Source organism: Paracoccus sp. Z118 (assembly GCF_019061185.1).
In the GTDB taxonomy this organism is placed as follows: domain Bacteria; phylum Pseudomonadota; class Alphaproteobacteria; order Rhodobacterales; family Rhodobacteraceae; genus Paracoccus.
In genome coordinates this window covers 220,533-275,691 of sequence record NZ_JAHQZU010000001.1, presented here as the reverse complement: position 1 = coordinate 275,691, position 55,159 = coordinate 220,533, and the positions used below count along the sequence as shown (strand labels likewise).

53 protein-coding genes, 1 tRNA gene, 1 other RNA gene and 2 pseudogenes (2 of these 57 only partly in view) are annotated in these 55,159 nt (G+C 69.7%); 22 read left to right on the top strand and 35 right to left on the bottom strand.

Features of this window, described 5'->3' with window-relative positions:
- The 4 genes from KTN05_RS01405 to KTN05_RS01390 form a co-directional block, all read left to right on the top strand.
- Positions 1–212, top strand: partial view of a 2'-deoxycytidine 5'-triphosphate deaminase gene (locus tag KTN05_RS01405; RefSeq protein ID WP_217327566.1) — the 3' portion only. The gene continues 859 nt to the left of window position 1, outside the view; 212 of the gene's 1,071 nt are visible here — the last part of the coding sequence; its start codon lies off the left edge, out of view; its stop codon occupies positions 210–212.
- Positions 193–873 (top strand): ABC transporter ATP-binding protein, encoded by a 681-nt coding sequence (locus KTN05_RS01400; RefSeq protein ID WP_217327565.1) that lies wholly within the window; start codon positions 193–195, stop codon positions 871–873. The genes KTN05_RS01405 and KTN05_RS01400 overlap by 20 nt, the downstream gene beginning before the upstream one ends.
- 71 nt (positions 874–944) lie before the next feature.
- A complete protein-coding gene (locus KTN05_RS01395) occupies positions 945–3,296 on the top strand; it encodes an FtsX-like permease family protein (RefSeq protein ID WP_217327607.1) in 2,352 nt (783 codons plus the stop codon).
- Positions 3,286–4,356, top strand: coding sequence for a lipocalin-like domain-containing protein (locus KTN05_RS01390; RefSeq protein WP_217327564.1), 1,071 nt, complete (start codon positions 3,286–3,288; stop codon positions 4,354–4,356). The genes KTN05_RS01395 and KTN05_RS01390 overlap by 11 nt, the downstream gene beginning before the upstream one ends.
- On the opposite strand, the gene KTN05_RS01385 is transcribed toward KTN05_RS01390, so the two are convergent.
- The 5 genes from KTN05_RS01385 to KTN05_RS01365 all read right to left on the bottom strand — a co-directional run bounded on the left by KTN05_RS01385 (position 4,334) and on the right by KTN05_RS01365 (position 8,110).
- The gene (locus tag KTN05_RS01385) at positions 4,334–4,549 is read right to left on the bottom strand and encodes a hypothetical protein (RefSeq protein ID WP_254367884.1); all 216 of its coding nucleotides are present in this window, start codon (positions 4,547–4,549) and stop codon (positions 4,334–4,336) included. The genes KTN05_RS01390 and KTN05_RS01385 overlap by 23 nt on opposite strands.
- A gap of 44 nt (positions 4,550–4,593) precedes the next feature.
- A complete protein-coding gene (scpB, locus tag KTN05_RS01380; protein ID WP_254367883.1) occupies positions 4,594–5,262 on the bottom strand; it encodes an SMC-Scp complex subunit ScpB in 669 nt (222 codons plus the stop codon).
- The gene (locus KTN05_RS01375) at positions 5,259–6,053 is read right to left on the bottom strand and encodes a ScpA family protein (RefSeq protein ID WP_217327562.1); all 795 of its coding nucleotides are present in this window, start codon (positions 6,051–6,053) and stop codon (positions 5,259–5,261) included. Before KTN05_RS01375 ends, scpB begins: the two co-directional genes overlap by 4 nt.
- 87 nt (positions 6,054–6,140) lie before the next feature.
- Positions 6,141–6,761, bottom strand: coding sequence for a 30S ribosomal protein S4 (gene rpsD, locus KTN05_RS01370; protein WP_217327561.1), 621 nt, complete (start codon positions 6,759–6,761; stop codon positions 6,141–6,143).
- 146 nt (positions 6,762–6,907) lie between these two features.
- Positions 6,908–8,110: a multidrug effflux MFS transporter gene (locus tag KTN05_RS01365; RefSeq protein ID WP_254367882.1), complete on the bottom strand. Its 1,203-nt coding sequence runs from the start codon at positions 8,108–8,110 to the stop codon at positions 6,908–6,910.
- Positions 8,111–8,222: 112 nt separating this feature from the next.
- On the opposite strand from KTN05_RS01365, the gene KTN05_RS01360 reads away from it, so the two are divergent.
- The 4 genes from KTN05_RS01360 (at position 8,223) to KTN05_RS01345 (ending at position 10,159) form a co-directional block, all read left to right on the top strand.
- Positions 8,223–8,645 (top strand): DUF1489 family protein, encoded by a 423-nt coding sequence (locus KTN05_RS01360; RefSeq protein ID WP_217327560.1) that lies wholly within the window; start codon positions 8,223–8,225, stop codon positions 8,643–8,645.
- 52 nt (positions 8,646–8,697) lie between these two features.
- A tRNA-Gly gene (locus KTN05_RS01355) sits at positions 8,698–8,771 on the top strand.
- Positions 8,772–9,050: 279 nt separating this feature from the next.
- Positions 9,051–9,809 (top strand): sulfite exporter TauE/SafE family protein, encoded by a 759-nt coding sequence (locus tag KTN05_RS01350; RefSeq protein WP_371823249.1) that lies wholly within the window; start codon positions 9,051–9,053, stop codon positions 9,807–9,809.
- A 2-nt stretch (positions 9,810–9,811) separates the two neighbouring features.
- Complete coding sequence (locus KTN05_RS01345) at positions 9,812–10,159, top strand: RidA family protein (RefSeq protein ID WP_217327559.1); 348 nt, start codon at positions 9,812–9,814, stop codon at positions 10,157–10,159.
- On the opposite strand, the gene lpxB is transcribed toward KTN05_RS01345, so the two are convergent.
- From lpxB to pyrH, 13 genes are all read right to left on the bottom strand, one after another.
- The gene (gene lpxB / locus KTN05_RS01340; RefSeq protein ID WP_217327558.1) at positions 10,156–11,319 is read right to left on the bottom strand and encodes a lipid-A-disaccharide synthase; all 1,164 of its coding nucleotides are present in this window, start codon (positions 11,317–11,319) and stop codon (positions 10,156–10,158) included. The genes KTN05_RS01345 and lpxB overlap by 4 nt on opposite strands.
- On the bottom strand, positions 11,316–12,131 hold the full coding sequence (locus tag KTN05_RS01335; RefSeq protein WP_217327557.1) for an LpxI family protein: 816 nt from the start codon (positions 12,129–12,131) through the stop codon (positions 11,316–11,318). The genes lpxB and KTN05_RS01335 overlap by 4 nt, the downstream gene beginning before the upstream one ends.
- Before the next feature lie 10 nt (positions 12,132–12,141).
- On the bottom strand, positions 12,142–12,927 hold the full coding sequence (gene lpxA, locus KTN05_RS01330; RefSeq protein WP_217327556.1) for an acyl-ACP--UDP-N-acetylglucosamine O-acyltransferase: 786 nt from the start codon (positions 12,925–12,927) through the stop codon (positions 12,142–12,144).
- The gene (gene fabZ, locus KTN05_RS01325) at positions 12,920–13,411 is read right to left on the bottom strand and encodes a 3-hydroxyacyl-ACP dehydratase FabZ (RefSeq protein ID WP_217327555.1); all 492 of its coding nucleotides are present in this window, start codon (positions 13,409–13,411) and stop codon (positions 12,920–12,922) included. The genes lpxA and fabZ overlap by 8 nt, the downstream gene beginning before the upstream one ends.
- Before the next feature lie 26 nt (positions 13,412–13,437).
- Entirely contained in the window at positions 13,438–14,046 is a 609-nt protein-coding gene (locus KTN05_RS01320; RefSeq protein ID WP_371823248.1) for a nicotinate-nucleotide adenylyltransferase, read from the bottom strand.
- 50 nt (positions 14,047–14,096) lie between these two features.
- Entirely contained in the window at positions 14,097–14,816 is a 720-nt protein-coding gene (locus KTN05_RS01315; protein ID WP_217327554.1) for an OmpH family outer membrane protein, read from the bottom strand.
- Positions 14,816–17,152, bottom strand: a complete 2,337-nt coding sequence (gene bamA, locus KTN05_RS01310) for an outer membrane protein assembly factor BamA (RefSeq protein WP_217327553.1) — start codon at positions 17,150–17,152, stop codon at positions 14,816–14,818. Before bamA ends, KTN05_RS01315 begins: the two co-directional genes overlap by 1 nt.
- 97 nt (positions 17,153–17,249) lie before the next feature.
- The gene (gene rseP / locus KTN05_RS01305) at positions 17,250–18,578 is read right to left on the bottom strand and encodes an RIP metalloprotease RseP (protein ID WP_217327552.1); all 1,329 of its coding nucleotides are present in this window, start codon (positions 18,576–18,578) and stop codon (positions 17,250–17,252) included.
- Positions 18,579–18,592: 14 nt separating this feature from the next.
- Positions 18,593–19,771 carry a 1-deoxy-D-xylulose-5-phosphate reductoisomerase gene (gene dxr / locus KTN05_RS01300; RefSeq protein ID WP_217327602.1) on the bottom strand — a complete coding sequence of 393 codons (1,179 nt, stop codon included), beginning with the start codon at positions 19,769–19,771 and terminating at the stop codon, positions 18,593–18,595.
- Position 19,772: 1 nt separating this feature from the next.
- Positions 19,773–20,621 (bottom strand): phosphatidate cytidylyltransferase, encoded by an 849-nt coding sequence (locus KTN05_RS01295; RefSeq protein ID WP_217327551.1) that lies wholly within the window; start codon positions 20,619–20,621, stop codon positions 19,773–19,775.
- Positions 20,618–21,355 (bottom strand): polyprenyl diphosphate synthase, encoded by a 738-nt coding sequence (uppS, locus tag KTN05_RS01290; RefSeq protein WP_217327550.1) that lies wholly within the window; start codon positions 21,353–21,355, stop codon positions 20,618–20,620. The genes KTN05_RS01295 and uppS overlap by 4 nt, the downstream gene beginning before the upstream one ends.
- A gap of 3 nt (positions 21,356–21,358) precedes the next feature.
- Complete coding sequence (gene frr, locus KTN05_RS01285) at positions 21,359–21,922, bottom strand: ribosome recycling factor (RefSeq protein ID WP_217327549.1); 564 nt, start codon at positions 21,920–21,922, stop codon at positions 21,359–21,361.
- A 99-nt stretch (positions 21,923–22,021) separates the two neighbouring features.
- The gene (gene pyrH / locus KTN05_RS01280; RefSeq protein ID WP_217327548.1) at positions 22,022–22,756 is read right to left on the bottom strand and encodes a UMP kinase; all 735 of its coding nucleotides are present in this window, start codon (positions 22,754–22,756) and stop codon (positions 22,022–22,024) included.
- 83 nt (positions 22,757–22,839) lie between these two features.
- Here pyrH and miaA point away from each other — a divergent pair, with 83 nt between their 5' ends.
- Positions 22,840–23,733, top strand: a complete 894-nt coding sequence (miaA, locus tag KTN05_RS01275) for a tRNA (adenosine(37)-N6)-dimethylallyltransferase MiaA (RefSeq protein ID WP_254367881.1) — start codon at positions 22,840–22,842, stop codon at positions 23,731–23,733.
- A gap of 84 nt (positions 23,734–23,817) precedes the next feature.
- Entirely contained in the window at positions 23,818–24,789 is a 972-nt protein-coding gene (locus KTN05_RS01270; RefSeq protein WP_217327547.1) for an AraC family transcriptional regulator, read from the top strand.
- 7 nt (positions 24,790–24,796) lie between these two features.
- Here KTN05_RS01270 and KTN05_RS01265 read toward each other — a convergent pair whose 3' ends face one another.
- The 3 genes from KTN05_RS01265 to KTN05_RS01255 all read right to left on the bottom strand — a co-directional run bounded on the left by KTN05_RS01265 (position 24,797) and on the right by KTN05_RS01255 (position 27,974).
- Positions 24,797–25,588 carry an RlmE family RNA methyltransferase gene (locus KTN05_RS01265; protein ID WP_217327546.1) on the bottom strand — a complete coding sequence of 264 codons (792 nt, stop codon included), beginning with the start codon at positions 25,586–25,588 and terminating at the stop codon, positions 24,797–24,799.
- Between the two features lies 1 nt (position 25,589).
- A complete protein-coding gene (locus KTN05_RS01260; RefSeq protein ID WP_217327545.1) occupies positions 25,590–26,714 on the bottom strand; it encodes a Ppx/GppA phosphatase family protein in 1,125 nt (374 codons plus the stop codon).
- Positions 26,715–26,831: 117 nt separating this feature from the next.
- Positions 26,832–27,974 carry a Hint domain-containing protein gene (locus KTN05_RS01255; RefSeq protein ID WP_217327544.1) on the bottom strand — a complete coding sequence of 381 codons (1,143 nt, stop codon included), beginning with the start codon at positions 27,972–27,974 and terminating at the stop codon, positions 26,832–26,834.
- Between the two features lie 226 nt (positions 27,975–28,200).
- On the opposite strand from KTN05_RS01255, the gene KTN05_RS01250 reads away from it, so the two are divergent.
- The 5 genes from KTN05_RS01250 to KTN05_RS01230 all read left to right on the top strand — a co-directional run bounded on the left by KTN05_RS01250 (position 28,201) and on the right by KTN05_RS01230 (position 32,933).
- Positions 28,201–28,368, top strand: coding sequence for a hypothetical protein (locus tag KTN05_RS01250; protein ID WP_217327543.1), 168 nt, complete (start codon positions 28,201–28,203; stop codon positions 28,366–28,368).
- The gene (locus KTN05_RS01245) at positions 28,368–29,549 is read left to right on the top strand and encodes a VWA domain-containing protein (RefSeq protein WP_217327542.1); all 1,182 of its coding nucleotides are present in this window, start codon (positions 28,368–28,370) and stop codon (positions 29,547–29,549) included. Before KTN05_RS01250 ends, KTN05_RS01245 begins: the two co-directional genes overlap by 1 nt.
- A 39-nt stretch (positions 29,550–29,588) precedes the next feature.
- The gene (locus KTN05_RS01240) at positions 29,589–30,272 is read left to right on the top strand and encodes a M48 family metallopeptidase (protein WP_217327541.1); all 684 of its coding nucleotides are present in this window, start codon (positions 29,589–29,591) and stop codon (positions 30,270–30,272) included.
- A gap of 79 nt (positions 30,273–30,351) precedes the next feature.
- A complete protein-coding gene (locus tag KTN05_RS01235) occupies positions 30,352–31,563 on the top strand; it encodes a hypothetical protein (RefSeq protein ID WP_217327540.1) in 1,212 nt (403 codons plus the stop codon).
- The gene (locus KTN05_RS01230; RefSeq protein ID WP_217327539.1) at positions 31,560–32,933 is read left to right on the top strand and encodes a cytochrome P450; all 1,374 of its coding nucleotides are present in this window, start codon (positions 31,560–31,562) and stop codon (positions 32,931–32,933) included. The genes KTN05_RS01235 and KTN05_RS01230 overlap by 4 nt, the downstream gene beginning before the upstream one ends.
- Positions 32,934–33,099: 166 nt before the next feature.
- On the opposite strand, the gene KTN05_RS01225 is transcribed toward KTN05_RS01230, so the two are convergent.
- From KTN05_RS01225 to argS, 4 genes are all read right to left on the bottom strand, one after another.
- Positions 33,100–33,498 carry a group III truncated hemoglobin gene (locus tag KTN05_RS01225; RefSeq protein ID WP_217327538.1) on the bottom strand — a complete coding sequence of 133 codons (399 nt, stop codon included), beginning with the start codon at positions 33,496–33,498 and terminating at the stop codon, positions 33,100–33,102.
- A gap of 76 nt (positions 33,499–33,574) precedes the next feature.
- The gene (gene nagZ, locus KTN05_RS01220; protein ID WP_217327600.1) at positions 33,575–34,555 is read right to left on the bottom strand and encodes a beta-N-acetylhexosaminidase; all 981 of its coding nucleotides are present in this window, start codon (positions 34,553–34,555) and stop codon (positions 33,575–33,577) included.
- Positions 34,556–34,623: 68 nt separating this feature from the next.
- A complete protein-coding gene (locus tag KTN05_RS01215) occupies positions 34,624–35,802 on the bottom strand; it encodes an SPOR domain-containing protein (RefSeq protein ID WP_217327537.1) in 1,179 nt (392 codons plus the stop codon).
- A 78-nt stretch (positions 35,803–35,880) separates the two neighbouring features.
- On the bottom strand, positions 35,881–37,626 hold the full coding sequence (gene argS, locus KTN05_RS01210) for an arginine--tRNA ligase (RefSeq protein WP_217327536.1): 1,746 nt from the start codon (positions 37,624–37,626) through the stop codon (positions 35,881–35,883).
- Between the two features lie 295 nt (positions 37,627–37,921).
- Here argS and ffs point away from each other — a divergent pair.
- Positions 37,922–38,020: signal recognition particle sRNA small type (ffs, locus tag KTN05_RS01205), an RNA gene on the top strand.
- A gap of 102 nt (positions 38,021–38,122) precedes the next feature.
- On the opposite strand, the gene uvrA is transcribed toward ffs, so the two are convergent.
- The gene (gene uvrA, locus KTN05_RS01200) at positions 38,123–41,041 is read right to left on the bottom strand and encodes an excinuclease ABC subunit UvrA (RefSeq protein ID WP_217327535.1); all 2,919 of its coding nucleotides are present in this window, start codon (positions 41,039–41,041) and stop codon (positions 38,123–38,125) included.
- 140 nt (positions 41,042–41,181) lie between these two features.
- Here uvrA and KTN05_RS01195 point away from each other — a divergent pair, with 140 nt between their 5' ends.
- Entirely contained in the window at positions 41,182–41,532 is a 351-nt protein-coding gene (locus tag KTN05_RS01195) for a GFA family protein (RefSeq protein ID WP_217327534.1), read from the top strand.
- A gap of 7 nt (positions 41,533–41,539) precedes the next feature.
- Here KTN05_RS01195 and moaA read toward each other — a convergent pair whose 3' ends face one another.
- Positions 41,540–42,556: a GTP 3',8-cyclase MoaA gene (gene moaA, locus KTN05_RS01190; protein WP_217327533.1), complete on the bottom strand. Its 1,017-nt coding sequence runs from the start codon at positions 42,554–42,556 to the stop codon at positions 41,540–41,542.
- Positions 42,557–42,686: 130 nt separating this feature from the next.
- On the opposite strand from moaA, the gene KTN05_RS01185 reads away from it, so the two are divergent.
- A complete protein-coding gene (locus tag KTN05_RS01185) occupies positions 42,687–43,148 on the top strand; it encodes a hypothetical protein (RefSeq protein ID WP_217327532.1) in 462 nt (153 codons plus the stop codon).
- A gap of 128 nt (positions 43,149–43,276) precedes the next feature.
- Here KTN05_RS01185 and KTN05_RS01180 read toward each other — a convergent pair.
- A pseudogene (locus KTN05_RS01180) lies at positions 43,277–43,774 on the bottom strand (integrase core domain-containing protein); the annotation flags it as partial.
- Between KTN05_RS01180 and KTN05_RS18015 the strand changes: the two are divergent.
- Positions 43,765–44,141, top strand: a pseudogene (locus tag KTN05_RS18015) (IS21 family transposase); the annotation flags it as partial. The pseudogenes KTN05_RS01180 and KTN05_RS18015 sit on opposite strands and share 10 nt — an antisense overlap.
- 146 nt (positions 44,142–44,287) lie before the next feature.
- Here KTN05_RS18015 and KTN05_RS01175 read toward each other — a convergent pair.
- Entirely contained in the window at positions 44,288–45,496 is a 1,209-nt protein-coding gene (locus tag KTN05_RS01175) for an NAD(P)/FAD-dependent oxidoreductase (RefSeq protein WP_217327530.1), read from the bottom strand.
- 148 nt (positions 45,497–45,644) lie between these two features.
- Between KTN05_RS01175 and KTN05_RS01170 the strand changes: the two genes are divergently transcribed.
- Both KTN05_RS01170 and chrA read left to right on the top strand, forming a co-directional pair.
- Complete coding sequence (locus KTN05_RS01170; RefSeq protein WP_217327529.1) at positions 45,645–46,922, top strand: FAD-binding oxidoreductase; 1,278 nt, start codon at positions 45,645–45,647, stop codon at positions 46,920–46,922.
- 85 nt (positions 46,923–47,007) lie between these two features.
- Positions 47,008–48,219 carry a chromate efflux transporter gene (gene chrA / locus KTN05_RS01165; protein ID WP_217327528.1) on the top strand — a complete coding sequence of 404 codons (1,212 nt, stop codon included), beginning with the start codon at positions 47,008–47,010 and terminating at the stop codon, positions 48,217–48,219.
- Here chrA and putA read toward each other — a convergent pair.
- A complete protein-coding gene (putA, locus tag KTN05_RS01160) occupies positions 48,216–51,623 on the bottom strand; it encodes a bifunctional proline dehydrogenase/L-glutamate gamma-semialdehyde dehydrogenase PutA (RefSeq protein ID WP_217327527.1) in 3,408 nt (1,135 codons plus the stop codon). The two genes, chrA and putA, sit on opposite strands and share 4 nt — an antisense overlap.
- A gap of 108 nt (positions 51,624–51,731) precedes the next feature.
- On the opposite strand from putA, the gene KTN05_RS01155 reads away from it, so the two are divergent.
- On the top strand, positions 51,732–52,193 hold the full coding sequence (locus KTN05_RS01155) for an Lrp/AsnC family transcriptional regulator (RefSeq protein WP_217327526.1): 462 nt from the start codon (positions 51,732–51,734) through the stop codon (positions 52,191–52,193).
- Between the two features lie 63 nt (positions 52,194–52,256).
- On the opposite strand, the gene KTN05_RS01150 is transcribed toward KTN05_RS01155, so the two are convergent.
- From KTN05_RS01150 to ribB, 5 genes are all read right to left on the bottom strand, one after another.
- Positions 52,257–53,189: a YdiY family protein gene (locus KTN05_RS01150; protein WP_217327525.1), complete on the bottom strand. Its 933-nt coding sequence runs from the start codon at positions 53,187–53,189 to the stop codon at positions 52,257–52,259.
- A gap of 356 nt (positions 53,190–53,545) precedes the next feature.
- Entirely contained in the window at positions 53,546–53,860 is a 315-nt protein-coding gene (locus tag KTN05_RS01145) for a hypothetical protein (protein WP_217327524.1), read from the bottom strand.
- A gap of 87 nt (positions 53,861–53,947) precedes the next feature.
- Positions 53,948–54,412, bottom strand: a complete 465-nt coding sequence (gene nusB / locus KTN05_RS01140; protein WP_217327523.1) for a transcription antitermination factor NusB — start codon at positions 54,410–54,412, stop codon at positions 53,948–53,950.
- Entirely contained in the window at positions 54,409–54,963 is a 555-nt protein-coding gene (locus tag KTN05_RS01135; RefSeq protein WP_217327522.1) for a 6,7-dimethyl-8-ribityllumazine synthase, read from the bottom strand. Before KTN05_RS01135 ends, nusB begins: the two co-directional genes overlap by 4 nt.
- Before the next feature lie 18 nt (positions 54,964–54,981).
- A protein-coding gene (gene ribB / locus KTN05_RS01130; RefSeq protein ID WP_217327521.1) for a 3,4-dihydroxy-2-butanone-4-phosphate synthase crosses the window boundary here: on the bottom strand, positions 54,982–55,159 show its final stretch. It continues 941 nt past the right edge of the window; the window shows 178 of its 1,119 coding nt (coding positions 942–1,119); its start codon lies off the right edge, out of view; it ends in the stop codon at positions 54,982–54,984.

Here is a 55,159-nt window from a genome sequence, read left to right as displayed (position 1 = left end):
ATCCCGGCTTCGGCCACGGCGCGGCGGGCCAGGGCGCGCGCGGCGTGCTGGAGGTCCGCTGCCACGAGGCGCCGTTCGCGCTGGAACACGGGCAGGTCGTGGGACGTTTGCTTTATGAACGGATGCAGTCGCCGCCCGAGCGGCTTTACGGGGCGGGCATCGCCTCCAATTATCAGGGGCAGGGTCTGAAGCTTGCCAAGCAGTTCCGCTGACCATCGGGTCGCGACGGCCGAAGGGCTGGTCAAATCCTATCGCTCCCCCGCCGGCGAGGTTCCCGTGCTGCGCGGCGTGGACCTGACCGTCCGGCGCGGGGAAAGCGTAGCGATCACGGGCGAATCGGGCAGCGGGAAAAGCACCCTGCTGCATCTGATCGGCGGGCTGGATGCCGCAGATGAGGGGGCGCTGACGGTTCTGGGCACCGATCTGCGGACCGCCCCCGACCGCGCCCGCGCGGCGCTGCGGCGCGATCACGTCGGGATGATCTTCCAGCAGTTCAACCTGATCCCCTCGCTGACCGTCGCCGCCAACCTGGCCTTTCAGGCGCGGCTGGCCGGGCGGCACGACCCGGCCCGGGTGCGGGCGCTGGCCGAGGAGTTGGGCCTTTCGCCCTTGATGGACCGCTACCCCGAGCAGCTATCCGGCGGCCAGCAGCAGCGTGTCGCCATCGGCCGGGCGCTAGCCGGCGATCCGCCGCTGGTGCTGGCGGACGAGCCGACCGGCAATCTGGACGAGGCGACGGGCGATGCCGTGGCGCAGGCGATGCTGGCGCTGGTGCGCCGGCGGGGCAGCGCGCTGGTGCTGGTGACGCATTCGCTGCCGCTCGCCGGGCTTTGCGACCGGCGGGTGCATCTGCGCGCCGGGCGGCTGACGTGAGCCTGCGCCGGGCAGCGCTGGTCCTTGGCGCGCTGCTGTCGCACTGGCGCAAGCGCCCGCTGCAACTGGCGATGCTGCTGGCGGGGCTGATGCTGGCAACCGCGCTCTGGTCCGGGGTGCAGGCGATCAATGCCGAGGCGCGGGCGAGCTACGCGACCGCCGCGAGCCGGCTCGGCACCGGCGCGCTGGCGCGGCTGCAACCGGCACCCGGCAGCGTCCTGACGACCGGCGATCACGTGCGCCTGCGCCGCGCGGGCTGGCTCGTCTCGCCGGTGGCCGAGGGGCAGCTGCGGCTGGGCGGTGCCCGCGTCTCGGTAATGGGGATCGAGCCGGTGACGCGGCTGGGACTCGCCTCGGCGGGTGGCGGCGTGGGGGAAACGGAGGAACTGCTCCGCTTCATCACGCCTCCCGGCCTCGGCTATGCCAACGCGGAAACGGCGGCGGCGCTGGAAAGCGCGGATCTCGGTGGCCTGACGATCCGCCTCGACCCGGACGCGCCCGCCAACACGCTGATCGTCGATATCGGCATCGCGCAGAGCCTGCTGCGGCTGGAGGATCGGCTGACCGCCCTGATCCTCGCCGAAGACCAGCCCGTCGGCCTGCCGCCGCTGACCGAGGCCGCCCCTCATCTGGTCCGGGTCGAGCCGGGACAGGGCAGCACCGACCCCTCCGCTCTGACCCGCAGCTTCCACCTGAACCTGACCGCCTTCGCCCTGCTCAGCTTCATCGTCGGACTGTTCATCACCCAGTCCGCCGTCGGCCTCGCCTTCGAGCAGCGCCGCCCGATGCTGCGGACCCTGCGCGCGCTGGGTGTGGCGCGGGCCGAGGTGATGGCGCTGATGGCCGCCGAACTGGCGATCGCCGCGCTGGTCGCCGGGGCGGCCGGGATCGTGCTGGGCTGGGCGATGGCGGCGGCGCTGATGCCGGGGGTCGCGGCGACGCTGTCGGGCCTCTACGGGGCCGAGGTGTCGGGCGCGCTGGCGCTGCGGCCGGGCTGGGTAGCCTCGGGGCTGGCGATGGCGCTCGCGGGCACGGCGCTGGCCGGCGCGCGGGGGCTGGCGCAGACCGCGCGGATGCCGCTGCTCGCCGCCGGGCAGGCCGCCCCCTGGGCCGAGGCGACGGCCCGCGGGCTACGACGGCAGGCGCTTGCGGCGGCGGTGCTGATCGCCGGGGTGCCGCTGTGTCTTGCGGTCGGCGGGCTGGTCGCCGGCTTCGCCGCGCTCGCCTGCGGGCTGCTGGCGGCGGCGCTGCTGCTGCCGGTGGCGCTGGACGCCGCCCTGCGGCTTGCGGCGAAGCTCGCGCGCGGCGTGCTGACGGGATGGTTCGTCGCCGACACGCGCCAGCAGCTTGGCGGCCTGTCGCTGGCGCTGATGGCGCTGATGCTGGCGCTGGCCGCAAATATCGGCGTCGGCACGATGGTCGGCAGCTTCCGCGCGACCTTCACCGGCTGGCTGGACCAGCGCCTCGCCGCCGAGCTTTACGTCACCGCCCGCACCGAGCCCGAGGCCGCCGCGATCCGCGTCTGGCTCGGCGAGCGGGCGGATGCGGTCCTGCCGATCTGGAACGCCGAGGCGCCGCTGGCGGATCAGCCGGGCCGGGTCTACGGCTTCATCGACCACGCGACCTATCGCGAGAGCTGGCCGATGCTGTCGGCCGAGCCCGGCGTCTGGGAGCGGGTCGCGCAGGGCGAGGCGGCGCTGGTCAACGAGCAGCTTGCCCGCCGCGCGGAGCTGCGCCTCGGCGATCCGCTGGACCTGCCCGGCGGCCCCCTTCCCATCGCCGGCATCTATTCCGATTACGGCAATCCCAACCCGCAGGCGATGATCGGCCTCGACGCGTTCACCGCCCGCTTTCCGGGCGCGCCGCGGCTGTATCAGGCGGTCCGGGTGCCCCCTGAAGATGCTGCGGGCCTGGCGGAGGCGATGCGCGACGAGTTCGACCTGCCAGCCAGTGCCGTCGTCGATCAGGATCGCGCCAAGCGCGTCTCGTTGCAGATCTTCGACCGGACCTTCGCCGTCACCGCGGCGCTGAACGTGCTGACGCTCGCGGTGGCGGGGATCGCGCTGCTGACGGGGCTGCTGACGCTCGCCTCCATCCGGCTGCCGCAACTGGCGCCGGTCTGGGCGGCGGGCATTCCGCGCGCGCGGCTGGCGCGGCTGGACCTTGCCCGCACGCTGATCCTCGCGCTCGCCACAGCGGTCTATGCGGTGCCGGTGGGCCTGGGTCTGGCGTGGATGCTGCTGACGGTCATCAATGTCGAGGCGTTCGGCTGGCGTCTGCCGATGCTCGTCTCGCCCGACCTGCTGGCGCGGCTGGGGGTCGCCGCGCTGCTGACGGCGCTGGCGGCGGGCAGCCTGCCGGCGCTGCGGCTGGCGCGGATCACGCCGGGCAAGCTGCTGAGGGTGTTCGCCGATGAGCGCTAGATGGCTCGCCGTGCTGCTGCTGGCCGCCCTGCCCGCCTTCGGGCAGCAATCCGGCTTCGCGGGCCTCGGCGCGGATGTCGAGGGCTTTGCCCTGCCGGACGCCGCCTACGACCTTACCTTCCCCCGCGATCACGGCGCGCACGAGGATTTCCGCATCGAGTGGTGGTATCTGACCGCCAACCTGCGCGATGCCGAGGGGCGGGACTACGGCGCGCAATGGACGCTGTTCCGGTCGGCCCTCGCGCCGGACGGCCCGGAAAGCGGCTGGTCCGCGCCGCAGGTCTGGATGGCCCATGCCGCCGTGACGACGCCGGACGGTCACCACTTCGCCGAACGCTTCGGGCGCGGCGGCATCGGTCAGGCGGGCGTCACCGCCGCGCCCTTCTCGGCCTGGATCGACGATTGGGAGATGACCGCCCCGAACGCCGCCTCCGGTATCGACCGGCTGCACGTCGCCGCGCGCGGCAGCGACTTCGCGCTTTCGCTGGAGGCCGAGGCGCAAGGCCCGCTGGTCCTTCACGGCGCGGACGGCTTCTCGATCAAGAGCGAGGCGGGACAGGCCAGCCATTACTACAGCCAGCCGTTCTACGAGGTTTCGGGGCGGCTGACGCTGCCGCAGGGAGAGGTCGAGGTCACCGGACAGGCGTGGCTGGACCGCGAGTGGTCCTCGCAGCCGCTGGACCGCAGCCAGCAGGGCTGGGACTGGATGGCGCTGCATCTGGATGACGGGCGCAGGCTGATGGCCGCGCAGGTGCGGGGACAGCCGTCCTTCGTCTTCGGCAGCCTGATCGCACCGGATGGCAACGTGCAGCCGCTGACCGGGGACGACCTGCGCCTGACGCCGGGACGGGCGATCCCGCCGACGACGTGGCGGGTCGAACTGCCCGCCGCCGGGCTGGATCTGGACATCGAAGCGGTCAACCCCGACGCGAACATGGCGACCAGCGTGCCTTACTGGGAAGGACCGGTGCGGATCGGCGGATCGGCCACCGGCCGGGGATATCTGGAGCTGACGGGATACCCGCCGGGACAGGGCGTCAGCGGCCGAAGCGGCGGGTGATGCGGGCGGCCTGGCGGGCGCGCTTGACGGCCTGCCGCATGTCCTTGGCCTGCTTCTTCGCAGCGGCGGAAGGTTGTCCGTTCGGCACTCCTCCCTTGCCCGAGCGTGACATCCGGTCGATGCCCTTGTTGACGCCCCAGTTCATCGCCCGGCGGGTCACCATGCGGGCGAGCATCCCGAAAATGCCGTTCATGTTCATTCCTGCTGTTCCCCCCACAGGCGCGGTGGCAGCGGCCCCTAACGCTGGTCGAAAAGATCTTCGGCAGGCAGCGACTCGCCTGCATCTTCCTCGCCCATATTGGACCCGCCGGCCTGTCGCGCAAGGGGCAAGCCCGCAACCGACGGGCGAGCGTCCAGCAGGCCCGCCGCCCGCAGTTCCGAAAGCCCCGGCAGGTCGCGGGTCTGCTCCAGTCCGAAGTGGTCGAGGAACGCATCGGTGACGACGAAGGTCGCCGGCCGGCCCGGCGTGTCGCGGCGGCGGCCCATGCGGACCCAGCCGACCTCGATCAGCTGGTCCAGCGTCCCGCGGCTGACGGCGACGCCGCGGATTTCCTCGATCTCGGCGCGGGTGACGGGCTGGTGATAGGCGACGATCGCCAGCGTTTCGGTTGCCGCGCGCGACAGGCGGCGCTGCTCGACCGTCTGTTCCTGCATGAGGAAGCCGAGATCCCCGGCAGTGCGGAACGCCCAGGCATCGCCCACCCGCACCAGTTCCACCCCGCGCCCGGCATAGCGGCGGCGCAGCGCGGCCAGCGCCTCGGCCGGGTCGCTGCCGGTCGGCATCCGGGCGGCGAGGTCGGCCATCCGCATCGGCTGGGCCGAGGCGAACAGCATCGCCTCGACCATGCGTTCCTGCTGCGCCATGTCGGGGGGCGGAAAGGCGGGGATCGGGGCGGCGCCGGTCATGTCCGCTTCCGCCGGCGGATCGAGATCGGGGCGAAGGTCTCGCCCTGCCGCAATTCCACCTGCCCCTGCTTGGCCAGTTCCAGCGAGGCCGCGAAGGTCGCGGCGGTGGCCGAGCGGCGGCGGTCGGCCGAGCCCTCCCACCCATCCGGCAGGAACTCGGCCAGCGATGTCCAGTCGCCCGCGAAGCCGATCAGCCCTCGCATCCGGTCCAGGGCCTGCTCCATCGTGTAGATGTCGCGGCGGTCGAAGGCATAGGGGCGGAACTCGTCGCGGGTCTTGAGCCGGGCATAGGCGCGCATCAGATCGATCAGCCTCGCCTGCCATTCGACCCGCCGCACCCGCGCCACCGTCTCCGGCGCGCCGCGGGCGAAGCGGTCGAGCCCGAGCCGGTCGCGCCCCATCAGCCGCGCCGCCGCCTCGCGCATGGCCTGAAGCCGCTCCAGCTGAAACGCCAGATGCGCGGCCATGTCCTCGGCCGATGGCCCCTCGGCCTGCGGATCGGGCGGCAGCAGCAACCGCGATTTCAGGAAGGCGAGCCACGCCGCCATCACGAGGTAGTCCGCCGCAAGCTCGATCCGCAGGCTGCGCGCCTCCTCGACGAAGGCAAGATACTGCTCGGCCAGCGCCAGCACGCTGATCTGCATGAGATCCACCTTCTGCGTCCGCGCGAGCGTCAGCAGCAGGTCCAGCGGGCCGTCATAGCCCGGCACGTCCACGATCAGCGCGTCGGGGCCCGGCACCGCAGGCTCGGGCAGGTCGGGCACGGGGGTCAGATGCGGGGGCCGGCTCATGGGCGAAGGGTCAGGCAAGGCGCTGGGGCTGTCAACGAAAAGGGCCGCCCCCAAGGGACGGCCCAAATCTGCAAACTGCGAACCGAATCAGTTCTGGGCGTAGTATTCGACGACCAGGTTCGGCTCCATCACGACGGCGTAAGGCACGTCGCCAAGGGCCGGGATGCGCACGAAGGTCGCGGTCATCTTGTTGTGGTCCACTTCCAGATAGTCCGGCACGTCGCGTTCCGGCAGCCCGACGGCTTCCAGAACGATGGTGAGTTGGCGCGACTTTTCGCGGACCGAGATCACGTCGCCTTCCTTGACGCGATACGAGGCGATGTTCACGCGCTCGCCGTTCACCTGCACATGGCCGTGGTTCACGAACTGGCGGGCGGCGAAGATGGTCGGCACGAACTTGGCGCGATAGACGATCGCGTCCAGACGACGCTCCAGCAGGCCGACCAGGTTCTCGCCGGTGTCGCCGCGGACGCGCTCGGCCTCGGCATAGATGCGGCGGAACTGCTTTTCGGTCAGATCGCCATAGTAGCCCTTAAGCTTCTGCTTGGCGCGCAGCTGGGTGCCGAAGTCGGACAGCTTCTGCTTGCGGCGCTGGCCGTGCTGGCCGGGGCCGTATTCGCGGCGGTTCACCGGGGACTTGGCGCGGCCCCAGATGTTTTCGCCCATGCGGCGGTCGATCTTGTATTTGGCAGCGGTGCGTTTGGTCATCGCTGATCTCCTTCGTCAGTTGTGAAGGGCGTTGTCCTTTCCCCTTCGACCGTTTCAGTCTGGGGGCGACAGGCTTCCCCTTGCGGGGTCCACCAACACCAATGGAAGCGGCGCTTATATAAGCGGCGGGCGCGGTGTCAACCGCGTCATTTCATCCGCCCCATGAGCAGCCATGCGAGGGCCGAACAGACCAGCGCCGCCAGCGCCACCGGCAGCGCGCTGCCGTCATAGGCCAGGCCCACGGGCACCGCGATCGCCACCGCGCCGATGGTCGAGATCGCCGACACGACCGAGGCGGTCATCCCGGCGATATGCCCCAGTTTCTGCATGGCGAGCGCATTGAGGTTGCCAAAGGTCAGCCCGGCCATCATGAACACGCCGACCGCCCATACGAAGAACGCCGGAAAGTTCAGCCACGGCGGCAGCGCGCCGGTCAGCAGCAGGATCAGGAACAGCGCCGACATGACGACCTGAACGCCATAGGCCGTCCGCGCCAGCCGCCGCATCCCGAACCGCATCACCAGCCGCGCGTTGAGGATGGTCCCGCTTCCAGCGAGGACCGCCATGGCCGCGAACCACAGCGGGAACTGCTCGCCCTTGCCGTAGGCCTCGCCGAAAAGCTGCTGCGCCGACGACAGCAGCGCGAACATCTGCCCGAACCCCAGCGAGAGGACCACGGTGGTCAGCACCACCTCGCGGTGCGACAGGACCTCGCGGACGCCGTTCCACAGCGTTCCCAGCCGCAGCGGCCGCCGGGCCGGTGCGGGCAGCGTCTCGGGCTGGCGCAGAGTCAGCCACAGCCAGCCGGCGGTTCCGAAGATCACGAAGCCGGCGAAGACCCCGTGCCAGCCCCACAGCCGGATGAACCCCTGCCCGATCAACGGCGCCATGGCGGGAACGATCATGAACACCATCATGATGAAGCTGGTGATCCGCGCCATCTCGCGGCCCTGATACATGTCGCGCACCATCGCCGTGCCGACGATCCGCGGCGCGGCGGCGCCCAGCCCCTGCGCGAAGCGCAGCGCCAGCAGCACGTCCAGCGTTCCTGCGAACATCGCCCCGACCGAGGCCACGAGATAGATCGCGAAGCCGATGGTGATCGTCGCCTTGCGGCCGATCGCGTCCGAGATCGGCCCCGCGAACAGCGTCCCGAGGCCCATCCCGGCCATGAAACTCGTCAGGATCAGCTGCGCGCGGTTCGGATCGTCCGGCGTCAGCACGGCCGCGATCTGCGGCAGCGCAGGCAACATCGCGTCGATCGAGAACGCAACGGTGGCAAACAGCAGCGCCAGCATGGCGATCAGCTCGCCCTCGCGCAGGCGGCGGGTAGGGGTGTCGCGGAACATGGGTGGTCCTTTCCCCGGCACGGCTAGGGTGGATGCATCCCGTGCGCAAGCGCCGTCAGGGAACATGGCTGCGGGTCTGTTAACCATTCTGGCGCGGGCCTATATTCCGGCCATGACGGCTTCCCTGCACATGATGAAACTCTGCGTCGGCGCGCAGTCCCCCGCCGATCTGGAAACCTGGCAGCGCGCCCGCTTCGGCGACGGCCCGACCCAGCACGTCACCCGCATGCGACCCAAGCGCGAAGCCGAGCTGCTGGCCGGCGGCTCGATCTACTGGGTGTTCAAGGGCGTGATGCTCGCCCGCCAGCGCCTGATCGCGCTGGAACCGCGCCGGGGCGAGGACGGCATCGAACGCTGCGCCCTGATCCTCGACCGCGAGCTGGTGCGAGTGACGGGCGTCCCGCGCCGCCCCTTCCAAGGCTGGCGCTATCTCAAGCCGGACGACGCGCCAACGGACCTGCCCCCTGGCCGCGAGGTGGAACAACCCCTGCCCCCGAAGCTCGCCCGCGAGCTGGCCGAGATGGGGCTGCTGTAGCCCGCAGCCGCCTCTTGACCGGCGGCGCGGGTCACGTTAGCGAAGGCGCAACGCGGGTGTAGCTCAATGGTAGAGCAGAAGCTTCCCAAGCTTACGACGAGGGTTCGATTCCCTTCACCCGCTCCAGCGAACCTCATGTATTTTCAGGAACTTGCGGGAAAATGCGCGAAGGTAGCGGTGAGTTTTCTGACCGCCTGATCCGCACATTCGCCCGTGAATCGGCGTATTTCGGGAGACGAGTCCCGAAGAAACTCCGGTTGGCACTCTCCCGCTCCCAGCCGTCGGCGCGCCGGATCTCTGCCGTCCGGCATCACGCCATGAACATCGGCGGGGCTTGCCCGCCCCGCCCCGAAGCGGCAGTGTCCGCGCCACGGCGCGCAGCCGAAGCAAGGGGGCACGCACGTCGTGAGTTTCGATCTGGTCCTGCTGATCGTGGCGGGTTTTCTGGGCGGCATGCTGAACGCCGTCGCGGGCGGGGGCACGTTCATCACCTTTCCGGCGCTGGTCTTCACCGGGGTGCCGCCGATCGCCGCCAATGCGAGTTCCACCGTGGCCGCGCTGCCGGGCTATCTCGCCTCGGCCATCGGGTTCCGGCGCGATCTGGCGCGGCTGGACCGCGCCGTCGTCGTGCGGCTGACATGGCTCACGCTGCTGGGCGGGGCGACCGGGTCGGTGCTGCTGCTGGTCTCGAGCAGCAAGGCGTTTTCGCTGCTGGTGCCGTTCCTGCTGCTGATCGCCACGCTGGTCTTCGTCTTCGCGGCGCAGGTGCGGGCCTTCGCCTCGCGGTTCCGGGGCGGGGTCGCGGCGTTCGGGGCGGGCACGATGATCCCGGTCGCCATCTATGGCGGCTATTTCAACGGCGGGCTGGGGATCATCCTGCTGGCGCTGTTCTCGCTGTGGGGGATGACGGACCTGCACGAGATGAACGGGCTGAAGACCTGGCTCAGCTTTGCGCTGTCGCTGATCTCGGCGGCGATCTTCGCGGCGGGCGGGCAGATCGTGTGGGTGGAGTGTCTGGTGATGAGCGTCGGCACCATCCTCGGCGGGTTTCTCGGCGCGCCGGCCGCCCGCCTGATCCCGATGCCGGCGCTTCGCGGCTTGATCGCGGTGGTCGGCTTCGGCATGACGGCGGCATTCTTCTGGCGTCTCATCAACGGAGCATGAACATGGCAGACATCAAACGGATCGAATGCGGCGAGCGGATGAGCGAGGCGGTGATCCACGGCGGCGTCCTCTATCTGGCCGGTCAGGTCGGCTCGCCGGGCGCATCCGCCGGGGAGCAGACCCGCGAGGTGCTGGCCGAGGTAGATCGCCTTCTGACTGCCGCGGGCACCGACAAGACCCGCATCCTGCGGGCGCAGATCTGGCTGTCCGACATGGCCGACTTCGCCCAGATGAACGAGGCGTGGGACGCCTGGGTGTCCAAGGGGAACGCCCCGGCGCGGGCGACGGGCGAATCGAAGCTGGCCAGCCCCGACTACAAGGTCGAGATCATCGTGACGGCGGCGCTTTAACGCGCGCGGGCGATCGCGCCCAGAACCGAACGGGCCGCCCGCAGGCCGGGCGGCTCTCCCCCGCGGCCCAGACGCTCCATCGTCAGCTCCATCGCGGCCATCTGCTCGGCCCGCGCCGCAGGATCGTCCAACAGATCGTAGAGCGCGTGCGCCATGGGACCCGGCAGGCAGTTGCGGCCCAGATACTCGGGCACCGCGCGGGTTTCGCTGACGAGGTTGACCAGTGTCACCGTATCGGTCCGCAGCAGCCAGCCGATCACCACCCGGCTGAGCGGGGCCATGTCGTAGCCGATCACCATCGGCACCCGGTTTGCCGCCAGTTCCAGACTGACCGTGCCGGACGCCGCCAGCGCCAGGTCGGCGGCGGCGAAGGCGGCCCGCTTGCCTGCCGCGTCGCCCACGACGATGGGCGCGGTGGGCCAGCGGCGGGTCATTTCGGATATCATGGCCGACACGCCCGGCACGGTCGGCAGCACCACCCGAATCTCCGGGATCCGGTCGCGCAGGCGGATCAGCGCCTCGTCGAAGCGGGGGCCGAGGCGCTGCACTTCGCCCCGGCGCGAGCCGGGAAGGCACAGGACCAGCGGCGCGTCCGGGGCGATGCCATGGCGCTGGCGGAAGGCGGCGGCTTCGGCTTCGGCGGCGCGGGGTTCGGCGACGACCGGATGGCCGACGAAATCGCAGGTCATCCCGGCGGCCCGCATCAGCGGCGGCTCGAAGGGCAGAATCGCGAGAACGTGGTCGATCACCTGCGCCATCTTCGCCGCCCGGCCCGGCCGCCACGCCCAGACCGAGGGCGCGACATAGTGGATCGTGCGGATATTCGGGTCGGCCGCGCGCACCTGCCGCGCCACCCGCAGGGCGAAATCGGGGCTGTCGATCGTCACCAGCGCATCCGGTCGCCAGTCCAGCACCGCCTGCGCGGTCTGGGCCATCCGGCGCTTGAGCGCGCGGTATTGCGGCAGGATCTCCCAGATGCCCATCAGACTCAGTTCGGACATCGGGAACAGGCTGGACAGCCCTTGCGCGGTCATTTCCGGCCCGCCGATGCCCCGGAACTCCGCGCCGGGTTCCAGTTGCTTCAACCCCGCCATCAGCGCGCCGCCCAGCTTGTCGCCCGAGGGCTCTCCGGCCAGCACGAAGATGCGCGGAGGGTTCACGCCCGCGCCCACAGGAACAGGCCCGCATCGTTGGCGGCGGCGACGGTCGCCTCGCGCTCCAGCAGGATCACCCCGCCCGCCTGCCACGCGATCCCGGCCAGCCCCGCGCGCGCGGCCTGCGCCACGCTGTCGGGGCCGAGCGTCGGCAGGTCGATCCTCAGGTCCTGCCCCGGCTTCGGCGCCTTGTAGAAGACGCCCCGCGCGCCCTTCGGGTCGGGCCGCAGGCCGGGATGAAGGGCGACGAAATCCAGCATCGCCTCGGTCCCCGGCAGCGTTTCCACGGCCAGGCAGAGGCCCTGCGCCACCACTGTTCCCTGCCCGATGTCCAGCGCCCCGAGCGCCGCGAGGATTTCCGCCCCACGCTCGGCGTCGCGGCGGTCGGCAGGGGTCGGCTCGCCCGCCAGCACGCCCTCGCCGGGCACCAGATCGGGAAGGATATCCGACACGCCGACCACCGACAGGCCCCAATCCTCGAAGATGGCGATGACCTCGCGCAGCGCGCCGTCGTCACCGGACTGCATCGCCCCCAGGATGCGCGGCAGCAGCGCGGCGGTGCGGGGGTCGAACATCTCGGGATCCAGCCGGGGGCGACGCACGGCGCCGGCAAAGATCACCCGCTCGACGCCCTCATCCACCAGCCGGTCCAGCAGCGGGGCGAGGCGTTCCAGCCGGAACGGCTCGGCCGCCAGCCCCTCGGGGGTGAAACCCTCCAGCGCGAAGACGCGGGGCGCGTCCAGCGCCGCGACGATGCGGGGCGCGAGCCGCCCCTGCCCGGCAATGACCGCGACCGGCCCTGTCGCGCTGCCCGTCATCCCTGCCCCGTCATCCCTGAGGCGTCAGGAAGCTGCGCTCGGTCGGGGCGAGGATGAAGTCCAGCACCTCACGCTCCAGCACCGAAACCTCGCGCTCGGCCCGCTTTCGCGCCGTCTCGCGCAGGCTGCCACCGGCCAGCGCCGCCAGCAGGTCGCGCAGCGCGGTGATGTCGGCGCGGGTTGCCCCGGCGCGTTTCAGCCCCACGAGGTTCAGCCCGTCCAGATGCCCGCGCGGCCCCTGCACCAGCGCATGCGGCAGAACATCGGCCGTCACCATCGTCACCGCGCCGATCATCGCGCCGCGTCCGATGCGGACGAACTGGTGAACGCCCGACAGGCCGCCGACGATCACCCCGTCCTCCAGCACGCAATGGCCTGCAACGGCGACGCTGTTCACCAGGATCACGCGGTTGCCGATCCGGCAGTCATGCGCGACATGGCAGGAGGCCATGAAAAGCCCGTCATCACCGACCGAGGTGAGCCCGCCGCCCCCTTCGGTGCCGGGATGCATGGTGACATATTCACGGATGCGGTTGCGCGCGCCGATCCGCAGCATCGTGCGCTCGCCCCGGAACTTGAGATCCTGCGGCAGCTCGCCGATGCAGGCAAAGGGAAAGATCACCGTGTCGGGGCCGATATGCGTGTCGCCGGTGACGACGACATGGCTTTTCAGCACCGCGCCATCCTCCAGCCGCACCTGCGGGCCGACATGGCAGAAGGGACCGATGCGGACCCCCTGCCCCAGCTCGGCCCCCGGCTCGACGATGGCCGAGGGGTGGATCTGGACCTCAGCCATCGGCCGGCTCTCTGGCGGGCACGTCGAGCATGGCCGCGAAGTCCGCCTCGGCGCAGAGCTTGCCGCCGACCATCGCCCGGCCGTGGAACTTCCAGATCTTGCCGCCGCCGCGCGTGACCTCGACATGAAGCTCCAGCTGGTCGCCGGGCACGACCATGCCGCGGAACTTGCAGTTGTCGATGGACATGAAATAGACCAGCGCGTTGCGGTCGATCAGGTCGACGGTGAAGCCAACCACGACGGCGGCGGTCTGGGCCATCGCCTCGATCACCAGCACGCCGGGCATGATCGGGGCTTCGGGGAAGTGGCCGGGGAAATGCGGCTCGTTCGCGGTGACGCACTTGATGCCGACGCCGCCCTTTCCCGGAACGATGTCGCGGACCTTGTCCACCAGCAGGAACGGATAGCGGTGCGGGATGATCCGCTTGATCAGGGCCAGATCGGCCTCGGTCTGGGGGGCGGGCGAAGGCTCGGTCGCGGCCATGATGTTCTCCGGTTTTTGATCAGCTATCAAACGGGGGGCGGCGTTGGCAAGTTTCGCGCGCCCTGCCCGGCGGCGCGGATCGCACTGGAGGACAGCGCCGACATCGGCATGTTGACCAGCACCCAGGCGGGCGGGTCGCAGGACGCCAGTTCGCCCGCGCGCGATTCCGGCAGCCGATACGGGGCAAGGATGCGGGCGGCGCGCGAGGTGCGGGCGGGCAGGCGCGAGCCGGGGCGGGCGACGACGCCGATGGGCACGCGGGCGGCGATCTCGCGCCAGCGCTGCCAGCGGGCGAACTGCACGAGATTGTCCGACCCCATCAGCCAGACGAACCGCACCCCCGGCCAGCGCCGCTGAAGCGCGGCCAGCGTGTCGGCGGTCAGCCGCGTGCCGAGCCGCGCCTCGACATCGGTGACGGAGATGCGGGGGTTCGTGACCAGCCGCCGCGCCGCCGCGACACGTTCAGCGATGGGCGCGGGACCGTGCGCCTTGAGGGGGTTTCCGGGGCTGACGAGCCACCACACCCGGTCCAGCTTGAAGCGGCGCAGCGCCGTTTCGCTGAGATGAACATGGCCCTGATGCGCGGGGTCGAACGAGCCGCCCAGCAGGCCGATCCGCATTCCCGACAGCGCCACGGGCAGTCCGGCACCCGAATGCGGGCGGGCACGGATCGCGGAAGGCCCGCTCAGTTCGCGGCCTCGGCCGGGGCGGCTGGCTCGGAAAGGGCGGGCGGCGCGGCCGGCACCGGTTCGGGCGCCGGCCCTGCCGCATCCGGTGCGGCGGATGCGCGTGCGTCGGCCTGCCCCACGCCTTCGCCGACCCTGCCCGGCAGCCTTGCACGGCCCTCGCCGTCGCCGATCTGCTCGTTCAGGCGGGCGATGGTCGCCTCGGTCATGTCGATGGAGTCCGCCGACAGCAGCACCGTGCGCGGGTCCAGCACCAGCAGCGCGCCGCGCTCGCGCATCAGCGCGCCGATCACCGGAATCGCGGCGGAGAAGAAGGCCGCCCGCTCGGCCTCGGCCAGCGCCGCGACCTGCAACGCCGCCTCCTCCCGCTCGCGCCGGACGACGGTCACGCGCTCGTCGAAGGCGGTGGCGCGGGCGCGGAACTCCTCGGGCGAGAGCGTGGCGCGCTGTTCGGTCAGCGACGCCTCCTCGGCCGAAAGCTCTGCGAAGATGCGGTCGTTCTCGGCCGAAAGCTCGCGCAGGCGCTCGGTCACCAGCGCCTCGGCCCGCCGGCCCCATGCGGAGCGGCCATACATCGCATCCTGATCGACGGTGACGATGGCCTGGGTCAGCGCGTCGGCTTGCGTCTCGGCCTGCGCGGGCTGCGCCCATGCGGCGGGCACCGGCGCGGCCAGCAGAGCGGCGAGCGTGGCCCCATGGATCAGCGCCCGCCCTGTCATCAGAACCGGGTCGAGATCGTCAGATCGAAGGCCTGTTCCTCGTCGTAGTCTTCCTTCTTGACCGCCTTGGCGAGGTTGAACCGCAGCGGGCCAAGCGGGGTCGTCCAGAACAGCGACACGCCGACCGAGGCGCGGACCTTCATGGAATCGTCCACCTCGCCCAGATAGCCGGCGGTGTTGTCCAGCCCCCAGACCGAACCGACATCCGCGAAGACGGCCCCCGCGACGCCGTATTCCTCGGGCAGGCCCAGCGGGAACTGCGCCTCGGCGCGGGCGGCCCAGAAGAAGTTGCCGCCCAGGGCGTCCTCGTTCGGCGCGTCAGTATCGCGCGGACCGTAGCCGTTCGGCTCGAACCCGCGGATCTTGCTGTTGCCGCTGAAGCGGTCGGTGATCCGGCTTTCCTGATCGTCCAGCATGCTGACCGCGCCGGCCTCGACCTCGGCCAGCAGCGTCACCTCGCGGCGCCAGGCGCGGCTTTCGACGCCGGCCAGAACCGAGGTCGTGACCGACTTCACGTCGCCCCCGAGCCCCGCCACATCCTGCGTCAGCGAAAACTTCCAGTTCGTCACGGGATCGAGCCCGGTCCGGCGGCTGTCGTAGCTGTAGGTATAGCCCAGCGAGGACGACAGCCGCGAGCCCTGCTCGAAATAGAGGATCGGCGACGAGCCGTCGAGCTCGCCCGTCTCGGCGTTGATCTCGATCGGATCGACGTCCTTCAGCTCGTCCTCCTCCAGCCGGTAGCGCAGTTCGACACGGCCATTGGCGCTGACCGGAAATTCCAGCGCGGTCAGGAAGCCGATCGCCTTGGTGTTGTAGTCGCTGTTGAGCCGATCGGTCGTCTGATACCAGGTCGAGAAGCGCGCCCTGAGATCGCGGCCGAGGAAGGCCGGTTCGGTGAAGTCGAACTGGAACCCCTGCGAGCCCGAGGCGGTCGAAAGGCTCAGCCCGACCTGCTGCCCGCGGCCGAGGAAGTTGCTTTCCTGAAGCGAGGCGTTGAAGCCGACGCCGCTGGACGCCGAATAGCTGCCACCGAAGGACAGGCTGCCGGTCGGCTGTTCCTCGACGTTGACATCGACGATCACCTGCTGGGGGCTGGTGCCCTGCCGGCTGCCGACCTGCGCGTCGGCGAAATACCCCAGCGCGCGGATGCGTTCGGCGGCGTTGCGGATCTCGCGCGGGTTGAAGGGGTCGCCTTCGACGGTGCGGAACTGGCGGCGGATCACCTCGTCCAGCGTCGTGGTGTTGCCCTCGATGTCGATGCGCTCGACGAAGATGCGCGGCCCGCGCGTCAGGGCGAAGGTCAGGTCGAGCGTCTGGTTGCTCATGTTGCGCGTGATGCGCGGCTCGATATTGACGAAATCCAGCCCCTGCTGGATCGCCACGGTCTCCATCCGCCGGATGGTGTTCTCGACCGCCTGCGGGCTGTAGACCTCGCCAGAGCCGACGCGGTTCTGCGCGGCGAAGGGCGCGGCATCGACGCCGGGGATCTCGCTGGCGGTGTTCACCCGCCCGAAGGTGTAGCGCGGACCTTCCGTGACGGCGTAGGTGACGTAGAAGGCGTCGCGCTCGCGGGTGATTTCCGGCGCGACGGCCTGCACCCGGAAATCGGCATAGCCGCGCGAGCGGTAGAAGTCGGTCAGAAGCTGCTCGTCAAGCTGGATACGCTCGGGCGCGTAGGTGTCGCGGCGGATGAAGTTGCGCAGCAGGCCCGCCTGCTTGGTGTTCAGGACGTTCCGCAGCCGCCGGTCCGAAAACGCGCGGTTGCCGGTGAAGCCGATACGCTCGATCTCGGTCAGATCGCCCTCGCGCACCTCGAACACGAGGTCCACCTGGTTGTTGGCGCGGCGGATCACGCGCGGATCGACCCGCGCCGCAAGCCGCCCGTCGGCGGCATAGGCGGCGGCGATCAGCTGCGCGTCCTGCTCGGCCTGAGCAGGCGAGAAGACGCGGTTCGCGCGCGAGCTGACGATCTCGGCCATGCGCTCGTCATTGAGGCGGCGGTTGCCCTCGAAGCTGATGACGCGGATCGTCGGATATTCGTTGACGCGGATGACAAGGGTGCCGCCCTGCGGCACCAGCTCGACCTGCTCGAACAGCCCCGACGATTGCAGCCGCTGCTGGGCATCGTTCAGCTGGCCCGCCGACATGGTGCCGCCACGTTCGACATTGGCCATCGACAGGATCGTGTTCGGATCGACCCGCTGGCTGCCTTCGATCTGGACGTTGCTGAACGAGAACGCGGCTTGCGCAAAGGCCGGCGCTCCGGCCAGCACGGGTGCCAGCGCCAGCGCAGATACCAGGGCGACCGCGCCCCTGCCGAAAGTCCTGATGGTCATGGCCGCCCCTCATGCTTCGCCACGCGCCGGTTTCCCCGCCGCCTTTGCCCGCGATGGTTAAACGCAGCAACAAGCCCTGTCAAAACAAAGCCCGCCCTCAGCGGCAGAGAATGTCGTTGGAGAGGCCGAAAACCATCAATGTCAGGATCGCCGCCAGCCCGATCGAGGTCAGCACGCGCATCGCCCGGTCCGATGGCGGACGGCCGGTGACGGCTTCCCAGGTGAAGAACGCCAGATGGCCGCCATCGAGGACCGGGATCGGCAGGATGTTCAGAAAGCCGATCGCCGCCGACAGCACGCCGATCCACCAGATGAAGTTGCCGGCCCCCGAACTCGCCGCGTGGCCGGTGCTTTCCGCGATCGAGATCGCGCCGCCGAGGTTGCAGCCGCCGATCTGCCCCGAGATCACCGCCCACAGCCCGGTCAGCGAGCCGACGATGATCGCCCAGGTCTGCCTGGCTCCGGCACCGACGGATTCCACGATCCCGGCCCCGCGCGTCGCGGGCGTGAAATACCCCTCGCCGCCGGTCACACCGATCAGCCAGCGCTGCTCGTAGCCGTCCTCGGTCGGCAGATCCTGGCGGCGGGGGACGAGGGTGTAGTCGGCCTCGCCCGCGCCCTCGCGCCAGACGCGGAGCAGGAGAGGTTCGCCCTCGGCCGCCTCGACATGGCTGCGAAGCTCGGTGAAGCGGGAAACCGGCGCGCCCTCGATGGCGACGATCACGTCGCCCGCGCGAAGCCCTGCGGTCGCGGCGGCGCTGCGGGGCGCGACGCCGGAGATGCGGGCCGGCGCCGGGTCCGGGCCGGGAACGGTGATTTCTGCCCCATCGCGGCGCACCGTCCAGTCCTGCACCGGGGCGGCGGGCAGGGTTGCGGTCAGGGCGAACAGCTCCCCCCAGGTGGCGACCGGCTGGCCTTCGACGGCGAGGATCTCGTCGCCGGGGCGCAGTTCGTTGACGACCTCGGCCGGGCTGGGGGCGATCTCCCCGATCAGCATCCGGTCCACGGCGACGCCCTGCCAGGCGATCACCCCGGCGAAGATCAGCGTGGCGAGGATGAAATTGAAGACCGGCCCGGCCGCGACCGTGGCGATGCGCGCCCAGAGCGGGGCACCCTCCAGCGTCTGCCGCTTCAGCGCGGGATCGACCTCGACGCCCGGTCCGGCGCTCGCCGCGTCGGAATCGCCGAAGAACCGGACATAGCCGCCCAGCGGGATCGCCGCGACCTGCCAGACCGTGCCGCGCCGGTCGCGCCGCGACCAGAGCCGCGGACCGAAGCCGAGTGAGAACACCTCGGCCCGGATGCCGGACCAGCGGCCGACGATGTAATGGCCGTATTCATGGACGCCGACGATGATCGACAGGGCGATGATGAATGCCAGGATGGTCCAGGCAAGCCCGCCCATCTGGCCGATGATGTCGATCATGAAACGCCTTTCCGTCAGTCTTTCCCGGCCGGACTCCAGCCGGCCGCGTCGCGGCGGGCCGCGCGGTCCCAGGCCAGCACCGCGTCCAGATCGGCCGGACTGGTGCCGAAATGGGGACGCCCTGCGGCGATGTCCAGCGCGTGTTCGACCGCGCCCGCCATGTCGGTGAAGCGCAGGCGCCCGGCGATGAAGTCGTCCAGCGCCTGCTCCTTGGCGGCGTTGAAGACCGCACCCGCGGCGCCCGATTGGTCGATGACCTGCCGCGCGAGCCGCAGCGCCGGCCAGCGCCCCTCGTCCGGTGCGCGGAAGGTGAGCTGGCCGATCGCCGCAAGGTCCAGCCCCGCCACGGGAAGCGGCGCGCGGTCGGGCCAGTTCAGCGCATGGCCGATGGCATGGCGCATGTCGGGCGGGCCGAGATGCGCGAGTGTCGCGCCATCGGAATAGGAGACCATCGCGTGGATGATGGATTCCGGGTGGACCAGCACCCTGATCCGGTCGCTGGTCAGGCCGAAGAATTCGTGCGTCTCAATGACTTCCAGCGCCTTGTTGAACATGCTTGCGCTGTCGATTGTGATGCGCTGCCCCATGTCCCAGTTGGGATGGCTGGACGCCTCCGCCACCGAGGCGAAGGGCAGCCGCTCCAGCGGCCAGTCGCGGAACGCGCCGCCCGAGGCGGTGATCGTCACATGCTCGACACTGTCGAGTTTGCCGCAGTCAAGACACTGAAAGATGGCGGAATGTTCGGAATCGACCGGCAGGATCGTCGCCCCGCTGCGCCGCGCCTCGCCCATCAGCAGAGGGCCAGCGGCGACGAGGCTTTCCTTGTTCGCCAGTGCCAGTGTCCCGCCCCGCTGCGCGACGCGCAGTCCCGGCATCAGCCCCGCCGCGCCGACGATGGCCGACAGCGACCAGTCCGACGGGCGCTGCGCCGCCTCGTCGATGGCGGCATCACCTGCCGCCGCCTCGATCCCCGTTCCGGCCAGCGCCTCGCGCAGGTCGGGGAGCCGGTCTTCGTCCGCGATCACCGCGATCTCGGCCCGCAGCGCGCGGGCCATCTCGGCCAGCCGCAGGGCGTTGCGCCCGCCGGTCAGGGCAATGGTGCGGAAGGCGTCGGCGCCCCCCGCCCGCATCAGCAGATCGAACGCGCTTTCGCCGACCGAACCGGTCGCGCCGAAGATCGAGACGCTCCGCATGTCAGCCACCGATCCTCGGCGGCTCCATCCCGAGCATGCCGGCGAGCGCGGCGACCAGCAGCGCCGCCGTCAGCGCGTCGAACCGGTCCATCACGCCGCCGTGACCCGGGATCAGGCGCGAGCTGTCCTTGATGCCGGTGCGCCGCTTCAGCCAGCTTTCCGCGATGTCGCCCATCTGCCCGGCAAAGGCGATCAGCGGGCCGAGGATCAGCAGCGACCAGTCGGACCCGTCGAAGGCGACCAGCAGCGCGGCAAGGACGAAGGCACCGATCCAGCCGGCGGAGGTTCCGCTCCAGGTCTTCTTGGGGCTGATCGCGGGCCAGAATTTCGGCCCGCCGACCGAGCGGCCGACGAAATAGCCCAGCACGTCGGACTGCACCGCCGTCGCCACCAGCCACAGCGCCGTGCCGAGGCCGATCGACTCGCGCAGCCAGATCAGCGACAGCCCGGCGCCGAGGAAGGCGATGGCGAAGGCGACGAACAGCCCCCGCTGCGCCTCGGCGCTGCGCCGCCAGCCGACGAACAGCGGCGCGGCGAAAAGCACCGCCGCCCAGCCGCCGAACAGCGTCACGGCGAAAAAGACCACCGCCGCCATCGTGGCGATCATCTCGGGGTGGTGCGGCACCCGGCCAGGCACCTGGACCGCCGTCACGCGCGACAGTTCCCACATCAGGGCGCCCATCAGGATGGCCAGCCCGAATGCAAGGAAGATGCCGCCGAGGAACAGCAGCGCAAGGCCCACACCCGCCACCAGCACGCCCGAACCGAGCCTGCGGCTGAGATCGGCCCACCGGCCTGTCCCGACGATCTGCGGCTCAGGCGATGGGGGCGGCGGCGAAGGCGGCCTCATGCCGCCCCGAAGCGGCGGTCGCGCATCCCGAAGCGGTCCAGAATCTCCTCCAGATGCGCGGGGGTGAAATCGGGCCACAGCGTCGGGGTGAACTCGTATTCCGCATAGGCTGCCTGGAACGGCAGGAAATTGGAAATCCGCGTCTCGCCCGAGGTGCGGATGACCAGATCCGGGTCAGGATGGCCGGCGGTATCGAGGCAGGCGGCGAGGTCCGCCTCGGTCGGCTCTCCGATCTCGCCCCGGCCGATCTTGGCTGCCAGCCGCGCGCTGGCGCGGGTCAGCTCCGCCCTTCCGCCATAGTTGATCGCGACCGTCAGGTTCAGGCGCGAATTGCCCGCCGTCTGCACCTCGATGCTGTCCATCAGCCCGCGCAGCTTGCGGTCCAGCGGCTCGCGGTCGCCGATGAAGCGCATCCGCACCCCCTCGGCCGCCATCGCGTCGGCCTCGCGCCGGATATAACGGGCGAAGATGCCCATGAGGCCCAGCACCTCGACGGTCGAACGCTTCCAGTTCTCGGTCGAGAAGGCGTAGATCGTCAGCCAGTTCACCCCCATCAGAGGGCAGGCGTGCACGATCTGCTTGACCCGCTCGGCCCCGCGCCGGTGGCCGACGAGCCGGGGCCAGCCGCGTTCGGTCGCCCAGCGTCCGTTGCCGTCCATGATGATGGCGACATGGCGCGGGCGGGCCGCGCCGGTCAGCCCTTCGGTGAGTTGCGGCGCGGCATCAGCGACCATGATTCAGACCTGCATGATTTCGGCTTGCTTGGATTCAAGCGCCTTGTCGACCTCGCCGATCATCTTATCGGTCAGCTCCTGCACCGACGTCTCCCAGAACTTCTGGTCGTCCTCGGCCATGCCCTTGGACTTGGCTTTCTTGATCTGGTCCATGCCGTCGCGGCGCACGTTGCGGACCGCGACGCGGGCGCTTTCGGCATATTGCGCGGCGACCTTGGTCAGCTCGCGCCGACGCTCCTCGTTCAGTTCGGGGATCGGCAGCATGATGATGGTGCCGTTGAGCTGCGGGTTGATGCCCAGTCCGCTTTCGCGGATCGCCTTCTCGACCTTGCCGACCATGGCCTTGTCCCAGACGTTGATCGTGACCATCCGCGGCTCGGGGACGTTCACCGTCCCGACCTGATTGATGGGCGTGGGCGAGCCATAGGCATCGACCATGATCGGGTCGATCATCGAGGCGGATGCGCGGCCGGTCCGCAGCGTCTGGAACTCGTGGCGCAGGCTTTCCATCGCGCCCTTCATGCGGCGCTCCAGATCGTCGGTGTCGATTTCGATGTCGTCAGCCATGCGTGCTGCCCTCTGCCCGTCTTTTTGCCCGTGTTTGAGCGTTTCTAGCCAAACCCGCCGCGCATGGCAAAGGCAAAGGCGCGGAGGATGGCAAAGCAATCAGCCGTGGACACGCGTAGAGGTGCCGGTGCCGTTCAGGATGCTGCGGAAGCCGCCCGGCTCGTCCAGCGAGAAGACGATGATCGGCAGATCGTTGTCGCGGGCGAGCGCGATGGCGCTGGCGTCCATCACCCCCAGATGCTTCTGCAGCACCTCGTCGTAAGTCACGCTTTCGTACCGCTTGGCGTCGGGGAACTTCTTGGGGTCGCAATCATAGACGCCATCGACCTTGGTCCCCTTGAAGATTGCCTCGCAGTTCATCTCGGACGCCCGCAGCGTCGCGGCCGTGTCGGTGGTGAAATAGGGGTTCCCGGTGCCGGCGGCGAAGATGCAGATGCGCTTCTTTTCCAGATGGCGGACGGCGCGGCGGCGGATATAGGGCTCGGCCACCTCGTCCATGCGGATGGCGCTGATGACGCGGGTGTGGATGCCCTTGGCCTCCAGAGCGGCCTGCATCGCCAGCGCGTTCATCACGGTCGCCAGCATCCCCATGTAGTCGGCGGTGGTCCGCTCCATTCCCTGGGCGCTGCCCTGCAGCCCCCGGAAGATGTTGCCGCCGCCGATGACCATGCAGATCTCGACGCCCATCTTGTGGACCGACTCGACCTCGTCCGCGATCCGGGCGACCGTCGGCGGGTGCAGGCCGTAGGACTGGTCCCCCATCAGCGCCTCGCCCGAGATCTTCAGCATGACGCGGGAATAGCCGCTCGGCCTCGTGGATGTGGTATCGCTCATGCCGTCGTGCCCCGCTGCGTGCCTGCTGTTTCGCTGCCGGGCAAAATGTCGCAAACGGGGGTCGGGTTCAACCGATAGAGACGATGCCGCCCGAAATGCCGCCCAGCCTGCCCAAGATCGACCCGGCCCGCCACGTCCTGATCGCCGGGCCGACCGCCTCGGGCAAGTCGGCCCTGGCGCTGCGGATCGCGCAGGCGCAGGGCGGGATCGTCGTCAACGCCGACGCGCTGCAGGTCTGGTCCTGCTGGCGGGTGCTGACCGCCCGCCCCGATGCGGCGGACGAGGCACTCGCGCCCCACGCGCTCTACGGCCATGTCGATCCGGGGCGCAGCTATTCGGTGGGCGACTGGCTGGCCGAGGTCGCGGCGCTGCTGGCGAGGGGGCAGCGGCTGATCGTGGTCGGCGGCACCGGGCTTTACCTCACCAGCCTGACACGCGGGTTGGCGGTGATCCCGCCGGTCCCGCCCGAGATCCGGGCGCGGGGCGATGCCTGGCTCGCGGAAGGCGGGTTGGAGCCGATGGTCGCCGCGCTCGATCCGCGCACCCGCGCCGGGCTGGACCTGCGGAACCCGGCCCGTGTCCAGCGCGCCTGGGAGGTGCTGGAGGCGACCGGCCGCGGCCTTGCCGACTGGCAGGCCGAGACGCCCGCGCCACTGATCGGGTCGGAGGACGCGGCCCGGCTGGTGCTGCACGCGGATCGCGATGCGCTGGCCGCCCGGATCGAACGGCGGTTCGATGCGATGCTTGCCAGCGGCGCCTTGGACGAGGTCGCGGCCATGCTGCACGTCTGGGATGATTCGGCCCAATGGGCGCGGGCGATCGGCGCGCCGGAACTCGCCGCCCATTTGCGCGGAGAGCTGCCCTTGGCCGAGGCGCGGGAGCGGGCCGTCGTTGCCACCCGGCAATACGCGAAATCGCAGCGAATCTGGTTCCGAAACCGCATGCGCGACTGGATTTCCGTTGCCGCGGAGGGGTGAGCGGGCGTAAAATTCAGGAACGTTCACGACCTGTTAACGTTTCATCTGCAAGTTGCTTCGCGCAGGAATGCTTGCAGGAATAAGATGCTAGACCCCGATCCGCATATCGCCGCCAGATTCGGCCCGCATCCCACGGGCGCGGCGGAGCCTGACACGCCGCTGGTCCTGACGCCCGCGAACCGCACCAACGGCACCGCTCCACTCCGGCCATATACCGGCCGCACCGCGCATGTGCTCGACGGCCTTCGGGTCATGCCGCTGGGCAGTTTCTCATGGGGCGGGCAAGGCGCGGTCCAACTGCCGCGCGTTCGCAGCGACAGCGTGCTGATGCTGATCGACGCCGGGGCGATGCGAATCGACCTGCCCCGCGGCGGGCAGGCGTTTCAGCCCGGCCAGATGATCTTCGTGCCCGCCGGCAGCGCCTTCGCCGCCCAGCCTTCGGCGGATGCCGGCGGCGCGGTCCTGCGGATGCCGGCGGCGCTGACGCGCGATCTGGCGCCCGGCTTTCCCCAACACCTGCTCGCCGGCCGCCCCTCGGCTGCGCTGCGGGCGGAAATCTGCGCCCATGTCGCCGCGATCCAGCGCGATTCGGGGGCGCCGTTCGCCTCCGCCCGCCTCACCGCCGAACTGCGGTTGCGCCTGCTTGCCCTGCTGCTGCAACGCGCCGACCTGTTCGAGCGCGAGGATGCCGCGGCACCCGCCTTGCGCCACGGCGACAGATCGAAACAGATCCTACAGGACTTCGAGGCGCTTGCGGGCCGTGAACTGGGGCGCGGGCGGACACTTTCCGACCTCGCGGAAGCCATCGGGGCGACGATGCCCGATCTCGACGCCGCCTGCCGGACCCAGCGGGGGCAGAGCGCGCTGGATATCCTCTACGAACTGCGGCTGGAACGCGCGACCGCCATGCTGCGCGGCGGCCATGACAGCCTCGCCGAGATTGCCTCGGCCCTCGGCTATACCGGCGTCGCCCACCTGAACCGCGCCTTCGTCAGCGCGACCGGGCGGACGCCGGAGAGCTTTCGGTCCGAGCGGGAGCAGACGGCGGAGGTCTAGCGGAGCCTCACATCGCGGCCGGCGGTTTCTCCTGGTCCTCGCCATCCATCGTATCGGCGGAAGCGAGGTTGCCGCCACGGAAGCCCTGCGCGACGACGAATTTCTCGGAGGAATCCGAACGGCTTGCGGGGGGCTTCACATTCGCCACCTTGTCGAAATTCTGTTTCAGCAGCCTCTGCAGGCTGCTTTCCGCGCCGCCCGCCAGCACCTTGGCAACGAACGTCCCGCCCGGTGTCAGCACGTCGAAGGCGAACGCCGCCGCCGCCTCGACCAGCGCCACGATCCGCAGGTGATCGGTGCCCTTGTGCCCCGACGAGGATGCCGCCATGTCCGACATCACCACGTCCGCGGGGCCGCCCAGCCATTCCTTGACCAACGCATCCGCATCGTCTGACAGAAAATCGAGCTGGTGAAGCTCGGCCCCTGCGATCGGATCGATCTCCTGCAGGTCCACCCCAAGCACCCGGCCCTGCGCCTTGCCCGCTTTCTCGCCCAGCGCGTTCACCCGTGCGACCGCGACCTGCGACCAGCCGCCGGGCGCCGCGCCCAGATCGACCACGCGCGCGCCGGGCTTGAGGAACCCGTATTTGTCGTCCAGCTCGATGATCTTGTAGGCCGCGCGGCCGCGATAGCCCTCGCGCTTGGCCCGCGCCACATAGGGATCGTTCAGCTGCCGCTCCAGCCACAGCGTGCTGGACAGCTTGCGGCCCTTGGCCGACTTGACCCGCACCCGCAGGTCACGCTGCCCGCGCCCCGAGCTTTTCCTTGCCCGCTCACCGGGCTTCTTTCCGTCCGTCATCTCATGCCACCCCGTTCAGCCCCTCGGGCGTCAGCACGCCATCGCGCACCATCTGGGCGTAAAGCAACCCCTCGCGCAGGCCGCGATCCGCGACCGACAGCCGGTCGGTGGGCCAGACCCGCATCAGCGTCTGCAGGATCGCCGCGCCGGACATGATCAGCGCGTGACGCTCGCGCCCGATCCGGGGATCAGCGCGCCGCCCCTCGGGACCCAGCGCGAGATATTCGCGGATCACCTTGTCGATCTGGGCCGAGGTCATCGTCAGCCCGTCCACCTTGGTGCGGTCGTAGCGCTTGAGTCCCAGATAGCTCGCCGCGACGGTGGTGACGGTGCCGGAGGTGCCGATGATCTGAAAGTTGTCGGCCTTCCGGTCGGCGGTGACATAGGGGACGAAATCGGCCAGCATCTCCTCGAAATGCCAGCTCATCAGGGCGAAGCGGCCCGGATCGTCCTCGACATCCGCGAACTGGTCCCGCAGGGTCGCGACGCCCAGCGGCACGCTGATCCAGTCCACCACCCGCGCCGCGCCCGGCCCGTGATTGCCGAACCCGTCGCCCAGCGCCATGATCGCACGGGGCCGCTCGACCGGATCGACGCCGCTCACGTCGATCCAGACCAGTTCGGTCGACCCCCCGCCGATATCGACGATCAGCAGTTGCTCGGTCCGCAGGCTCACCAGCGGCGCGCAGGAGATGACGGCGAGCCGCGCCTCTTCCTCGGGCTGGATGATTTCCAGCGGCAGACCCGTCTCGCGCCGGATGGTGCGCATGAAGTCGCGGCTGTTGCGGGCGCGGCGGCAGGCCTCGGTCGCGACCAGCCGCATATGCGCGACGCCGTGGTTTTCCAGCTTGCGGCGGCAGACCTGCAGCGCGTGGACGGTGCGGGCCATCGACTGCCGCGACAGCCGGCCAGACGCCTCCAGCCCGTGCCCGAGCTGCACCGGCTTGGAGAAACTGTCGATCACCTGGAACTGACTGCCCGAGGGGCGGGCGATCAGCATCCGGCAACTGTTCGTGCCCAGATCGAGAGCCGCATACAGCGTGTTCTCGTCTGGCTGGCGGGCGGCGGCAGGCTCGACCGAAGGCTTCGGGAACGCGTCCGCACCCGCGGGACGCATGGGCGTCATGGCAACGCCCTCCGATTTCAACTTGCCTTCAGCCTAATCACCCCCCCGCCGGGGATCAAGCCTTTCCCGGAATCGGCGCGGCGGATCGGGCCAGCCGACCGGCGCCGTGCAGGCTGCCTATTGCAGCGACAGCGCGCCGTGACGCTCGGCCAGACCCCTGCCCTGCCGCCCTGTCAGGAACGGCCGCGCGCCGGCCTCCGGCAGACCGGCCTTCAGTTCGGGGAACAGCGTCAGGATCTCGTTCCGCGCGGCCTCGCCCAGCGCCAGCAGTGCCTGCTCGCCCAGGAACAGCGATTCCGAGGCGGCGCCTTCGGACAGGACGATCTCGTGCCGGTCGAACAGGATGTGGTGATACGTGACCTCTCGCAGATCGCGGGCGATCTCCACACCGTCGAGCGCCAGCAGGTGCTTGGCCGCGACCAGCACCTCATCCGCCCCGAACATCGCCCGCGCCACCGCCGAGCGCACCATCACCCGGTGCTGCGGCGAGACGAGCAGGTCGCGCCGCGGCAACCGCTCGCCCAGCGCGCCCCGGCGGATGCGGATCGGCAGCAGCGCCAGGTTGGCGGCGAGATCCACGGCATCCAACCGCCGCGCCCCCGCCCAGCGCACCACCTGCAACCCGTGATCCACCGTCTGCACCAGATCGCCAACGGCGATCCGCTCCACCGGGCGGTGGCCCTTGGCGGTCATGATCCGGGTGCCGCCCGCGAAGCAGGGCACGAATTTCACCTGCGGCCGGGTGGTGTCGAGATTGTTGTTGAAAGGATTGAGTTCAGCCAACCCGGTCAGCGTCAGCGACTTGATCGGCCCGGCCGTCAGCGCGTCGTTGCCACCGTCGCGGTTCGGGACGAGGAAGGTCCGCCCCTGATCGTCCTGCATGACCGTGACGACGACGCCTTTCGCCTGACTGCCGTCCAGATAGGTCAATGTCGCGCGATACTGCGTCACCCCGTCGAAGGCGAAGGCGCTCGCCATCCCGCCATCGACCGCAAGCGGACGGTCGGTCGAAAACGTCTCCTCAGCCCTGAAGAGCGTGTCGCCGCGCAGCATCCCGTCGCCATTGCGGTCCTGCGTGGTGATCGCGACGATACCCTGGGTCAGCGGCGCCCCGGCGCTGCCGAAGGTCGTCCCCAGCAGGGCGAAGCTGGTTTCGGTGCCGGGTAGCGCCTCGAACCGGTCGATATGCTGGTCGGGCTTCACGTCGCCCAGATAGATGGCCTGGAACTGTTCGCCGATCGGCGCCGGTGGCTTGTGCATCGTCTTCCTCGTCGCGAAAGCGCCGCGGGGCGCGTGCCAAGGGCTACGAGGAAACGCCGATTCCAGCTAATGTAATGACCTTAAATATGTTTAAAATCAAGATGTTAACTGGTTAACGAAGCGATATTTCCGACCCCGCCTGCAAGGTCTGACACCGCCGCCCTGTCACGTTCCGCTTGTCGCGCGGGACTGCCCGGCCTAGATCAACCCCGACGCCGGAGGCCCCATGATCGTCATCGCAGCCATCATCCTTGGCGCCCTGCTGGGCGACCGCCGCGCCCGCAAGGCGGGCGGCAACCGCAGCGACCGGCTGCAATATGCCGCCGCGCACGCGCTCGCCTTTGCGCTGGTGGGGCTGTTCGCCACGATCGCCGTCGATCGCTGGATGCGCTGATGTTCCGCCCGTTCCTCGATTCGCTGCGGCGACATGGGGTTCCGGTCTCCCTGCGCGAGTGGCTGGACCTGATGGGGGCGATGCAGGCGGGCCTGTCGAACTGGTCTGTGGACGACTTCTACACCCTCGCTCGCGCCATCCTCGTCAAGGACGAGCGGCATATCGACCGCTACGACCGCGCCTTCGCGGAAAGCTTCGCCGGACTGGAGACGGTCCCGGTCGAGGCGCTGGTGAGCGAGACCGCCCTGCCCCGCGAATGGCTGGAGAAGCTGGCCGAGAAGTTCCTGACCGACGCCGAGAAGGCCGAGATCGAAGGCTCCGGCAGCTTCGAGGCGCTGATGGAAAAGCTGCGCCAGCGTCTGGCCGAGCAGCAGGGCCGCCACCAGGGCGGCAACAAATGGATCGGCACCGGCGGCACCTCGCCCTTCGGCGCCTATGGCTACAACCCCGAAGGGGTGCGGATCGGGCAGGCCGAAAGCCGCCACCGCCGCGCGGTGAAGGTCTGGGACAAGCGCGAGTTCCGCGATTTCGACGATCAGGTCGAGCTTGGCACCCGCAACATCAAGGTCGCGCTCAAGCGCCTGCGGCAATGGGCGCGGCATGGCGCGGCTGAGGAGCTGGACCTGCCCGGCACCATCCGCGCCACCGCCGATCACGGCTATATCGACGTGCAGACCCGGCCCGAGCGGCGCAACGCGGTCAAGGTGCTGCTGTTCCTCGACGTGGGCGGCAGCATGGACGACCATGTCCGCGTCGTGGACGAGCTGTTCTCGGCCGCCCGCGCCGAGTTCCGGCACATGGAACATTTCTACTTCCACAACTGCCTTTACGAAGGCGTCTGGAAGGACAACCGCCGCCGCTGGGATGCGCAGACGCCGACCTGGGAAGTGCTGCACAAATACGGACGGGACTATAAATGCATCTTCGTGGGCGACGCCTCGATGTCGCCCTATGAGATTGCAGCGCCAGGCGGCGCGAACGAGCATTGGAACCCCGAGCCGGGCGAATTGTGGCTGCGCCGCGCCTGCGAGACATGGCCCGACCATGTCTGGCTGAACCCGGTGGCCGAGGCGCATTGGGGCTACACCCCCTCCATCGGCATGATCGGGCAGATCTTCGAGGCGCGGATGATGCCGCTGACGCTGGACGGGCTGACGCGGGCGATGCGGGTGCTGGGCTGAGGCGATTGACCGCCGCCGCCCGCGCTCTACATTCATTCCATGATCAAGTTCCTGCCGATCCTGCTGATGATCCTCTACGCCGTCGCGGTGTGGATGTTCTCGGTCTGGCGGCTGAAGCGGGAACTGGACGCCAACTCCACCCCGCTGGCCGATCCGCGCATGGCCGCGATGCTTGAACGCCTGGGGGCGGCGATGGGCCTGCCGCCGATCCGCGCCCATATCTACGAGGTCGCGCCGGTCAACGGCATGGCCGCGCCAGACGGGCGGGTGTTCCTGACGCGCGGCTTCATGGATCAACTGGACGCCGGCCGCGTCACCGAAGCCGAGCTTGCTTCGGTCATCGCGCATGAGCTTGGCCACGTCGCCCACGGCCATACCCGCCGCCGGATGCTGGATTTCGCCGGGCAGAACGTCATTCGCAGCGTGCTGGGCGTGACGCTTGGCCGGTTCATTCCCGGTATCGGCCCGTGGCTGGGCACGCTCGTGGCCAGCGCCATCGCCGCCCGCCTCTCGCGCGAGGATGAATATCAGGCCGACGCCTTCGCCGCCGCGCTGATGACCAAGGCGGGGTTCGGCGTCGGGCCGCAGGTCGAGCTGCTGGCCCGGCTCGACCGGCTGACCGGCGCGGGCGGGCGCGGGCCGGTGGCCTGGCTCGCCTCGCACCCCGCGACCGACCGGCGCATCGCCGCGATCCGGGCGCTGGAGGCGCGCTGGCACGCTTGAAACGGCCTGCCTGCTTGCCCCCGCCCCCGATCCGCCTAGAGTGCCCGCGCCGGTAGCCGAGCAGGAGCGGGGCACAACCATGAGCCGACCATTCCGTCGCAGGGTGCTGTATATCCCCGGCTACGACCCCATGCCCCCGCGCCGCTACCGCGAGCTTTACAAGCGCGAGGGGACCGAGCAGGCGCGGATTTCCGGCTACAGCCTCAGCTTCGGCCCGCGCCGCGACCGCACCGGTTTCGGCTGGGGCGTGAGCGGCAACTTCGACGGCCGGGCGACCGAGGCGGAGTTCGAGGTGCTGGTCTGGGCCGATCTCGTGCAGCGCTCGATGGGTCGGTCGATCCCCGCGACCTACGGCCAGCTTTTCCGCACGGCTTGGGCCTATATCGGCTCGGGCGCGCTGTGGCGGCTGATGCGGCTGCGGCGGGGACCGGTGATCGCCGCGCTTTATCCGATCGTGGTGTTGGTGATGCAGGCGGCGCTGGCGCTGATGGTGGCGTTGGGTATCGTGTGGCTGGTGGCGCAGGCCCTGCCGTGGTGGGCCGGGCTGGTCCCGGCGCTTGCCGTGGCCTGGGCGATCCTCGCCGCATTCCGCCGGGCGGATGGCCGGTTCTTCGCCTATTACCTGATGCACGACTACGCCTTCACCGCGCAGGACGGCGGCACCTATCCGCCCGCGCTGGAAGCCCAGATCGCCCGCTTCGCGGATCGCATCGCCGCGGTGCTGAACGGGGAGTGGGACGAGGTGCTGGTCGTCGGCCATTCGTCGGGCAGCTATCTTGCCGTGTCGGTGCTGGCTGACCTGATCCGCTCGGGCCGGGCGCGGGCCGATGGGCGGCTGGCGCTGCTGACGCTCGGCCATGTGGTCCCGATGGCCGCCTCGCTGCCCCGCGCCGACCGGCTGCGCGATGATCTGCGCTTCCTCGCGGCCCGCCCTGAAGTGGACTGGGTGGATGTCACGGCACCGGGCGATGCCTGCTGCTTCGGCCTCTGCGATCCGGTCGCGGTGGCCGGGGATGACCCGCCGGGACGCCGCGGCCCGCTGGTCCTGTCGGCGGCCTTCACGCAGACCCTGTCGCCGCAGCGCCGGCGCGCGCTGCGCGGGCGCTGGTTCCGGCTGCATTTCCAGTATCTCTGCGCCTTCGACCGGCCCGGCGCTTATGACTACTTCGCTGTCACCGCCGGGCCGCTGCGGCTGGCCGAGCGGTTCAAAGGCCGCAGCCACTCGCCGGGCCGGATCACCCGCAGCGCCGCCCCGCCAACGCGCCGCAGGCTGGCCGGAACCGCGCCGTGATCCCGCCCAAGCCCGAAGCCTCGACCCGCCGCAGCACGGTGCCGCGCCTTGTCCGCGCGTTCCGGCGCGACCTGCTGTCGGCGATGCCCGCGCGGCTCTACCGCGCCTGGATGGCCGAGTTCCGCAGTCCGGTGATCCGCACCGCGCTCTGCAACGATCCGACGCTGGTGCGGCTGGTGCTTCAGGAACGCCCCGGCGACTTCCCCAAGTCGAGCCGCCTGCGCGAGGGGCTGGCACCGCTGCTGGGCCATTCGGTCTTCATCACCAACGGCGAGGACTGGGCCTTCCAGCGCCGCATCATCGATCCGGCGTTCGAGGGGGGCCGCCTGCGCGAGACCTTCCCGGCCATGTGGGCCGCCTCGGTCGCCGCAACCGAGCGGCTGGCCGCCCGCGCCGGAGCCGAAATCGACATTGAGCCGGAAACCAGCCACGCCGCCGCCGACGTGATCTTCCGCACGCTGTTTTCCATGCCGATCGAGCACCGGATCGCCGCGCAGGTCTTCGCCGCCTTCCACGCCCATCAGGACGCGCAGCCGCTGGTGAACGCCGGCGCGATCCTGCGGCTGCCGCGCTGGCTGCCACGGCTGCATTCGCGCCGCACGCGCCGCAGCGCCAAGGCGATCCGCGGGCTGATCGCCGATCTGGTCACCGCCCGCGCCGCCGCGATTGCGGAGGGCACCGCGCCCGATGACCTCGCGACCAAGATCATGACGACCCCGGACCCGCAGACCGGCCGCTGCTTCTCGCATGGCGAGATGGTCGATCAGGTGGCGACCTTCTTCCTTGCCGGGCACGAGACCTCGGCCAGCGCGCTGGCCTGGGCGCTGTGGCTGCTGGCCGCCTCGCCCGAATGGCAGGATCGCGTCGCCGCCGAGGCGCGCGCGACGCTGCGCCATGGCGCGGAGCCGCCCGACTTCGCCGCCGTCGCAAGGCTTTCCGCCGCCCGCGCCGTGTTCCGCGAGGCGATGCGGCTTTATCCGCCGGTGCCGATGATGGTGCGGGAAACGACCGCGCCCGAGCGGTTCCGGGACCGCGACCTGCGGCCCGGCACGCAGATCGTCCTGTCGCCCTGGCATCTGCACCGCCATGAACGGCTGTGGAGCCGCCCCGACGAGTTCGATCCCGCCCGCTGGACCACCTCGGACGGCCGGGCGAGCGCGCGAGACGCCTATATCCCCTTCAGCGCCGGTCAGCGCGTCTGCCCCGGCGCGGGCTTCGCGATGATCGAGGGGCCGCTGATGCTGGCCCTGATCGCCGGCAGGCTGAGGCTGGAGCGGGGCGCCGCCGATCCGGTGCCCGTCGCCCGGCTGACGGTGCGGGGGCGAGATGGCATCCGCTTGAAGCTGTCGCTGCGCGAGGGGGCGGGCTAGCGCGAGAAACGCCGCTTCGCGGGGCATTCATCGCGGCACTCAGGACGGTCGTTTACCTACGGCAAGCCCCGCCCCCGCAAGCCGCGCCTGCAACTGCTGCTGGCACCATCGAACGATACCGCCAGCGCGTCGCGGTGTGGGAGTAACCTGCGGGAGGAGGCCGCGCCTAGCGCAGCATCGGCACGCCGCTGGGACTGTCCATCTCCACCCCCATCCGCAGCCCCGCCCCGATCCGGTGTGCAAGCGCCGACCACGCCCGCGCACTTTCCGCGGGGAGAGTGCGGATCAGTGTCGCGTCGAACAGCATCAGCCAGGGCTCGAAATGGTCGGGGCGCACGTCGCCGGCGGCGCGGTGGACCTGCATGGGATTGCCGCCGTAAGCCCGCTCGGCAAGAATCGCATTGCGCCAGAAGGCGGCGATCTTCGCCTCGTGCTCGGGCCAGTCGGTGACGTGGCGGGCAAAGACGGGGCCCAGCACCTCGTGGCGGCGGACGGCGGCGTAGAAGACGCGCACGACCTCGTCGATCTGGGCGGGCGTGACGGGAAAGCGGGGCGGCATGGACATGCCCGTTACTTGGGCCGCGATGCCGCGCGGCGCAAGCTCTGCCAGCGCGGCAGGGTTGCTGCAAATCGTCGCGGGATCAGCGTCCCGACGTCAGATGTCGCAATTCGTCCCGCAGCAGGACGGCCGGCACCGGGTCGGGCGGCCCGCGCCGGTCCAGCGCGGCGGCGGCGCGGCGGGCGGCGGCGTCGGTCATCCGACCGGCGGCGGCCACGACTTCTTCGAACTCGTCGCGGGTCGCGTTGCAGTGCAGAACCAGATCGCAGCCCGCCGCCATGGCCGCCGAGGCGCGGCCGCCAAGGCTGCCGGAAAGCGCGTTCATGCCGATGTCGTCGCTCATCAGCAGCCCGCCGAATCCGATCCGCTGGCGGATCAGGGCGATGGCGGCGGCCGAGGCGGTCGCGGGGCGGTCGTCCAGCTGCGTCAGCCGGATATGCGCGGTCATGCCCATCGGCAGGTCGGCCAGCGCGCGGAAAGGGGCGAAATCCGTCTCGTCCAGTTCGTCCAGATCGGCGGCGAGGATCGGCAGGTCGTGGTGGCTGTCCACGCGGGTGCGGCCGTGGCCGGGCATGTGCTTGACTACCGGCAGCACGCCGGCCGCGAGCAGCCCGTCGGCGGCGGCCCGGCCCATGCGGGCGACGGATTCGGCATCGGTGCCGAAGCAGCGATTGCGCAGGAAGGGATGCGTTTCCTCCTGCGCGATGTCGAGGCAGGGGGCGGCGTCGCAGTCGATCCCGGCGGCGCGCAGTTCCTGCCCCATCAGCCGGTGCCGCAGCTCGACCGCCCGCTCCCCATCCGCGGCGCTCTCCATCGCCGCGGGCCAGTCGGTCCAGTGCGGCGGGCGAAGGCGCTGGACGCGGCCGCCTTCCTGATCGGTCATCACGATGGCGTCGCGCCCGACCGCGTCGCGCAGATCGCCAGTCAGGCGGCGCAGCTGCTCGGGGCTGTCCACGTTGCGGGCGAAGAGGATGAAGCCCCACGGGTCCGCCTCGCGCAGGAAGGCGCGTTCGTTGCGGTCGAGCGTCAGCCCCTCGACGCCCAGAATCGTCGCGCCGGTGATGTCAGGCGCGGACGCCCCGTCGCGGGGCGGCGGGGCGTCGTCGGGCTGGATCAGCAGGGGCGTTCGGGTCAATTCGCAACCGCGGGGATGCAGTCGGTCCCGGCGGCGATCAGCGCGGCGCAGAACTTGCGGGCGTCGTCGCGGCTGTCGAAGCCAGCGACGCGCAGCCGCCAGAAGTTGCGCCCGCCCGCCTCGTGCTTCTGGATGACCGGCGATTTGCCCGCGAACAGCGAGCCGTTGCGACCTGCGAGCCGGCCCCATTCGGAGCTTGCGATCGCGTCGCTGTCGAACGCGCCGATCTGCACCAGCGGCGCGCCCGCCGGAACGGAGGCCGAGGCGACCGGCGCAGGCTCTGCCGCGCGGGCGGCAGGCGCCTCGGCCACCGGAGCGGCCGCGGCCGGTGCGGCCGGTGCGGCGGGAGCCGCAGCCGCCAGCCGGCGCGGACGCGGCGCGGGGCGCGGCGAGGCGCCAAGCGCGCCCGGCGCGGGCTGAACGCCCGCCTCGGCCAGCGCCTGGGTGATGGCGACGTCCTGAGCGGCAGCGCCGTCCAGATCGGTCACGGCCTCGTTCACCGGCGCTTCGGCAGCGGGCGCGTTCGAGAGCAGAGTGAAATCGGTTTCGACCGGCGCGGCGGCTTCCGCCTCGGCGGTGACGCGGGCGGCCGCGGCTTCGGCATCGCTCGTGGCGATGACATCGCGCTGGGTCGGATCGGCGGGGATTTCCTCGGTCAGGGCGGTTTCGCGGGCGGTGGCGCCAAGCTGACCCATCGGCACGTCGGCGTCGGTCAGCGAGGTCGCCTCGGGCGCGATCGCGACTTCCGAGACGGGGCGCGGCCCGGCCCCGGCGGCGACCTGGTTGACGGCAAGGCCGCTGCGTTCGGAAAGCTGGCCGCCCGGTTCCTCGGGGGCGATGCGCGGCTCGCCCTGCACGGCGCGGATCACCGGCACGCCCGAGACGTCGCGCATCACCAGCTTGTAGCCCCAGACCATCAGCGCGCACATCAGCAGGACCGAGATCAGCGCGCCGAGATAATGGGTCAGCCGCGAGACGCGGCCCAGCAGCGAATCGCGCTGCGTCAGGGCGGGCTCTCCCGCCTCGGTCGCGAACCGCGCCTCGTCCCAGTCGTCCTCATCAGTCCAGTCGAGATCGGCATGTGCCCCCTGCGGGGCATATTCATGTTCCGCGTAGGAATGCGAGTCGCGGCGCGCGCCGTCGAATCCGCCGGAACGGAAATCCACCACTGTCATCTTCTGTCCTGCCCACTATGCCGGTTGATCCGGCTTGTCCGTTGACTGCTCGTTCAGCCCCGGCAGGCCACGCCTTGTTCAGCGCATTTCCTTGGCCGGAGTGACGCCCAAGATACCCAAACCGGCCGCCAACACAACGGCGACGGAACGGACCAGCGCCATTTTCGCGGCGGTTGTGGCAGGATCGCCATCCTGCACGAAGCGCAAGCCGGGATCGTCATTGCCCCGATTCCACAGCGCATGCAGGTCCGACGCGAGGTCGTAAAGGAAGAACGCGATCCGGTGCGGCTCGTGCGCGCGGGCGGCGATTTCCACTGTGCGCGGCCATTCCGCGACCTTGCGGGCCAGCGCGAGTTCGGCCGGATGCGCGATCCGGTCCAGATCGGCGCCGGCGAGCGCGGCGTCGGAGACATCGACGCCCATGCCTTCGGCGCGGGTCAGGACGCTGTTGGACCGCGCGTTGGCATACTGGACATACCAGACCGGATTGTCCTTGGACTGTTCCAGCACCTTGGCGAAATCGAAATCCAGCGCCGCATCGTTCTTGCGGGTCAGCATGTGGAAGCGGGTGACGTCCGGCCCCACCTGCTCGATCACGTCGCGCAGCGTGACGAACGTGCCGGCGCGCTTGGACATCTTGAATGGCTCGCCGTTCTGGAACAGCCTGACCAGCTGGATCAGCTTCACGTCCAGCGGCACCCGGCCCCCCGATAACGCTGCGACGGCCGCCTGCATCCGCTTGACATAGCCGCCGTGGTCAGCGCCGAAAATGTCGATGAGCTGGTCGAAGCCGCGGTCGATCTTGTCCCAGTGATAGGCGATATCGGGCGCGAAATAGGTCCACGACCCGTCCGATTTCTTCACCGGCCGGTCCACGTCGTCGCCATAGGCGGTGGAGCGGAACAGCGTCTGCTCGCGCGCCTCCCAATCCTCGGGCAGCTTGCCCTTGGGCGGCTCCAGCACGCCCTCATAGATCAGGCCGGCCTGCTCCAGCCGGTCGATGGCCGCTTCGATACGGCCGGTGCCGTAGAGCGCCTTTTCCGACGAATAGACGTCCATGGAAATGCCCAGCAGCGCCAGATCCTCGCGGATCATCCCCATCATCGCGTCGGTGGCGATCTCGCGCACCTGGTCCAGCCATTCGGATTCGGGGCAGTCCAGCAGGCTGTCGCCGAAGCGGTCCTTCAGCGCCTGCCCCACCGGGATCAGGTAGTCGCCGGGATAGAGGCCCTCGCTGATCTGCGGCTCCTGCCCGTGCGCCTCGCGGTAGCGTTCATAGGCCGAGCGGGCCAGCACATCGACCTGCGCGCCGCCGTCGTTGATGTAGTATTCGCGGGTGACATCATGGCCGGCGAAGTCCAGCAGGCTGGCGAGCGCATCGCCGAACACCGCCCCGCGCATGTGGCCCACATGCATCGGGCCGGTCGGGTTGGCGCTGACGAACTCGACGTTGATCTTCTCGCCCTGCCCTGTGGGCACGCGGCCGAAATCGGCGCCTTGGGTCAGGGCGGTGCGCAGAACCTCGCGCCATTGATCCACCGCAAGCCGCAGGTTCAGAAAGCCCGGCCCCGCGACCTCGGCCGCCGTGATCCGGGGATCGGCGGCCAGCCGGTCGGCCAGCACCGTGGCGATGTCGCGCGGCTTCATCCCGGCGGGCTTGGCCAGCACCATCGCCGCGTTCGTCGCCATGTCGCCATGCGCCGGATCGCGGGGCGGCTCCACCGCAACGTTGGCAAGATCGAGGCCCTGCGGCAGCGCGCCGTCGCTCATCATGGCGTTCAGCGTCTCGACCACGAGGGCGCGGATGTCGGCGAAAAGGTTCATGATAACGTCCCGTCTGTTGACAGATGCGATAGCGAAAGCCCCGCCCCGCCGCAACTGGGCGGGCGTTACGTCTGGTGCGGGCGCAACCCCCGCGCACAGAAGTCCGGCACGCTGAGATCGCGGGCAAAAGCTTCTGCGCGCGGCTGGAGACCGCCCAACCCCCCGCGTCGCCTCACCCGCCCCCGGCCTATTCCCGCTGCGACAACCGCGCGGTTCCTGATCGAACCCGGCAACGGCGCGTTCATCGGTGATCGCCGCCGCTTGCAACCGCCGCCGTCTCGCGTTATCTAATGCGCGAGAGGTTGGCGCGGGCAGGCGCCTCGCCAACCCGGTCAGGTCCGGAAGGAAGCAGCCGTAACGAGCCCCGCTTGGGTCGTTGTCCAGCCTCTCACCTTTTACCCCTCAGTTTTGCAATGCGGTAGCGGGCTTCGCTCGCGCTCGCATGGGCGGCCGACTCGCATCGGCCCGCCGCCATGCCCTCCGGCGCCGCCGTCCGTCAGGCTGCGGCGATCTTGCTGCGGCCGCGCCGCTTGACCGCGGGCGTTTCGGGTTGGCGCACCGGGCCGTGCCGCTTCGCAGCAGTCTCCAGCAGCGGCGCGAGATAGATCGCGGTATGGCTTTCCGGCACCGTGACCACCTGCTCGGGCGTGCCTTCGGCCACGATCCGGCCGCCGCCGTCGCCGCCTTCGGGGCCGATGTCGATGATCCAGTCGGCGGTCTTGATGACGTCGAGGTTATGCTCGATCACGATCACCGTGTTGCCCTGATCGACCAGCGAATCCAGCACCTGCAGCAGCTTGCGCGTATCCTCGAAATGCAGCCCCGTGGTCGGCTCGTCGAGGATATACAGCGTGCGCCCGGTGGACGCCCGGCTGAGTTCCTTGGCCAGCTTGACCCGCTGCGCCTCGCCGCCCGACAGCGTCGTCGCCTGCTGGCCGACCTTGACGTAGCCGAGGCCGACCTCGACAAGCGCGTCCATCTTGGCGCGGATCGACGGGACTGCCTTGAAGAACTCCTGCGCGTCCTCGATCGTCATGTCCAGCACGTCGGCGATGGACTTGCCCTTGAACTCGACCTCCAGCGTCTCGCGGTTGTAGCGCTTGCCCTTGCAGGTCTCGCACTCGACATAGACGTCGGGCAGGAAATGCATCTCGATCTTGATGACGCCGTCGCCCTGGCACGCCTCGCAGCGGCCACCCTTGACGTTGAAGCTGAACCGGCCGGGGCCGTAGCCGCGCGCCTTGGATTCGGGCAGCCGCGCGAACCAGTCGCGGATATGGGTGTAGGCGCCGGTATAGGTCGCGGGGTTCGACCGCGGGGTGCGGCCGATGGGCCGCTGGTCGATGTCGATGACCTTGTCCAGATGCTCCAGCCCCTTCACCGCGACGGCGGGCGCGGGGGTCTGGCGGGCACCGTTCAGCCGCATCGAGGCCGTCTTGAACAGCGTCTCGATGGTCAGGGTGGACTTGCCGCCGCCCGAGACGCCGGTGACGCAGACGAACCGGCCCAGCGGGAAATCGACCGTCACGTCCTTGAGGTTGTTGCCGGTCGCGCCCTCGATGGTCACCGCCTTGCCGTTTCCGGCGCGGCGTTCGCGCGGCACCGGGATCTCTCGCTCGCCGGACAGATACTGCCCGGTCAGGCTGGCCGGGTCCGCCGCGATCTCGTCGGGCGTTCCCTTCGAGACGACCGTGCCGCCATGCACCCCGGCCCCCGGCCCCATGTCGAAGACATAGTCGGCATGGCGGATCGAATCCTCGTCATGTTCCACCACGATGACCGAGTTGCCCGCGTCGCGCAGGCCCTTGAGCGTGTCCAGCAGCCGGTCGTTGTCGCGCTGGTGCAGGCCGATGGACGGCTCGTCCAGCACATACAGCACCCCCGTCAGCCCCGAGCCGATCTGGCTGGCCAGCCGGATACGCTGGCTTTCCCCGCCCGACAGCGTTCCCGCCGCGCGGGACAGGGTGAGGTAGTCCAAGCCCACGTTGACCAGAAAACCCAGCCGCTCGCGGATTTCCTTGAGGATCGGCGTGGCGATCTCGTTCTTCTGGCGCGAAAGCTGCGGCGGCACCTGGCCGATGGTGTCCAGCGCCTCGTGGATCGACATCTCGGTGACCTGCCCGATATGCAGCCCGCCGATCTTGACCGCCAGCGCCTCGGGCTTCAGCCGATAGCCATTGCAGACGTGGCAGGGGCGCGAGTTCTGATACCGCTCCATGTCCTCGCGCGACCAGGCGCTGTCCGTTTCCTTGTAGCGGCGGTCGAGATTGGGGATCACGCCCTCGAAGACCCGGCTGACCTCATAGACGCGGCCGGCATCGTCGAAGCGGAAGCGGACTTCCTCGTTTCCCGAGCCGTGCATGAACATGTGCCGGATATTCTCCGGCAGGTCGCGCCAGGCGGTGCGGCGGTCGAAGCCGTAATGCTTGGCCAGCGCGTTGACCGTCTGCGTCAGATAGGCCGATTTCGACTTGGCCCACGGCGCGATGGCGCCCTGTGCGATGGAAAGCCCGCCGTCCGGCACGATCAGCCGCTCGTCGAAGAACAGCTCGGCCCCCAGCCCGTCGCAAGCCGGGCAGGCACCCATCGGGGCGTTGAAGGAAAACAGCCGCGGCTCGATCTCGGGCAGGGTGAAGCCGCTGACCGGACATGCGAATTTCTCGCTGAAGGTAAGGCGTTCCGGCTCGCCCTCGGCGGGCGCGGTTTCCAGCACCGCGATGCCGTCGGCCAGATCCAGCGCCGTGCGGAAGCTGTCGGCGAGCCGCGTCTCCAGCCCCTCGCGCACGACGATCCGGTCCACGACCACGTCGATGTCGTGGCGGAATTTCTTGTCGAGTTCGGGCGGGGTGTCGAGCTCATGGAACTCGCCGTCGATCTTGACCCGCTGGAAGCCGCGCTTGCGCAGGTCCAGGAGTTCCTTCTCATAGGCACCCTTGCGGTCGCGGACCATCGGCGCCAGCAAATAGGCGCGCGTCCCCTCGGGCATTTCCATCACCCGGTCCACCATGTCCTGCACCTGCTGCGCCTCGATCGGCAGACCCGTCGCGGGCGAATAGGGCGTCCCCGCGCGGGCAAACAGCAGCCGCAGATAGTCGTAGATCTCGGTCGCCGTGCCCACGGTGGAACGCGGGTTCTTCGAGGTCGTCTTCTGCTCGATCGAGATCGCCGGCGACAGCCCGCTGATGTGATCGACGTTCGGCTTGCCCATCATGTCGAGGAACTGCCGCGCATAGGCCGACAGGCTCTCGACATAGCGGCGCTGCCCCTCGGCATAGACGGTATCGAACGCCAGCGACGACTTGCCCGACCCGGACAGCCCGGTGATGACAACCAGCGAATCGCGCGGAATGTCCATGTCCACGCCCTTGAGGTTGTGTTCCCGCGCGCCGCGGATTTCGATGAACTTCTGTTCCATGGGACGACCTTCGCTGGACAAGCGCATCAGATAGGCACGGGCGCAGAAAACGCAACCGCAACCCGCGAACGAACTGTGAACTTTTCAAGCGCCCGTGACTGTGCCAAGCTGGCGCCGTTCCTCTATCCCCCGAGGTTTCCATGACCAGCCAGAGCTATACCGGAAGCTGTCAATGCGGCGCCATCGCCTTTGAGGTTGACGCCGATCTGGACCACACCGTCACCTGCAACTGCTCGCGCTGCCGCCGGCTGGGCTGGGTGCTGACCTTCGTGCCGGCATCGGCGTTCCGGCTGACGAAAGACGGGCCGACGACCGAATACCTGTTCAACAAGCATATCATCTCGCACCGCTTCTGCCCGACCTGCGGGGTCGAACCCTATGCAAGGGGCGAACAGAATGGCGAGCCAATGGTGGCGGTGAACGTCAACTGCCTCGACGGCGTGGACGCGCGGGCGCTGAACTCGACGCCGTGGGACGGCGCGTCGGCCTGAAGATTTCTCAGCCGCCGGTGTGACTCATGTGACGCGAGATCTGGCCGGAAACGCCGCGCGAATAGTCGAAGTCGTGCCCCTTGGGCTTGCGGGCGATGGCGGCGCGGATCGTCTGGCGCAGCGCGCCGTCGTCGGCGCTGGCCCGCAGCGGGGCGCGCAGGTCGGCGCGGTCTTCCTGCCCGAGGCACATGTAAAGCTCGCCCGTGCAGGTCAGCCGCACCCGGTTGCAGCTTTCGCAGAAATTGTGGGTCAGCGGAGTGATGAAGCCGATCTTCTGCCCCGTCTCCTCGATCCGCACATAGCGGGCCGGGCCGCCGGTCCGCTCGGGCAGGTCCGTCAGGGTGAAGCGTCCTTCGAGCCGGGCACGCAGGTCGCTCAGCGGCCAATACTGGTCCAGCCGGTCCTCGCCGCCAAGATCGCCCATCGGCATGACCTCGATGAAGGTCAGGTCGTGCCCTTCCCTGGCGCACCAGTCGAGCAGCGGGAAAAGCTCATCCTCGTTGAAACCTTTCAGTGCCACGACGTTGATCTTGACGCGGATTCCGGCGGCTTTCGCGGCGCGGATGCCGTCCATCACCTGCGGCAGACGGCCCCAGCGGGTGATCGCGGCGAACTTGTCCGCGTCCAGCGTGTCCAGCGAGACGTTGATCCGCCGCACCCCGCAATCGGCAAGCTGGTCCGCGAAGCGGGCAAGCTGGCTGCCGTTGGTGGTCAGCGTCAGCTCGTCGAGGCCGCTGCCCAGCCGTTCCGACATCACCTTGAAGAACGACATGATGTTGCGGCGCACCAGCGGCTCGCCGCCCGTCACCCGCAGCTTGCGGACCCCCAGATCGATGAAGGCGCCGCAGAGCCGTTCCAGCTCCTCCAGCGTCAGCAGCTCAACCTTGGGCAGGAACTGCATGTGCTCGGCCATGCAGTAGGTGCAGCGGAAATCGCAGCGGTCGGTGACGGAGACACGCAGATAGGTGATCGGCCGCGCGAACGGGTCGATCAGCGGGGCGGTCGGGGGAAACGGCGCGTTCATCCGATGATGATATGGGCGTGGCCGGTTCGGCACAAGCCGGTGCCGCCGTGAAGTCGCGGGCGCATGGCGGATGGACGGAGCGCCCGGCGCGTGTCAAGCCGGTGACAGTCACGCCAAAGAGGGCATTGCCATGAAGCTTTCCCGTCTGAGTCTGATCCTTCCGCTGCTCGCCGTCGCCGCCTGCGACCAGCAGGCCGCCGAGGGCCCCACCCCCAAGCCGGTCGTCGCCCATCTGGACAACGGCGCGACCGTGGTCGCCGCGCCCACCGCTGACGGCGATGCGGTCATCATCGCGACCCCGCCGCCCGGCGCGGGCGGGACGGCTGCGCCAGCAACGGCCGCCGGCCGGCTCGGCACGACGGTCGCTTCGCTCGGCAACGCGGCCGAGCCGGGGATGTGGATCAAGACGCCGCTCGTCACCGCGCCCGGCAAGGGGCGGCTGGTGAATCCGGCGACCGGCCGCGCGGCCAATGTGGACCTGATCCCGCTGGGCGGCCCCGCCACCGGGGGCAGCCAGGTCTCGCTTCCGGCGCTGCAGGCGCTCGGCGCGAGCCTGACGGACCTGCCGACGATCGAGGTCTGGAGAAGCTGACCGCATCCGGCCGCGACCGATGGGCTGATGCTGCGAACAGACAAGGACAAGGACGATGTGCATCCGCCCTTCTCGCGCGACTGGATCATCAGCAAGCTGCTTGCACCCTGTGCTGTGACCCCTGACCTTCATCCACCTGAGACCAGAGCCGGCGGGTGACATTTGCCCGCTTGCGGGGAGGGAGCAATGGGCAATTGGCGGAACGTTGCCATCGCGTGCAGCCGATCGCCCGTTGCGGCGAGTTGGGCGGCGACGCACTGCGTCGAGGGGGTCTGGTGGCCGAGTGCCGAATGGGGCCGGGCCGCGGTGTAGACGGCCATCCAGCTGGCGACGATGCGGCGGGCCTGATCGAGGCCGAAGAACAGCGTCTCGTTCAAGAGTTCGTCCCGCATCTTCGAGTTGAACGCCTCGCAGATGCCGTTCTGCATGGGCTTGCCGGGCGCGATGAAAAGCCAGGACACGCCGGTCTCTTCGCTCCAGGCCAGCATGGCGTTCGAGGTGAACTCGGTCCCATGTTCGCTGACGATCAGGCCTGGCTTGCCGCGCCGGGCGATCAGAGCCCTCAGCTCCCGCGCGCCGCGGCGCCCCGAAATCGAGGTGTCGACCGCGGCGGCGAACCGTCGCCGACGCTCGGGCCGAAGAGCAGGCCGCGCTGCTGCCGCTGCCGCTGCCGCTGCCTTCGACGGCTTCGTCGGATGGAGCAAGCGTGTCTCACCCACCTGCCGGATCGGCTTCGGACGCAACCGCTACAGCGTGCCGGCGTCCTTCGCCAACCGTCCTGTCAGTCTGAGAGTCGACCCGGATCGGCTGGTGGTTGCCGCCGAGGGACAGATCCCGTGCGAACATGGGCGGGTGACCCAGCGGTCCCATCACCTGCCGCCACGCAGGGCCCATGAATGGCGCTATTATCCGGCCGTCATCCAGCGCAAGCCGGGTGCCCTCGGGAGCGGTGCGCCAGTCGCGGAACTGCCGTCGGGCTTCAGGCGGTGGCAGCCCGCCCGGCCTGCGGACGGTATCCGCCGGACAGTGCGGCACCCCGGCCGCACGCAGGGTCCTCTGAACCAACTGCCGAAGCTCTCGATCCTAGCCTCGCGAGCGGGCTGGCGTCAGAGCCGCGTCATGTTCTGGCTCTGAGCCCCCTACAGCAGCGACTTCAGATCGACCGCCGGGTCCGCCACCTCCTCCGGCGCGGGCGAGCGGCCGGAGTCGATCATCCGCTTGCCCGCCATGTAGGCGCGCGGATCGTTCATCGCGTCCACCGCCAGCAACTCGCCGGCCCGGTAGTACCAGTGCGAGCGGACCTGATCGGTCGTGCCCGGCCGCACCGCCACGCGGTCATGGCCGGTATTCAGCCCCGCGATCTGCAGCTTGACATCGTACTGGTCCGACCAGAACCACGGTTTCGGCAGGTAATCCCGCCCCGCGCCGAGCATGTTGAGCGCCACCGCCTCGGCCTGGTCGATGGCGTTCTGGACGCTTTCCAGCCGGATCATCTGCCCGCGATACGGCAGCCGCGCGCAGTCCCCGGCGGCCCAGATCGCCGGGTCGGAGGTCCGCCCCAGCGCATCGACCACGATGCCGTTGTCGCAGGCCAGCCCCGCATCCGCCGCGAGCGTCTCGTTCGGGGTGACGCCGATGCCGACGATCACGAAATCCGCAACCCGCGGGACGCCGTCCGAAAGCTGCGCCGCGATGGCGCCGTCGGGCAATCGCTCCATCCCCAGCAGCGTGGTCCCTTCGAGGATGCGGACTCCGTGCGCCTTGTGCAGCGCCCGGAAGTAATTCGAGGTCTCCCGCGCAGCGACCCGCTGCAGGATGCGCTCGGCGGTTTCGACCAGCGTGACGTCCAGACCCGAGGACGCGGCGACCGCCGCCGCCTCCAGCCCGATATAGCCGCCGCCGATGATGAGGACTCGCCGGCCCGGTTGGAACTCGGGGGCCATCCGGTCCACATCGGCCAGTTGCCGGATGACGTGGACGCCGGGCAGGTTGCCGCCGAGCGCGGCGGGCAGCATCCGCGGCGCGGCGCCGGTCGTCAGGGCAAGCTGGTCGTAATCCAGCGTCCCGCCCGCCAGCGTCAGCCGCCGCGCGGCGGGGTCGATCGACGGCACCCGCTGGCCGGTCAACACCCGGATGCCATGCTCGTCGTAGAAATGCTGCGGGCGCAGGAAAAGCTGCTCGGCGGTCATCCGCTTCAGCAGGTATTTCTTGGACAGCGGCGGGCGCTGATACGGCAGAACCGGCTCGTCCCCGATCAGCGTCACGTCGCCGTCGAACCCCGCCGCGCGCAGTTTCGCCGTCAGCGCCGCGCCCGCCTGCCCCGCACCCACGATCGCGATATGGCTCATGTCTCGCCCGCCTTGCCGGTTTTACCGTGGCTTAGCAGCGCGGCGGCCCCCTCGCCATACCCTTCGACGCGGCCGCCGGAACGGGGAGACTCCGGCATTCCACCCTGCTAGGAAAACCCGCGGAAGAATGGAGCGCGGGAGAGCGGACATGAAAGCGGATGTTGCGGTGATCGGGGCCGGGGCCATCGGGGCGCAGACGGCAGTTCAACTGGCCGAGCGCGGGCTGGACGTCGTGCTGATCGAGCCGGGATCGGTCGGGGCGGACCATGCGGCGAGCTATGGCAACGCCGCGTGGCTGTCCTCGCATTCCGTGGTGCCGCCCGCGACGCCCGGCGTCTGGAAGCAGCTACCGGGCTGGCTGGCCGATCCGCTGGGACCGCTGGCCGTGCGCCCGACCTATCTGCCGCGTTCGGCCGGGTGGCTCTGGCGCTATCTCGCCGCCGCCTCGACCGAGGCGAAGGTCGCCGCCATCGCCCGCCATCTCCGCAGCCTGCTGATCGACGCGCCGCGCCTTCATGCCGAGGTGGCGGAGCGCGCGGGCCTGTCGCATCTGATCGACGCGACCAGCGGCCTCATGCATGTCTGGCGCGACCGCGAAGCCTTCCAGGGCGACGCCTTCGGCTGGAAGATCCGCCGCGAGGTCGGGATCGACTGGCGCGAGCTGGACGCCGACGAGATCGCCGCCATGCAGCCCGACCTGTCGCGCGACTACCGCTACGGTTTCCTCGTCGCCGAGGCGGGCCATTGCCGCAATCCCGGCGCCTATGTGGCCGGGCTGGTGGCGTATGCCGAACGCCTCGGCGCGCGCCGGCTGGAGGCGCGGGCGCTCGGCTTCATGCAGGCGGGCGGCCGGCTGACCGGCGTCGAGACGTCGCAGGGGACTGTCGCTTGCGGCGCGGCGGTGATCGCGGCGGGGGTGCGCTCGGGCGTTCTGGCGGCGCTGGCCGGCGACCGGGTGCCGCTGGAAAGCGAGCGCGGCTACCATGTCACCGTGGAGGGCGAGGACGTGCCTGGCCCCGCGATTCCGGTGATGGTGGGCGATCGCAAGGTGATCGTCACCAAGCTGGCCCAGGGGGTCCGCTGCGCCGGTCAGGTGGAGATCGGCGGCATCGATGCTGCGCCGAACTGGCGCCGGGCCGAGATTCTGCGCAAGCATCTGGCCGAGATCGTTCCCGCGCTCGACACGAAGGATGCGAAGGTCTGGATGGGGCACCGCCCCTCGACCCCGGACGGGATACCGGTGATCGGGACCGCCTCGGGGATCGCGGGCGTGGTTCACGCCTTCGGCCACGGTCATATCGGGCTGGTGGGCTCGGCCCGGACGGGGCGGCTGGCAGCGCAGCTCGCGGCGGGCGAGACGCCCGAGATCGAGCTTGCCGGGTTCAGCGCCCGCCGCTTCGCCCGCCGCGCGGCAGAGGCAGCCTGACACCTCGGGGCGGCACCGTCGCGGGACTGTCATGGCGCGGTGACATGAAGGGGGCAGTCAGCCCTGCCCGAGGAACAGAGACGACATGACCGACAGCCCCGTCAGCATCCCCGCGCCAGCCACCGGCACGGCGGGCGAAGTCTTCCGGGTCTTCCTCAAGCTCGGCCTGACCTCATTCGGCGGGCCGATCGCGCATCTGGGCTATTTCCGCGACGAGCTGGTGACGCGCCGCCGCTGGCTGAGCGACGAAGCCTATGCCGATCTCGTCGCGCTCTGTCAGTTCCTGCCCGGCCCGGCGTCGAGCCAGGTGGGTTTCGCGCTGGGGCTGCGCCGGGCCGGCTGGCTTGGGGCGCTGGCGGCCTTCGCAGCCTTCACCCTGCCCTCGGCGCTGATCCTGCTGGTCTTCGCGATGACTGCGGCCTCGCTGACGGGGCCGTTCTGGGCCGGCGCGCTGCACGGGCTGAAGCTGGTCGCCGTCGCCATCGTCGCGCAGGCGGTCTGGGGCATGGCGCGGACGCTCTGCCCCGACAGGGAGCGGGCGACGATCGCGGTCGCCGCCGTGGCGCTGCTGGCCTTCGTTCCGGGGCCGCCGGGGATGATCGCCGCCATCCTGTTCGGTGCGCTCGCCGGCATCATGCTGGGCCGCGGGACGGCGCGCCCGATGGGCGGCCTCGTCTCGATGCCGGTCTCAAAGCGGGCGGCGGCGCTCGCGCTGGTGCTGTTCACGGGGCTGCTGCTGCTGCCGCTGCTGGCCGGGCAGTCGCAGACGCTCGCCGTGTTCAACAGCTTCTACCGCGCCGGTGCGCTGGTCTTCGGCGGCGGCCATGTCGTGCTGCCGCTGCTGCAGGCCGAAGTCGTCCAGCCGGGCTGGGTGAGCGAGGACCGGTTCCTCGCCGGCTACGGCGCCGCGCAGGCGGTGCCCGGCCCGCTCTTCACCTTCGCCGCCTATCTCGGCGGGGCCCTCGGGCCGGCGCCGAGCGGGGTTCCCGGCGCGCTCATCGCGCTGATCGCGGTGTTCCTGCCGGGGTTTCTGATCCTGATCGGCGTACTGCCGTTCTGGGACCGTTTCCGGGCGATGCCGCAGGCGCAATCGCTGATGCAGGGGGCGAATGCGGCGGTGGTCGGCATCCTCGGCGCGGCACTCTATTCGCCGGTCTTCACCAGCGCGGTCGGCAGCATGCGGGATCTCGCGCTGGTGCTGGCCTGTTTCGTTCTGCTGATGGCCTGGAAGCTGCCGCCCTGGCTTGTCGTGCTGATCGCAGCGTTCGGCGGCGCGGGGCTGGCGCTGATCGGCTAACCCGCAAGCAGCGCCGCGTTCCCCCCTGCGGCAGTCGTGTCCACGCAAAGATGCCGCTCATGGGCGACATGTGCGAGGTCGGGCATCGCCGTGACCAGCGCGACGATCTCGCCCTCGCGCTGCGCCAGCGCCTCGGCATACGCCCGGCCCTGCGCGGCATCGCCCCACCAGAGCGCCGCGCCGAAGGGCGGCAGGCGGACCAGCGCCTCGGGGTCCAGCGTCCCGTTCACCGCGACGGCATCGCCGCCCAGAGCTTCGACGGCGGCGGCCTGAGCCTTCGTGGCAGCCGCGCCGGGACCGAGGCAGAGGATCGGCGGGCGGGTCCATGCCGACAGTCGGTTCAACTCGCCCGTCGGACCGGGCATCAGCTGCTCGCCGATCAGCTTCGGCGCGGCGGCGCTCAGCCGGGCACAAAGCCGTGTCTCGTCCGCCGGACCTTTCCACGTCTCGGCCCCGGCCGCAGGCGGTTCGGGCCTGAAGAACCGGGGCACATAGTTCGGCCCGCCCGCCTTCGGGCCGGTGCCGGACAGCCCCTCGCCGCCGAAGGGCTGGCTGCCGACCACCGCGCCGATCTGGTTGCGGTTGACGTAGATGTTCCCTGCCCGCACCGCCTGCGAAAGCTCCTGCACGCGCGCGTCGATGCGGGTGTGCAGCGCGAAGGTGAGGCCGTAGCCGCGCGCGTTGATGTCCCGGATGACGCTGTCCAGATCGTCGCCGCGGAAGGTCGCGACATGCAGGACGGGGCCGAACACTTCGCGGTCCAGATCGCCGATCCCGCCCACGCGCAGCATGGTCGGCGGGATGAAGAACCCCTGTTCCGGCACGGGCAGCCGGTGCAGCAGGCAACCCTCGTTCGCCGCAAGGTAGTCCGCGATGCCCTTCTGCGCCCCCGCGTCGATCACCGGGCCGACGTCAGTCCGAAGCTGCCACGGATCGCCGGGGGCAAGCTCGTCCATCGCCCCCTTCAGCATCCCGATCAGCGGGGCCGCGATCTCCTCCTGCACATAGAGGCAGCGCAGGGCCGAGCAGCGCTGCCCGGCCGAGCGGAAGGCCGACGCCACGATGTCCCGCACTGCCTGTTCGGGCAGCGCGGTGGAATCCACGATCATCGCGTTCAGCCCGCCGGTTTCCGCGATCAGCGGCGTGCCGGGGGCAAGATGCCGCGCCATGCTGGCAGCGATGGTCCGCGCCGTCGCCGTCGAGCCGGTGAACACCACGCCGCAGATGCGCGGGTCCGAGGTGATCGCCGCGCCGGCCACGCTGCCCTGCCCCGGCAGCATTTGCAGCGCGGTTCGCGGCACGCCCGCCTCGTGCAGCAGCCGCACGGCAAGGGCGGCGATCAATGGCGTCGCCTCGGCGGGTTTGGCGATGACCGCGTTGCCGGCGACCAGCGCGGCGGCGATCTGGCCGGTGAAGATGGCGAGCGGGAAATTCCACGGGCTGATCGCGGCGACGATGCCGCGCGGCGGGTCGTCGCGCCGCTCGCCCTCGGCGGCGTAGTAGCGCAGGAAATCGACGGCCTCGCGCAACTCGCCCACGGCGTCGGGCAGGGTCTTGCCCGCCTCGGCGGCCAGAATGGCGAAGATCTCGCCGCTGCGCCGCTCCATCAGGTCCGCGGCGCGGCGCAGCGCATCGGCACGCCTCGGCGCCGGGGCGTCCCACGGGCGGGCGTCGTCGATGGCGCGCAGGGCGGTGTCGCGGTCGGCCATCAGGACGCACCCGATCACCTCGCCGGTCGCGGGGTTGATGACGTCCCGTTCCTCTCCGCCCGGCGGCGAGACGGTCAGCGGGCATACCAGCGGCTGCTGCGCCGGAACGCCCCGCGCCGTGTCGATCCGGTCAAGCGTCCCCTCGTCGTTCAGGTCGAACCCGGCCGAGTTCGCCCGCGCCGCCCCGAACAGCGCAACCGGGGACACCAGCGCGGCGGAGGGCCTTGCCACCGTCAGCGCGTCGAACGGATCACGCGCGACCTCCTCCGGGCTGACGGAGTCGTTCACGATCTGATGGACGAAGGACGAGTTCGCGCCGTTCTCCAGCAGCCGCCGCACCAGATAGGCCAGCAGGTCGCGATGCGCACCGACGGGGGCATAGATGCGGCAGCGCCCCCCGGTTTCCCGCAGCACGATGTCGTGCAGCCGCTCGCCCATGCCGTGCAGGCGCTGGAACTCGAACCGCGTCCCGCCCGCCATGTCGAGGATTGCGGCGACGGTGTGGGCGTTATGCGTGGCGAATTGCGGATAGATGCGATCCGCGTAGCCCAGCAGCTTGCGGGCGTGGGCGATGTAGCTGACATCCGTCGCGGCCTTGGTCGTGAAGACAGGGAAACCCGGCAGCCCCTCGACCTGCGCCCGCTTGATCTCGCTGTCCCAATAGGCGCCCTTGACCAGCCGCACCATGATCCGCCGGTCCAGCCGTTCGGCCAAGGCATAGAGCCAGTCGATGACCGCCCCCGCCCGCTTGCCGTAGGCCTGCACCACGACACCGAAGCCGTCCCAGCCGGCCAGCGAGGGATCGGCCAGCACCGCCTCGATCACCTTCAGCGACAGGACGAGCCGGTCCTGTTCCTCGGCGTCGATGTTCATGCCCATGCCCGCCGCCTTCGCCTGTCGGGCGAGCGACAGGACCACCGGCACCATCTCCGCCAGCACCCGTTCTTCCTGCGCGACCTCGTAGCGGGGGTGCAGCGCCGACAGCTTGATCGAGATGCCCGGATTGGCCTCGACCGAGCCCTTGTCGCAGGCGCCCGCGATGGCGGCGATGGCGTCCGCGTAGCTGCGGGCATAGCGGGCCGCGTCGGCGGCGGTCATTGCGGCCTCGCCGAGCATGTCGTAGCTGTAGGTGAAGCCCTGCGCCTCGGCCTTGCGGGCACGCTCCAGCGCGGCCGCGATGGTCTGGCCGAGGACGAACTGCCGCCCCATTTCCTTCATCGCTCGGCCCGCGGCGGTGCGGATCACCGGCTCGCCCAGCCGCCGCACGGCGCGGCGCAGGGTTCCGGCGATTCCCGGCTGTTCGTCATCCAGCACCTTGCCGGTCAGCATCAGCGCCCAGGTGGAGGCGTTGACGAGGCTCGACGACGCCTCACCCAGATGCCGGCCCCAGTCCGACGGGGCGATCTTGTCCTCGATCAGGGCGTCGATGGTGATGCGGTCGGGAACGCGCAGCATGGCTTCGGCAAGGCACATCAGCGCCACGCCCTCGCGCGTGGAAAGGCCATATTCGGCCAGGAATTGCTCCATCAGCGTGGGGCGGGCCTCGCCGCGGATGCGGCGGACGAGATCGGCGGCGCGGCCGGTGATGCGCTGGCGTGCCTGCGGCGTCAGGGCGGTCTGCGCGACCAGCTCCTCCAGCAAGGGGGCTTCGCCCCGGAACTTGGCGGAAGTGGAAAATTGCTCGCTGATGGCCATGCCGATCTCCTTGCCGGTTGCGGCATGTTACCCCATGGCGGAGATGCCAAGGCACCAAGGATCGGTTATAGCGTAGGCGGATCGAACAAAGATGACGGGGTTTGCAGGATGGATGATCTGGACAGCCTCGATCGGAAGATCCTCGCCGAACTCTCGGCCAATGCCCGCATCCCCATCGCGGAACTCGCCCGCAAGGTCGGGCTGTCCAAGACCCCGGTCGCGCTGCGCATCCGGCAGATGGAGGAGCGGGGGCTGATCACCGGATACCGGGCGATCCTGTCACCCGTGAAGCTGGGGCTGACCCATGTGACCTATATCGAGATCCGCCTTTCCGACACCAAGCAGCGGGCGCTGGAGCAGTTCAACGCCGCCATCCGCGCCATTCCCGAGGTCGAGGAATGCTACATGATCGCCGGGGGGTTCGACTATCTCGTCAAGCTGCGGTCGCGCGACATGGCGGATTTCCGGCGGATCATGGCGACGCGCATCTCGACCCTGCCCCATGTCAGCAACACGTCGAGCCATGTCTCGATGGAGGCGGTGGTCGAGCAGAACTGGACCCCGAACTGAAACGGGGCGGCCCTGAGGCCGCCCCGCTCCGGGAGGAGAGAGAGAAAGAGAGAGAACGGGCGATCAGAAGCCCATCACCAGCGAGACGCCCAGCGTATTGTCGGTGCGGATCGCGCGGTCCGAAACATACTCCGACTTGTAGGAAACCCGGGTCGCGAACCGCTCCGCCATGCGGAAGTTCAGGCCCAGTTCGTTCGTCGCCGTGTCGTTCACGTCCGACGACAGGAAGTCCGTGTCGTTGGTCAGGAAGAAGTTCTCGTTGAACGAGTGGTACAAACGCGACGACACGATATAGCCGACATCCGTATCCGAATCGATCCGGTCGCCCGCCGGGACCAGCGTCCCGTCGTCCTCGACGACGTTCGTCGTCTGGGTGTAGCGGATGCCGACGCCAGCCTGCACGCGCCATGCGGTCGTGTCGTTGGTGATGATCCGGTAGCCCGGACCGACGCCGAAGAACGCATCACGCTTCAACCGGCCGTCCAGATCCAGATACTCATCGAAGTCGTCCACCTCGTCGAAGTCCGCCGCCAGGCCATCGGTCGTCAGCCGGCCGAGGGCGAAGCCGTAGAGGCGTTCGTTGAAGTAGTAGTTGGCGTCATAGATCACCGAGGTTTTTTCGGTGTCGGTGTCGCCGTCGTCATCCTCGCCATATTCAAGCAGGATGCCGACCGACTGCTGGAACCGGCCCTGATTGTGCGAGAGGCGGCCGCCCAGGCTGAAGTCCTGGTTCTCGGTGTTGCCGTCACGACCCACATAGGTCAGCGCGACCGAGCCGAAGGTGCCCTGGCGCGCGTCGGGGCGGCCCCAGCGGGCGCGATCGAGCGAACGCTCGAAGTCGTCCTCGACCGCATCCTCGACATCGGTGATCTGGTCCTCGATGGCGCCGACGCCGGTGATGTTCGAACCTGTGGAAAATTCCGTCTGCGCGAAAGCCGGGGCCGACATTGCCGCGACCATGGCGCTCGCACCCAGAAGGATGGAAAGGTGTTTCATGATCTACCTCATCTTCATCGTCGCGACCGCCGCGCTTGGCGCCGGCCTTGTGACACCAGAATAATGCCGATCGCCCCGATTCAGACCCAGGCAGCGCGCAGAAGCTCGGATCACAGGAAAGTGAGAATTCGGACGGGAACCTTTTGGCAACGCCCTGCGGCAGGAAGGCTGGACGCGGTGGGTTCGCGATTTCCTTAAAGTTGTCAGAAACCTGTCGCGGTCGCCAAAACGGTGGAAATCCCGGCAGCGAGCGCGCGGCAGGCGAAGGGCCGCCGCGCTGACAGCACGGCGGCCCCTGTTTCACGGCAAGGTCGTGGCAAAAATCACACGGCCCGCGGCTGAAATGACACTCCGCGTCAGCGCTTCGCGGCCGCCTTCGCCAGCACCGGGACGGGGGCAGGTTGGCGGCGGATCAGCGGCGCGCGCAGGCCGCCGCGCGGCGGGCGGGACGGCTCGGCCATCCGCATCACGGCAATGGCGAACTGCACGCCCGCGAACAGCGCCGTGTGGAACACCAGCAGCATGAACACGGCGACGAAGCCGCCGTTCGATGACATGACAAGGTGGCGCAGGTTCGCGACGTTCAGGCCGATCAGCAGCGCGGTGAAGATGACGGCGAGCAGAAAGCCAAGCGCCACGTTGACGATATAGAGCCGGACGAGCTTAGGCATCGCGGTGATCCCTTGTGACGAGGTTCCAATATAGGGAACGCGCAGGTCGCCCGACAGTTGCCGAACGCGAATACGGGGCGGAATGCGTCAGAATGCCTCGGGCCGCGCCTCGCGGGCCATGTGGTCCAGCACGGCGTTGACGAACCGCGCCTCGCGCCCCTCGGGGAAGAAGGCGTCGGCGACCGAGACGTATTCCGAGATGACGACGCGCGGCGGGGTGCGCCCGCCGACCAGCTCTGCCCCGGCAGCGCGGAAGACCGCGCGCAGAACGGGGTCCAGCCGGGCAATGGGCCATTTCGCGACCAGCGCCCGGTCGATCATCTGGTCGATCCGCGCCTGCCACGTCACCGCGTCGTCGAGGATCGCGGCGAACAGAACCTCGTCCGCCTCGGGCGTGGTGCCCTCGTCGTATTCGGTGGCGATGCGCCAGTTGCGGAATTCCTTGCCGACGCGCTCGGCGGACTGGTCGGCGGCCTCCATCTGGAACAGCCCCTGCACGGCATAGATGCGGGCCGCGCCGGACAGGGCGCGTTTGTCGGGTCGCCCGCTCATGCCTGCGTCGATCCGTCGAGCGTTCCGGCAAGGCGCACCGGGTCGCGGTCTTCGGGCGAAAAGCCGACGGGGCGGCGCGAGCCGGACCAGCGCCGCTGAAGCGCGATCAGGTGCAGCGCCGCCGCAGCCGCGCCGCCGCCCTTGTCCTGCCCATCCGGCGCGGCGCGGACCACGGCCTGATTCATGTTCTCGACCGTCAGGATGCCGTTGCCGATGCAGAGCCCCTGCAGTCCCAGCAGCGTCAGACCGCGCGAACTGTCGTTGCAGACCGTCTCGTAATGGGTCGTCTCGCCGCGGATCACGCAGCCGAGCGCGACGAAGCCGTCATAACCGGCAAGCCGCCCCGCCATCGCGATGGCGGTGGGCACTTCCAGCGCGCCGGGCACCTCGATCAGATCGACCGTCGCGCCCGCCTTCTCGGCCGCAGCGCGCGCGCCCGCGATCAGGTCGTCGGCAATGGCACGGTAATAGGGTGCCACCACGATCAGCAGCTTCACCGGCGCGTCGAAGCGCGGCAGCGGCAGCGTGGTATGTTCGGTCAGCGCGGCCATCGGCGTTCCTTCCTCGGGTCAGTCCTGCGGGATCGGGCGGGTCGAATGGATCGTCAGCCCGTAAGCGTCAAGCCCGATCACCTTCAGCGGGGCCGAGTTCGTCAGCAGGATCAGCTCCGACAACCCCAGCGCCGACAGGATCTGCGCCCCGACCCCGTATTGGCGCAGCGTGTGGGGCGAGGTCTCGCCCGTGCGC

Coding starts and splice junctions, on each gene's coding strand:
- KTN05_RS01395 (WP_217327607.1), top strand. CDS start 945: ATGCTGCTGGCGGGGCTGATGCTGGCAACCGCGCTCTGGTCCGGGGTG.
- KTN05_RS01390 (WP_217327564.1), top strand. CDS start 3,286: ATGAGCGCTAGATGGCTCGCCGTGCTGCTGCTGGCCGCCCTGCCCGCC.
- KTN05_RS01385 (WP_254367884.1), bottom strand. CDS start 4,549: ATGAACGGCATTTTCGGGATGCTCGCCCGCATGGTGACCCGCCGGGCG.
- scpB (WP_254367883.1), bottom strand. CDS start 5,262: ATGACCGGCGCCGCCCCGATCCCCGCCTTTCCGCCCCCCGACATGGCG.
- KTN05_RS01375 (WP_217327562.1), bottom strand. CDS start 6,053: ATGAGCCGGCCCCCGCATCTGACCCCCGTGCCCGACCTGCCCGAGCCT.
- rpsD (WP_217327561.1), bottom strand. CDS start 6,761: ATGACCAAACGCACCGCTGCCAAATACAAGATCGACCGCCGCATGGGC.
- KTN05_RS01365 (WP_254367882.1), bottom strand. CDS start 8,110: ATGTTCCGCGACACCCCTACCCGCCGCCTGCGCGAGGGCGAGCTGATC.
- KTN05_RS01360 (WP_217327560.1), top strand. CDS start 8,223: ATGACGGCTTCCCTGCACATGATGAAACTCTGCGTCGGCGCGCAGTCC.
- KTN05_RS01345 (WP_217327559.1), top strand. CDS start 9,812: ATGGCAGACATCAAACGGATCGAATGCGGCGAGCGGATGAGCGAGGCG.
- KTN05_RS01335 (WP_217327557.1), bottom strand. CDS start 12,131: ATGACGGGCAGCGCGACAGGGCCGGTCGCGGTCATTGCCGGGCAGGGG.
- lpxA (WP_217327556.1), bottom strand. CDS start 12,927: ATGGCTGAGGTCCAGATCCACCCCTCGGCCATCGTCGAGCCGGGGGCC.
- fabZ (WP_217327555.1), bottom strand. CDS start 13,411: ATGGCCGCGACCGAGCCTTCGCCCGCCCCCCAGACCGAGGCCGATCTG.
- KTN05_RS01315 (WP_217327554.1), bottom strand. CDS start 14,816: ATGACAGGGCGGGCGCTGATCCATGGGGCCACGCTCGCCGCTCTGCTG.
- bamA (WP_217327553.1), bottom strand. CDS start 17,152: ATGACCATCAGGACTTTCGGCAGGGGCGCGGTCGCCCTGGTATCTGCG.
- rseP (WP_217327552.1), bottom strand. CDS start 18,578: ATGATCGACATCATCGGCCAGATGGGCGGGCTTGCCTGGACCATCCTG.
- dxr (WP_217327602.1), bottom strand. CDS start 19,771: ATGCGGAGCGTCTCGATCTTCGGCGCGACCGGTTCGGTCGGCGAAAGC.
- KTN05_RS01295 (WP_217327551.1), bottom strand. CDS start 20,621: ATGAGGCCGCCTTCGCCGCCGCCCCCATCGCCTGAGCCGCAGATCGTC.
- uppS (WP_217327550.1), bottom strand. CDS start 21,355: ATGGTCGCTGATGCCGCGCCGCAACTCACCGAAGGGCTGACCGGCGCG.
- frr (WP_217327549.1), bottom strand. CDS start 21,922: ATGGCTGACGACATCGAAATCGACACCGACGATCTGGAGCGCCGCATG.
- pyrH (WP_217327548.1), bottom strand. CDS start 22,756: ATGAGCGATACCACATCCACGAGGCCGAGCGGCTATTCCCGCGTCATG.
- miaA (WP_254367881.1), top strand. CDS start 22,840: ATGCCGCCCGAAATGCCGCCCAGCCTGCCCAAGATCGACCCGGCCCGC.
- KTN05_RS01270 (WP_217327547.1), top strand. CDS start 23,818: ATGCTAGACCCCGATCCGCATATCGCCGCCAGATTCGGCCCGCATCCC.
- KTN05_RS01265 (WP_217327546.1), bottom strand. CDS start 25,588: ATGACGGACGGAAAGAAGCCCGGTGAGCGGGCAAGGAAAAGCTCGGGG.
- KTN05_RS01260 (WP_217327545.1), bottom strand. CDS start 26,714: ATGACGCCCATGCGTCCCGCGGGTGCGGACGCGTTCCCGAAGCCTTCG.
- KTN05_RS01255 (WP_217327544.1), bottom strand. CDS start 27,974: ATGCACAAGCCACCGGCGCCGATCGGCGAACAGTTCCAGGCCATCTAT.
- KTN05_RS01250 (WP_217327543.1), top strand. CDS start 28,201: ATGATCGTCATCGCAGCCATCATCCTTGGCGCCCTGCTGGGCGACCGC.
- KTN05_RS01245 (WP_217327542.1), top strand. CDS start 28,368: ATGTTCCGCCCGTTCCTCGATTCGCTGCGGCGACATGGGGTTCCGGTC.
- KTN05_RS01240 (WP_217327541.1), top strand. CDS start 29,589: ATGATCAAGTTCCTGCCGATCCTGCTGATGATCCTCTACGCCGTCGCG.
- KTN05_RS01235 (WP_217327540.1), top strand. CDS start 30,352: ATGAGCCGACCATTCCGTCGCAGGGTGCTGTATATCCCCGGCTACGAC.
- KTN05_RS01225 (WP_217327538.1), bottom strand. CDS start 33,498: ATGTCCATGCCGCCCCGCTTTCCCGTCACGCCCGCCCAGATCGACGAG.
- KTN05_RS01215 (WP_217327537.1), bottom strand. CDS start 35,802: ATGACAGTGGTGGATTTCCGTTCCGGCGGATTCGACGGCGCGCGCCGC.
- argS (WP_217327536.1), bottom strand. CDS start 37,626: ATGAACCTTTTCGCCGACATCCGCGCCCTCGTGGTCGAGACGCTGAAC.
- uvrA (WP_217327535.1), bottom strand. CDS start 41,041: ATGGAACAGAAGTTCATCGAAATCCGCGGCGCGCGGGAACACAACCTC.
- KTN05_RS01195 (WP_217327534.1), top strand. CDS start 41,182: ATGACCAGCCAGAGCTATACCGGAAGCTGTCAATGCGGCGCCATCGCC.
- moaA (WP_217327533.1), bottom strand. CDS start 42,556: ATGAACGCGCCGTTTCCCCCGACCGCCCCGCTGATCGACCCGTTCGCG.
- KTN05_RS01185 (WP_217327532.1), top strand. CDS start 42,687: ATGAAGCTTTCCCGTCTGAGTCTGATCCTTCCGCTGCTCGCCGTCGCC.
- KTN05_RS01175 (WP_217327530.1), bottom strand. CDS start 45,496: ATGAGCCATATCGCGATCGTGGGTGCGGGGCAGGCGGGCGCGGCGCTG.
- KTN05_RS01170 (WP_217327529.1), top strand. CDS start 45,645: ATGAAAGCGGATGTTGCGGTGATCGGGGCCGGGGCCATCGGGGCGCAG.
- chrA (WP_217327528.1), top strand. CDS start 47,008: ATGACCGACAGCCCCGTCAGCATCCCCGCGCCAGCCACCGGCACGGCG.
- putA (WP_217327527.1), bottom strand. CDS start 51,623: ATGGCCATCAGCGAGCAATTTTCCACTTCCGCCAAGTTCCGGGGCGAA.
- KTN05_RS01155 (WP_217327526.1), top strand. CDS start 51,732: ATGGATGATCTGGACAGCCTCGATCGGAAGATCCTCGCCGAACTCTCG.
- KTN05_RS01150 (WP_217327525.1), bottom strand. CDS start 53,189: ATGAAACACCTTTCCATCCTTCTGGGTGCGAGCGCCATGGTCGCGGCA.
- KTN05_RS01145 (WP_217327524.1), bottom strand. CDS start 53,860: ATGCCTAAGCTCGTCCGGCTCTATATCGTCAACGTGGCGCTTGGCTTT.
- nusB (WP_217327523.1), bottom strand. CDS start 54,412: ATGAGCGGGCGACCCGACAAACGCGCCCTGTCCGGCGCGGCCCGCATC.
- KTN05_RS01135 (WP_217327522.1), bottom strand. CDS start 54,963: ATGGCCGCGCTGACCGAACATACCACGCTGCCGCTGCCGCGCTTCGAC.